Below are 56,791 nucleotides of genomic sequence, written 5' to 3' on the forward strand. Positions count from 1 at the left end.
AACGTGTCGTTCCTCAAGGGGCGCAGCGATATCCCGCGCTTCCTGCTCGGCGCCGATCTGTTGATCCACCCGGCGTACAACGAAAACACCGGTACGGTGCTGCTTGAAGCACTGGTCGCAGGATTGCCGGTGCTGGTCAGCGCGGTCTGCGGCTACGCCCATTACATTGCCGAGGCCGATGCCGGGCGCGTGCTGGACGAACCGTTCGATCAGGCGCAATTGACGCAGTACCTGACCGACATGTTGAACGACGACGCTGCACGGGCGGCCTGGAGCCGCAACGGTCTGGCTTTCGCCGAGACGGCCGACCTCTACAGCATGCCGCAGCACGCGGCCGATGTGATTCTGGCGGAGCACGCTTAAATGAAGTTGATGCTGGCTGAACCGTTCAAGAGCCTCTGGGCTGGGCGCGATGCGTTCGCGGAGGTCGAGGGCTTGCAGGGCGAGGTGTACCGCGAGCTGGAAGCCCGCAGGACTTTGCGCACGGAAGTCGACGGCAACGGATTTTTCGTCAAGATCCACCGTGGCATCGGCTGGGGTGAGATTTTCAAGAACCTGCTGACCGCCAAGCTTCCGGTGCTCGGTGCGGGTCAGGAATGGAAGGCTATCCAGCGCTTGCAGGAAGTCGGTGTGCCGACCATGACCGCCGTCGCGTACGGCGAGAAGGGCAGCAACCCGGCGGATCAGCATTCGTTCATCGTCACCGAAGAGCTGGCACCGACCATCAGTCTCGAAGACTTCAGCATCGACTGGGTCAAGCAACCGCCGCAGCCGAAACTCAAACGCGCGCTGATCGCCGAGGTCGCACGTATGACGGGCATGATGCACCGCGCGGGGGTCAACCACCGCGACTGCTACATCTGCCACTTCCTGCTGCACACCGACAAACCGGTGACCCCGGAAGATTTCAAACTCTCGGTGATCGACCTGCACCGTGCCCAGACCCGCCCGACGATTTCTCAGCGCTGGCGCAACAAGGATCTGGCGGCGCTGTATTTTTCCGCGCTGGACATCGGCCTGACCCGTCGCGACAAACTGCGCTTTCTCAAAGGTTACTTCCAGCAACCGCTGCGCCAGATCCTGGCTGAGGAGGCGTCGTTGCTGAGCTGGCTCGAAGGCAAGGCCAACAAGCTTTATGAGCGCAAGCAGCGATACGGGGATGCGCTCTGATGGCGGGTTGGAATCTTGAACCCGGCTACAGCGACCTCGCAGCGGATTTTGGCAGTCTTGAGGCGGTATTCGCGCTGGAAGGCGAGCGCCTGACCCGCGATCCGCTGTCCGAAGTCATCCGTGTGCAGCGCAACGGTGTCAACTATTACGTCAAACGCTACTCCGGCGCCGGCAAGGGCTTGCGCCGCTACATCGGCAAGCCGCGGGTGAAGATGGAGTGGCAGAACCTCAAGCGTTTCGCCAAGTGGGGCATCCCGACCGCCGAAGTGGTGGCCTGGGGCCTGGAGCGCAACGGCATGGCCTACGATCGCGGGGCGATGATTACCCGCGAGCTGCCGCGTACCGAGGACCTCTCGGCACTGGCCGAACGCAACGATCCCAAGCTGCGCAATCACAGCTGGGTCGACGGCATCAGCCGGCAACTGGCCGTCTATACCCGGACGATGCACGATCATCGCTTTACCCATAACGATCTGAAATGGCGCAACCTGCTGATCGACGATCAGGCGCAGCTGTTTCTCATCGACTGCCCGAACGGCGATTTCTGGCGCGGTTTCTGGCTCAAGTACCGGATTACCAAGGATCTGGCCTGTCTTGACAAGGTTGCCAAATATCACCTGTCGAACACCCAGCGATTGCGCTTCTACCTGCAATACCGCCAGCGTGACCGGCTCAATGCCGCCGACAAGAAACGGATTCGTCACGTGGTGAGATTTTTCGAGGGACGCGAATGACTGATTTTCTCGCCGCTGAAGACCGTGCGCTGCTGGAGCGCCACGGTCTCGGCACGTTCGACGCGCTGTGGGCCAAGCAGCTCGAAGCGGTGGATGAGCCGAACACCGACGGTGGCGGCTGGAGCAGTGTGTTCCGCCTCGAACTCGAAGGCCACGGCTATTACCTCAAGCGCCAGAGCAATTACCTGACCCGTACCTTGCATGCGCCGTTCGGCGAGCCGACGTTTGCCCGGGAATTTCGCAATATCAGCCGTTACAACCAGCTCGGTATTCCGGCATTGCAGGCGGCGTTTTTCGGTCAGCGCAAGGTCAACGGCGAAGTGCGCGCGATCCTGCTGACCCGCGCCCTCGATGGTTGGGATGATCTGGATTCGCTGCTGCAGCGCTGGTCGAGCCTCGAAGTTACGCAGCAATCGGCGATTCTCAAGGCCTGCGGTCAACTGGCGCGGCTTCTGCACGGTGTGCGTCAGGTGCACGGCTGCTTTTATCCGAAGCATATTTTCCTGCGGGCCGAAGGCGCCGGTTATCAGGCGCAACTGATCGATCTGGAAAAGACTCGCCCTCTGCTGTTCGGTCAGCGGGATCGGGTCAAGGACCTGGAGCCGTTGCTGCGCCGGGCGCCGGAGTGGACTGATGCCCAGTTGCGCGAGTTGCTGGCGGCGTATCTCGATCAGTCGGTCGACAGTTCGCTGGTCGACAGCTGGGTCACCCGGCTGACCGCGCGGCGCAGTCGCAAGGAGACGCGCTGATGCAACTGTCCGACCTGAAAAACGCCGGACGTACGCCGAATCTGCCGCTGACGGTTTCGCTGGCCGATGCGGCGGGGCCGGCCGATCTGCAATTGCTCAGCCTGTTGCGGGTGTTGCCAGGGCAGCGCTACGTCGGTGCCGGTGTGTGGCGCGGTCGCCCGGTGCTGGCCAAGTTGCTGGTCGGCAGCAAGGCTGCACGGCATTTTCAGCGTGAACTGGAAGGCGTGAAACTGCTCGCCGCCCAGGGCATGACCACTCCGTTACTGCTGGCCGATGGCCTGAAGGACGGCGAGGGCGGCTGGTTGTTGTTCGAGTTCCTTGAAGGCGCTGAAAGCCTGGGCGATGCCTGGAGCAAGGTCGAGTCCTTGCCGGTGTTGGCCGACGAGCAATCGTCGGTACTGGCCGAGGCCCTCGGCGCCATTGGCCAATTGCACGGCAAAGGCCTGTGGCAGGAAGACCTGCACCTGGACAACCTGCTGCGTCACGGCGGTCAGTTGTATCTGATCGATGGCGCCGGCATCTGCGCGGAAAACGTCGGTCAGCCATTGTCCCGGCAGAAAGTGCTGGAAAACCTCGGGGTGTTTTTCGCCCAGTTGCCCAAGTCGCTCGAGCCCTTCACCGAAGAGTTGCTGGTGTATTACCTGCTGAGCAACAGCGAGCATGCGCTGCCGCTGGAGGCATTGCAGAAGCAGATCGACAAGGTGCGCGCCTGGCGCTTGAAGGACTTCCTGATCAAGGTCGGTCGTGAATGCACGTTGTTCAGCGTGCGGCGTGGGGCTTTCGGTCTGCGGTCGATCCGTCGCGAAGAAGAGCCCGCGATGCTGCCGGTGCTGGAGCAGGCCGATGCTTTGCTTGATCAGGGCCACCTGTACAAGACCGGCGGCGCGGCCAGCGTCGGCAAGGTCGAAGTCGCTGGGCGTCCGCTGGTGATCAAACGTTACAACATCAAGAATTTTGCCCATTGGCTCAAGCGCTTCTGGCGCCCGAGCCGTGCCTGGCATTCGTGGCGTGAAGGCAATCGTCTGGCATTCCTTGGTATCGCCACGCCCAAACCGCTGGCGGTGCTGGAAACGCGGTTTTTCTGGCTGCGCAGCAAAGCGTACCTGATCACCGAGTATCTGGCCGGGCCGGACATCATCGAGCGTTTTTCGCCGTATGTTGAAAGCGGCGAGGCGCCGGAAGCCGAGTTGCAGGCGCTGGATCAGTTGTTTGCGCGGTTGATTGCCGAACGCATCAGTCATGGCGACTTCAAGGGCCACAACCTGTTCTGGCATGAGGATCGCTGGGCGCTGATCGATCTGGATTCGATGTGCCAGCACGGCTCGGCGGGCAGCTTTGCTCCGGCCTATGCTCGGGATCGCGCGCGGTTCATGCGCAACTGGCCTGAGAACAGTGCGTTGTATCGGGTGATTGATCAGCGTTTGCCGAAGGATGCATTGGGCGCTGCGTGATTTCTTTCGCAAGTCGGTAAGAAGTTTCCGCAATAAAATTCGGGTAAGGCAGGTGGCGACAAATCCTTGTGATTTGTCCTACGGCTTTCCCGGAACCCGTGAACTGCCCCGCATAAAGCCCCGATGCTAGTTTGCCCCGACGTTCCCGGAGGGCAAACCATGAACATCAAAACGGCTATTACCATCGGCGCATTTTCACTGGCTCTATCTGGCTGCGGCACTGCGGTCACGGTGTTGCAGGACGACGAAGACGCCACGCGCGGCTTGCGCAAACAGAAGACCTACTGCCAATCCATTCCGCGTATCTACAGTGGCCTGGCCCACGACTTCTGCCTGCTGCACGCGCCGCCCGACCCCACCGGCATTCTGGTGCCAGTCGTCCTGCTCGACATGACTCTTTCCGGAGTATTCGACACGGCTTGCCTGCCTTATACGATCTATCGTCAGGCGGTGGACGGGAATATCAGTGTTTATTGGCGGCCAGGCCGTGGGTGAGGCTTTTAAAACTTTTGCGGCTTCCAGAAAGCGAAAAGCCCCGGTGATCTCACCGAGGCATCAACGCCGACCGGGATCTCCCAGTCCATTTGCAGGGGAGTCTAAGTTGAAGCTTCTGATGCGTCAACGCGTTGGCCGGCCAGTTCCGCTAGAGGTTTGTCGGCGCTTTTAAGCTATAATCCCGCCCTTTAGCTGTCTCTCGCCCGGTGCGAGGGCACATCATTTTTCAAGGCGCATCGCGCCTGAATGCAGACTAAAGAGGCTAGACCCCTGTGGCATTGACGATTCTTGGCCTGTCCGGCGCCCTTAGCCATGATCCTTCAGCAGCCTTGTACATCGACGGCAAGCTGGTCGCGGCGGCTGAGGAAGAGCGCTTCGTACGCGATAAACATGCAAAGAACCGCATGCCCTACGAATCGGCGAAGTTCTGCCTGGAGCAGGCTGGCATCAAGCCGTCCGACGTTGACGTGGTGGCGATTCCGTTCGCCCCGATCAGCATTTTCGGCAAGGCCCGCTGGCAGTACGCCAAGCGCTACTGGTACGCCCCGGACCGCGCACTCGACGCGATCCTGATGGGCAACCGTCGCTACAAGCGCTATCGCAACAAGATCGTCTGGTGCCTGGAGCAACTGGGCTTCGATCCGAAGAAAATCAAGATCGAGCCGGTCGAGCACCACCTGGCCCACGCTTCCAGTGCTTACCACTGCTCGGGTTTCAAAGAGAAAACCGCGATCCTCGGCATCGACGGCAAGGGTGAGTACGCCACGACCTTCTTCGGCTACGGCGAAAACGGCAAGATCCACAAGATCAAGGAGTTCTTCGATCCGGACTCCCTCGGCGGCCTGTACGGCGCGATCACCGAGTTCCTCGGTTTCGACATGCTGGACGGCGAGTTCAAGGTCATGGGCATGGCGCCGTACGGCGACGCCAGCAAATACGATTTCTCGCGCCTGGCTTCCTTCGAAAACGGCGAACTGGTGATCAACACCGACTACGCCAACGTGATCGGCCTGCGTCGTTATAAAGAGAAGGGCAAGGGTTACTACTTCTCGCCGAAGCTGATCGAGTGGCTGGGTCCTAAGCGCGAAGGCGATATCGCCGACGAGCCGTACATCCACTACGCGGCCAGCATTCAAGCGCTGTTTGAAAAAATTGCGCTGCAGATGATCGACTACTACCTGGGCGACGTGCTCAAGGAAACCGGCAAACTGGCCTACGCCGGTGGCTGTGCGTTGAACGTCAAGCTCAACCAGAAAATCATCGCCCGCGACGACGTCAAAGAGCTGTTCGTGCAGCCTGCATCCGGCGATGCCGGTACCGCAGTCGGTGCAGCGGCCTATGTGTCCAACGCCCGTGGCGTGCCGGTCGAGAAGATGGAACACGTCTACCTCGGCCCGTCGTACAGCAACGAAGACGTGATCGCTGCGTGCGCCCGTCACGAGAACAAGCCGACCTGGCGCAAGCTCGACAACATGCCGGAGCAGATCGCCAAAATCATGGTCGATGGCAACCCGGTGGCCTGGTTCCAGGGCCGCATGGAGTTCGGTCCGCGTGCACTGGGTGGTCGTTCGATCATCGGCTGCCCGAGCGTGGCTGGCGTGGCTGACCGCATCAACCACCAGATCAAGTTCCGCGAGCGCTGGAGGCCTTTCTGCCCGTCGATGCTCGACACCGTTGCGCCACAGATGATCAAGATCGATCACCCGGCGCCGTTCATGACCTTCACCTTCGAAGTGGCGGAAGAGTGGAAGACCCGCGTGCCGGAAGTCGTCCACGAAGACGGCACGTCCCGGGCCCAGGTGCTCAAGCGCGAATACAATCCGCGCTACTACGACATGATGAAGGCGCTGGAAGTACTGACCGGCAACGGCGTGTCCCTGAACACCTCGCTCAACCGCCGTGGTGAACCGATGATCTGCTCGCCGACCGACGCCCTGAACATGTTCTTCGGCTCCGATCTGCAGTACCTGATCATGGAAGACATCCTGGTGGTCAAAGAAGGCGCAAACGCTTATGACACGCTCGGCTGAACGCCATGTGCTGCAGTTCTGTCACGGCTATGACGGGCCGTTCCTCGACTGCGCGCGGCAGTACGCCAGCCTGTTTGCGGGCACCGGTTATCGGGTCACCACGGTCTTTCTGACCGGGGCGGCCGATAGCGAGGTGGCCGCGGCCTGCGCCTCCGACGAAGTGTTGTTCATGGAATACAGCTCCAAGGCCATTCGTGGCCTGAAGCTGGGCGCCATCGGCGATCTGCGCAAGATCGCCGCTTCACGCAATTTCAGTTTCTGCATCGCCCATCGCTTCAAGCCGATCTACATCGCCTTGCTCGGCACTTCGCTGCCGGTGATTGGCGTGCACCACGCGTTTGGCGATTACAAACGCGGCTCGCGTAAACTGTTTGCGCATATTTTCCGTAAACGCCTGAGCCTGCTCGGTGTGTCTGACGCGGTGCGCGACGACATGCGCCGCTGCCTGCCGAAATGGCCGGCGACGCGTATCCAGACCCTCTACAACCGCATCGATGTTTCGGCGTTGCAGATGAGCCAGGTGTCCGCTCGTGAAGCCCGTGAGACCCTTGGTCTCGCAGCGGATGCATTCATCGTCGGCAACGTCGGTCGCCTGCACCCGGACAAGGATCAGGCCACGCTGCTGCACGGTTTTGCCGCGGCGCTGCCCGGTCTGCCGGCCAACAGCCAGCTGGTGATTCTCGGCAAGGGTCGACTTGAGGATGATCTGAAGGCGCTGGCCCGCGAACTGGGTGTCGGTGATCGCGTGCTGTTTCTCGGTCAGGTGCCGGACGCGCGCAATTATTTCCGTGCATTCGATGTGTTTGCCCTGAGTTCCGACCACGAACCGTTCGGCATGGTGCTGCTGGAGGCCATGGCCGCTGGTGTGCCGTTGCTGGCCACGGCGTGCGGCGGGGCGAAGGAAGTGGTCGAAGGCGTGGGCATTCTGTTCCCGCTGGGTGACGCCGAGCATCTGGCCCAGGGCCTGAAGCATCTGGCCGGCATGGACGAGCAGCAACGCCGTCAATGCGCCGAGATGATGTTCGATCGCCTGCGCGAGCGCTTCTCCGACCGCGCCGTACGCGACACCTTCTGGCATTTGCCGCAAGTTACCGATCTGGCACCGAGGGGCTGATGCTCAACCGATTTCAAGGCTGGCGCGAACGTGGCTGGTCGCCCGTTGACGCCTCAACTTATGCACAGGCCTGGCAGCGTTTTGGCGGCAGCGTCGCGACTCATCCAATCGTTGTCGAACGTCTGGCGAATCTGGCGGGCATTCCGGTGCGTTATCTGGCCTGGGAGCAGCAGGGCGAAGTCAAAGCGGCGATCCCGACCTGGGGCCGGGACCTGGCCTTGTCCAAGGACGTGCTCAAGCGAAATGGCAAGAAAGGCTTGTTCGATCTCGGCAACGCCGAACTGATCCTGCCGGCCGCCGCCGATGCCCAGGCCCCGCTGCGTCATCGCGGGCGCTACCTGTCGGCGCTCAACGAGAACCGCTTCAGCGGCCTCAAGTTGCAGACCGAACAACTGGCCATGGCCCGTACCCCGGAAGAACTGTCGAAGAAGTTTCGCTACAACCAGCGCCGCGAACTGCGCCTGCTGGAAGAGGCGGGCGGGGTGGTGCGGCCTGTCAGCGACTTCTCGAGCGCCGAACTGGCGGCGATTTATTGCGATCTGTTCCAGCGTCGCTGGGGTTTCCCGGCCACTGGCGCGGCACGCATGGCCGAAGTCATCGAGTTGTTGCGTGAGCTGTTGATCGGCTCGGTAATTTTCCTCAACGATGCGCCGATCGCCATTCAACTGGTGTATCGCGTCGAAGCGCCGGAGTGGATCAGCGTCGAGTACATCAACGGCGGTGTCGACCCCGAAACCCGTGAATTCAGCCCCGGCAGCGTTCTGAGTTTTCTCAATACGCAAAGTGCCTGGGAGCACGCTCGGGCACTCGACAAGCCACTGCGCTTTTCCTTCGGTCGTGCCGACCGTGAATACAAGGATCGCTGGTGCAATCCTGTGCCGGTCTTCACCGTATGAGTCAGCCCATGAGCCGCAAACAGCAACTGCTCAAGCGTCACCGGCGCAATAAACGTGTCAGCCTGTTGATCGCCCTGATCGTGTTGATCGCCCTCGGCGTGCTGGTGGCCTGGTGGCTGCCGCTGGTGCTGGCGGTGATTGGCTGGATCGCTCACGAAGCGTGGTTTGCCGACCACTTGTTCTATTCGCCGAAAGACGATTACCAATACAGCTTTCCGCCGTTCACACCGCAGCCGAAAACGCATTTGAGCGGTGAGCAATTGCGCCTCGACGAGGGTGTGATGCTGGTGGACGACGCCACGCTGATCCTCGCCGTGAGGGTCAAAAGCACCTGGCTGGGACGTTTCTTCGATCCACGCGTGGAGCTTGCGGGCAGTGCGAATCCGGATGCACAGACCTTCGAACGCGGCGTCAACGGCCTGCGTTATCTGAACCTCAGCGGTCAGGCGCAGACCTTGTCTCAAGGTCTGTTGCGTCTGCGCGGACGTTTCTGCCGGGTGACCGGCGAGCCGGTGCTATGGGCCATGGAACAGCCGGACTACCGCCGTCAGCGGGTGATGGTGATCGCGCCGCACGCCGATGATGCCGAACTGGCCGCTTACGGTTTGTACAGTCAGGCCGATGAGGCCTGGATCGTCACCCTGACCGCTGGCGAGATCGAAGCCGAACACTATCAACAGATGGGCCTGAACAAGGTCGAGGCATCGCGACTCAAGGGGCGCTTGCGTGCCTGGGACAGCCTCGCCGTGCCGCGCTGGGCCGGTGTGCCGCAGGAACATTGCGTGCAGCTCGGGTATTTTTGCCTGCAATTGTCTGCGATGAAAGCGACGCCGAATCAACCGGTGGGCTCGCGGGAAGCCGATTTGAACGACACGCGAATTTTTCGTCAGCTGAATCCGTTTGCCCTGCCTGGCGATGCCGACGGCGCGCCGACCTGGAACAATCTGCTGGCCGACCTGCGTGACGTGCTGTCCCGTGCGCGCCCGGATGTGATCGTGTTGCCGCATCCGACGCTGGATCCGCATCCCGACCATATCTGCGCCCAAGAGGCGGTGCTGGAAGCCTTGCGCGGTCTCGATTACCAACCGACCCTGCTCGGTTACGCCAACCACTTGCACGACAACGATCGCTGGCCGATGGGCGACAGCGGGCAGGGCATCGCCTTGCCGCCGACTTTCGATGCAAACGTGGCGATGCAGCCGCTGTGCCTGCCGCTGCCGATCGAACTGCAACGGGACAAGGCCATGGCGCTGGGCATGATGCATGACCTGCAGCCACCGGCGCCGTTCAAGCGGCGCCTGCGCCGACTGTTTCAGCGACTGCTGGCCGGTCGGGCGCCGTCGGTCTACGGCGAGAACGAATTTTTCCGCAAAGCGGTCAGGCGCCAGGAGTTGTTCTGGGTGCTGAAGCAAAGCGAAACAGGCGCGACGGGTTCGCAACGGGGAGAGTCATGAGTCAACGCGCAAAGGTTCTGCAGCTGCAACCCGACTACAACGTCAAATCCCATGATTTCGCCGACCTCGCCGAACAGATCGTCAAGGCCCTGCCGACGGATCGTTATGAGGTGACGGCGGCATTCCTGCGCGGCAAGCCCGGGCCGGGTGAAGCCGTCAGCCGGGCCGACCGTTCGGTGTATTTCGAGTTCTCCGACAAGTCCCTCAAAGGCATGCGCCTGCGGGCGATGTGGCAGCTGTACAAGTTCTGCCGCCGGGAAAAGTTCGACGTGGTGATCTGCAACCGCTTCAAACCGGTGAACATGATGCTGACCCTCAACCGCTGGTTGAAAGTGCCGTTGTGCATCGGCATTTCCCACGGTTTCGGCGAGTACGACCGCTTCTACCGTCGTCGTCAGACTCAACGCCTGATCGACCGGCACTGGCGTTTCGTCGGCGTGTCGCCGGCGGTCAAACAGTACCTGCTGGACTGCGATTGCGGTTTTACCGACCAGAATACGTACGCGATCACCAACGCCATCGACATCGAACAGGCCGAAGGCTTGCAGCACAGCCGCGAGCGTGCCCGCGAGCTGCTGGGCATCGACCCGAATGTGCGCCTGATCGGTGCGCTGGGGCGGCTGGTGTCGGTCAAGGGCCACACTTATCTGTTGCAGGCTTTCGCCCAACTGAAAGACAAATACCCGAACACCCAACTGGCAATCATCGGTGCCGGACGCCTGCAGGCGCCGCTGGCCGCCGAGATCGAGCAATTGGGCCTGAGCGGTCGTGCCCACCTACTGGGCTTCAAGGAAAACGCCCTGCAGTACGTGCGTGCGTTCGATATCTGGACCATGCCGTCGCTGGCCGAAGGCCTGGGCCTGGCCCTGCTGGAAGGCATGAGCGGACACTTGCCGGTGATCGCTTCGAACGTGCCGGCCATGTTGCCGCTGATCGAAGGTGCCGGTGGCCTGTCGATTACTCCCAAGGACGTGACGAGCCTGGTCGCGGCGCTGGACACCTACCTCGGGCTGTCGGATGACGAGCTCAAGGCCAAGGGTGAGCAGGCTTACCGCTATTTGCAGGAACAACACGACATCGAGGTCTTCCGCCAGGAATACCTGAACCTGATTGACTCCGGCCTGGCGCAGGCCCGCAAGGAACAGCCATGAGTGAGGTCGCCGCCCTGAGCGATGCGCAACCCATCGTCACCGTCATCATCGCGTCCTACAACCACGGACCGTACATCGAGGAAAGCATCCTCAGCGTTATCAACCAGAGCTACAAGAACATTGAGCTGCTGGTGGTCGACGACGGCTCGAAGGACGACAGCGTCGAGCGCATCAAGGCCTTGCAGGAACAGCACGGTTTCGATTTCCGGGTGCAGCAGAACCAGGGCCTGACCAACACGCTCAACGGCGCGATTGCGCGGGCCAAAGGCAGCCTGATCGTACCGTTCGGCTCCGACGACATCATGTACCCGGACCGTATCGCCACCCAGGTCGCGTACATGGACGGCAAACCGGAAGTCGGCATTTGTGCCGGCAACATCGAGTTGATGGACGCCGACGGCAACCTCTACCCGGAAAAGCGTCAGCGCCGGGACGTGCCATTCCGTCGTCTGGATTTCGATGACATGTTCCTGGAGCGCAAGCCGTATCCGCCGGCACCGACGCTTATGATTCGCCGTGAAGCACTGGACAAGGTCGGTGGGTTCGATCCGACGATTCGTCTTGAGGATCTGTACATCGAGCTGAAAGTCACCCGCGCCGGGTACTTCATCGACGGCCTGAACGTAGTGATGGCGCGCTATCGCAAACACGCCACGAACTCGTACAAGAACCACCGCTTCATGATCGAAAACATCCTGCGCACCTATGCGTTGTTCAGCGATCATCCGCTGTACGACGAGGTGCGCTACAAGTCACTCAATTCGATGTTCCTGAAAACCGCCAACCGCGATCGCAAACTGGCGCGGGAGCTGCTGGCACAGATTCCGTTCAAGGCCTGGAACAAGAAAACCTGGCGCGGTCTGGGCCGGTTGCTGTTTTCGCCGCTGGAAAAGGACTGAGCCCCTGGCCGCTCGCGGTCAGCGAGCGGCTTTTTCCGCCAGGCGCTTGTTACCTTGCTGACGCTGGCGAATCCAATGCACGACCTTCTTGCCGGCGTTCATGCCAGGCTGCTCGATGTACAGAAACGTCGCGCTGCTGATCAGAATCAGCAGACAGGTGCACACCGCCATCAGTGGCAGGAAGACCCAAGCCTCGCGAGCATCGAGGTTCAGGGCCAGCGGCAGGCGCTGAACCATCAGCCAGAGCACGAAACCATGCAGCAGGTAGGTGCTGTAGCTGATTTCTCCCAGCCAACGAATGCTGCGCGGTTTGAGGGCGCCGAACAGGGTGTTGCCCGAAGCCACGATCACGAAGAACAGTGATAGCAGGAACAACGGTGGCGTCTTGAATGCCCGGCTGAATGCGGTGAAGGCAATGGTCAATGCCAGCAGGGCGATCACCCCGGCCACGGGCGTTTTGCTCCAGGCCACCAACTGCGGACGACGCACCCAATACGCGGCGGCGATCCCGCCGAGGAAACTGACCAGGAAGTGTTTCTTGAGCGAGTGCTCCCAGCCAACCAGTTGATACAGCGCATAAATCCCGATCAGGCACAGCACTACCTGGCGCCAGTTGCCCGGGAAGATGAACACCATGGCGGCCAGCGGCAGCGCCAGATAGAAAAACACTTCGTAGGCCAGTGTCCAGGTGACGTTGGATATCAGCATGCCGGTGTGCGGGTACAGATTGACGTCGGGCCGGTCAAACGTCAGCCAGGCGGCGCTCTGCTTGAACAGCTCCAAAGCGGACACCTTCAGCTCCCAGTCCTGCAGATGGAACACCGTGACGAACACTATCAGCATCAACGGCAAATACAGCGGGTACAGGCGAAACACTCGTGAGACGCCGAAGGCCATCCAGTCGAACGACCGACCCTGAGCCAACAGACGGCCCCAGAACAGAAACCCGGTGATCATGAAAAACAGCGCTACGCTGCCTTGACCCAGCATCGAGTAGAAGGGATTCGGCGGGAAGTCGATCACCCCCGTACGCAGAAATATCCAGGTAATGACCGAGTGATGCACGAACACGCCGAAGGCCAGATAACCCCGTAAGCCGTCAATGCTCGCGTAGCGGCTTTCACCGGAGTGCTGGAGGTGGCGAGCTATCTTCGGGACTGCGCGCAACAGCAGTGCAGCGGTCACGATGGCCAGCAGATAGGCGGCCGGCGCAATAAGAGGATTGGTTTCGATCATCAATGAACCCGGGCCGCAATGTTGCCGGCCAGCACTTGCTTGTGCAGATTGTCTACTGCGGATTTGGACGCCGTCATGGCGTATCCCTGGAGCAACGCGTCGAGGTGATCTTCGAACAGCCAGCGTTTGTCGACGGTGTAGCGTTGCATGTGTCGCAGATTACGTTGGCGCAGCGAGAGGCTCAGGGGCGAAGGGTAGACGCGCAGGTCCGCCAGATCAATCAGCCCGAACTCTCCATCTTCCAATACCAGCACGTTGCCAAGATGCAGCGAGCGGAAGTAAACGCCCTGTTCATGCAGTCGGGCCATGAATTTGCCGAAACGCTCGACCAGCGCCTGCCGCACAGCCGGTGCCGTGATGCCCTGGAGCACCTGGCGCAAGGTATGGCCCGGCAACGGGGCGTAATGCACCGCGCTGCTGCCGTCGTCGAGGCGATACAGATTCAGCACTTGTGGGGTCGGGATGCCCATGCGGCGCAATTGTTCGCTGTTGATGGCGAAACGTTCGGAATAAGGATTGAAGTTGCCAGAGGTGTACCAGCGACGAGGACGGAACAGCTTGAGGAAGCTGCCATCGCTCAGACGCAGCACCTTCGGTCCCAGGCCATCTTCTTCAATCACCTGCGCATCGGCGCCGAGCTGCTGCAGGTCGGAGGTCGACAGCTTCCGCACCGGGACTGTCAGTAAGCGTCGAGCGCGCTGATTGATGATAAGGGCGGCAATCAGTGCCAGTGGAATCCATAGCAGGAACCAGTGTTCCTTGGGCCGAGAAATGATGCCGCCGCCTTCTGTCAGTCCCGCGCCGATACCGAATATCAGCCAGGTGGACGCGATGATCAACAACGGCTGAACGCGCTGGCGCCAGCTGCTCAGCAAGCCCCAGAGCAGGAAGAAAAGCCACGGCAGCAAGCCCAGTATGCCGACGTAATAAAGCACGCCCAGAACAAAACTGTGCGGCTCCTGAAAGTTGTAGCCGACTCCCGGGTCAATCGCCAGATCGGCACCATAGCCATGGCCGATCCAGGGATGCTCGGAAATTCTTTGCAGGGCGATCTGCCAGATTTCGAAACGGTAGGAGTCGCCGCGCTCGGTGATCATCTTCGAAAACAGGGTGGCCACGGTGATGCCGACCGTGGCCAACGCCCCCAGCATTACCAGCGAACGGCGATTCCAGCAGATGAAGGCCAGCCAGCAAGCCGCCATGGTCAAGGCGACCAGCGGCGTTCTGGAACCGGTCGCGATTACCGCCGCGAACATGATCAGCATCGCCGGCATACTGAGCCAGAGCAGACGGGCATGCCTGCACGACATGCTGATACTGAGCCAATAGGAACAGAAAAATCCGAATAGATGGGAGCTGAGCAGCGGGTTGTCGAATGCTCCGCCGCCGATCAGGCGCGCGTTGGGATCGTAATGATGGACGAAGGGTATGAGGAAACAGGTCGTAGCAATCAGCGCAACCACGGCGGCAACGAAGAGCAATGGCGAAAGAATGTCCGCGCGGTAGCGCACCAGCAGATAACAACCGACGAACAGCAGCAGGGTATGCAGGGGAGGCTTGAGCATTCCGCTGACCGACTCGTCGTGCGGCCCCCAGCATAGGCTGAGCAGCGCCCAGGCGACGAACACAAGTAACGCGAGAATCAACGGTTCGCGCAGCATTTCCTTGAACTCGCGTGGACGCAGGCACAGTGCAATCAACGCCGGAATGCTGAACAAACCATAAAACAGTTTGTGGTGCAGGCTGCGACCCGGCAGGAAGAACAGCGCGCACAGGAGCAGGAAGTAGCCGACGGGAAGTATCCACAGGCTGATGAAGTCGAAGATTCGACTGGACGTACTGCTGAAACCGCGAAGTTGCATGCTCTGAGATTCAATCCTGAAGTTGATCGGCCATTTCGTTGATGGCAATTTGATGCTGAAAAAGACGTCTAACAATAACAGCCTTTGCCCGATTGCCAGAACCCTGAAGAAGCTGTGCTAAAGTCAGCGTCCTTTTTATCTACTTTCGCGTGATATGACCGACTCCAGTCCCGCCGCAAGCCCTTCGAGCTTGAAAATCTACTTCCGCCTGCTCGGCTACGTCCGGCCGTATGTCAGTCTGTTTCTGATCAGCATTGTTGGTTTTCTTATTTTCGCATCGACCCAGCCGATGCTCGGTTACATTCTCAAGTATTTCGTCGACGGTCTGTCCAATCCCGAGGCCGTGCTGTTTCCCACTGTGCCTTACCTGCGCGATCTGCAGCTTTTGCAGGCCGTACCGCTGCTGATCATCCTGATCGCTGCGTGGCAGGGCCTGGGGTCCTATCTGGGCAACTATTTCCTGGCCAAGGTTTCTCTGGGCCTGGTCCACGATCTACGGGTGCAGCTGTTCAACAACTTGCTGGTGCTGCCGAACCGATATTTCGACAAGCATAACTCCGGTCATCTGATTTCGCGTATCACCTTCAACGTGACCATGGTCACGGGGGCGGCAACAGATGCGATCAAGGTCGTAATCCGTGAAGGCATGACGGTGATCTTCCTGTTCGCCTCCTTGCTGTTCATGAACTGGAAGCTGACGCTGGTGATGGTCGCGATCCTGCCGCTGATCGCCGTGATGGTGCGTACCGCGAGCAAGAAATTCCGCAAGCAAAGCAAGAAGATCCAGTTGGCCATGGGCGACGTGACCCACGTTGCGTCGGAAACCATCCAGGGCTATCGCGTAGTGCGCAGCTTCGGCGGCGAAGCCTACGAAGAGAAACGCTTCCTCAATGCCAGCCAGAGCAATACCGACAAACAACTGCGAATGACCCGCACCGGCGCCATTTACACGCCGATGCTGCAACTGGTGATCTACACCGCCATGGCCGTGCTGATGTTCCTGGTGCTGTTCCTGCGCGGTGATGCCTCGGCGGGTGACATGGTGGCCTACATCACCCTGGCTGGCCTGCTGCCCAAACCGATTCGCCAGTTGTCCGAAGTCAGTTCGACCATCCAGAAAGGCGTTGCCGGTGCCGAAAGCATTTTCGAGCAACTGGACGTCGAGCCGGAAGTCGATACCGGCACGGTCGAGCGCGATTCGGTTACCGGTCGTCTCGAGGTGCGCAACCTGAGCTTCACCTACCCGGGCACCGAACGTCAGGTACTCGACAACATCAGCTTCTCGGCCGAACCGGGGCAGATGGTGGCGCTGGTGGGGCGTTCCGGCAGCGGCAAGTCGACGCTGGCCAACCTGATTCCGCGTTTCTATCACCACGACAAGGGCGAAATCCTGATCGACGGTGTAGAAGTCGAGCAGTACAAGTTGCTCAACCTGCGCCGCCACATCGCCCAGGTCACCCAGCACGTCACCCTGTTCAGCGACACCGTGGCCAACAACATTGCCTACGGCGACCTCGCTGGGGCTCCGCGTGAAGACATCGAGAAAGCTGCGCGTGATGCGTACGCGATGGATTTCATTGCGCAGTTGCCTGAAGGCCTGGACACCCAGGTCGGCGAGAACGGCGTGCTGCTTTCCGGCGGTCAGCGTCAGCGTCTGGCGATCGCCCGAGCCTTGCTCAAGAACGCGCCGTTGCTGATTCTCGACGAGGCTACCTCGGCACTCGACACCGAATCCGAGCGGCATATTCAGGCGGCGCTGGACCAGGTGATGAAGGGGCGCACCACGCTGGTTATCGCTCACCGGCTGTCGACTATCGAGAAGGCTGACTTGATTCTGGTCATGGATCAGGGCCGGATCGTCGAGCGCGGTACTCATGACGAACTGCTGGCGCAGAACGGCTACTACGCGCGCCTGAACGCCATGGGCCTCGACGCACCGGCCGAAGACATCGCCTGATCCCGCGTTGTGAACGCCGGGCGCGCAATGCGCCCGGCCATTTGTATCCGGATCTTTACCCTTCTTGACCAAACCTGCATAAAACCCGGCATCGCGCTTGTTAAGGTTCCTGAACGAATTTTGACTTCCAACGAAGGGGTTATCCCCGTCGCGCGGGTACTCTCATGCTGCAACGCTATCTGTGGAAACTGCTGCCCAAGCCGCAGCGGGCTTTTCTGCTTGGGCGCCTGTCGGTGGTCGACCGGCAAGTGGTGAACAAGTCGATGTCAGCCAACCTGAGCTTTCCCAAGGCTTTTGCGCAGCGTTCCTGTCTGTTCATTCATGTACCCAAATGCGCTGGCAGCAGTGTGTGTGCCGCGATGTTCGACGGCTGGCGCCCCGGCCATCTGCCGTTGTACTGGTATGAAGAGCAGTTTCCCGCGCAGTTTGCCGCTGCATACAAGTTTGCTTTCGTGCGTGATCCGCTGGAACGTGCTTATTCGGCATTTGCCTTTCTGCGCGGCAACGAACTGAGCGAGCGTGATCACGCAGCGCAGCAAATGGTCAGGCATTACCGCGACTTCAACGATTTTGTTGCGCGCTGGCTGCATGCCGACACCATTTCGCGACAATTGCACTTTGCCGCGCAAACCGACTTTCTTACCGATTCGCTGGGTCGCCTGGCGCTGGACTTCGTCGGCTATCAGGAGCATCTGGAGCGAGATTTTCGCCTGGTGTGCGAGCACCTGGGACTGACGAGTCAATTGCAGCACGTCAACGTTTCCCGGCAACGGCGTCCGTTGCCGGCACGTGATTTTTGCACGCAGCGCACGCGGCGCCTGGTACGGCGAGTCTATGAACGTGACTACGAGATGCTCGGCTATGAATGAAGCACTTTCGGTTTCCCTGCCACCTCCGGCCATCCGCCCCTATGCCTTGGCTCTTCCCGCCCAGGCCCGGGCCGAGCAGAAGTCGCAGCAACCGCGCTGCCTGTGGCTGACCGGGTTGTCCGGGGCCGGCAAATCGACGCTGGCCAACGCCCTGGAGTTGCATTTGCATCAGTTCGGGCTGCATACGTTCCTGCTCGATGGCGACAACTTGCGCAGCGGTCTTTGCCGCGATCTGGGGATGACCGAGGCTTGCCGGCGCGAGAATATCCGGCGCACCGCCGAAGTGGCGCGGTTGATGGTGGACGCCGGGTTGATCGTGATCGTGGCCGCCATTTCACCGTTTCGTGCCGAGCGGGATACGGCGCGCCGGTTGTTTGCCGAAGGGGATTTTATTGAAGTGCATGTCAGCACCTCGCTGGAGGTCTGCGCGCGACGCGACCCGAAGGGTTTGTATCGGGCGGCGCGGGAAGGGCGGATCAAGGACTTCACCGGGATCGACAGTCCGTACGAGGCGCCGCTGACGGCCGAGTGCCGGATCGATACCGATGAGGTCGAACTGGCCGATGCCTGCCATCGACTGGCGTCGTTTCTGTGCAAAAAATGAGCAAAAAACCCTGTCGTTTCATCCTGTTGCAGCCACCGCACAAGCCTTTGCCAACCCTGTGTTAATATCGCGCCCCTGTTCATTTTGTATGTGGGTTGCTCCATGAAGTTGTCCATGCCGCGATTCGATCAAGCCCCTGTCTTGGTGGTCGGCGATGTCATGCTCGACCGTTACTGGCATGGTGGTACCTCACGGATTTCCCCTGAGGCGCCGGTTCCGGTTGTAAAGGTCGAGCAAATTGAAGATCGCCCGGGCGGTGCCGCCAACGTTGCCTTGAACATTGCCGCGCTGGGTGCGCCGGCGTCGCTGGTCGGTGTGACCGGTGACGACGAGGCCGCCGACAGCCTGAGCAACAGTCTCAAGGGGGCGGGCGTGCGTGCCTTGTTCCAGCGCATCGCGCACCAGCCGACCATCGTCAAGCTGCGGGTCATGAGCCGGCACCAGCAATTGCTGCGTATCGACTTCGAAGAACCGTTCGCCACCGACGCCCTCGCGCTCGCCTCCCAGGTCGACGACCTGCTGGAAGGCATCAAGGTGCTGGTGCTGTCCGACTACGGCAAAGGTGCCCTGAAAAACCATCAGGCGCTGATCCAGGCCGCCCGTGCCAAAGGCATTCCGGTGCTGGCCGATCCGAAGGGCAAGGATTTTTCGATCTACCGTGGCGCGAGCCTGATCACCCCGAATCTCAGCGAGTTCGAAGCCATCGTCGGCGGTTGCGTCGACGAGCACGAACTGGTGGGCAAGGGCGCGAAACTGATGCACGACCTTGAGCTCGGCGCACTGCTGGTGACTCGCGGCGAGCACGGCATGACCTTGCTGCGTCCGGATCATCCGGCGCTGCACCTGCCGGCCCGGGCCCGTGAAGTGTTCGACGTGACCGGTGCCGGCGACACGGTGATTTCCACCCTGGCGGCCGCGATTGCCGCTGGTGAAGAACTGCCGCACGCGGTGGCGCTGGCCAACCTGGCGGCGGGCATCGTGGTCGGCAAACTGGGTACGGCGGCGATCAGCGCTCCGGAACTGCGTCGCGCCATTCAGCGCGAGGAAGGTTCCGAACGTGGCGTGCTGGGTCTTGAGCAACTGCTGCTGGCGGTGGCCGATGCCCGTGCACACAACGAGCGGATCGTGTTCACCAACGGCTGCTTCGACATCCTCCACGCCGGGCACGTGACCTACCTCGAGCAGGCGCGAGCGCAAGGCGACCGTCTGATCGTCGCGATCAACGACGATGCTTCGGTCAGCCGCCTGAAAGGCCCGGGCCGGCCGATCAACAGCGTCGATCGGCGCATGGCGGTTCTCGCCGGTCTCGGTGCGGTGGACTGGGTTATCAGCTTCGCCGAAGGCACCCCGGAAAACCTGCTGCGCGAGGTCAAGCCGGACGTATTGGTGAAGGGCGGTGACTATGGCATCGACCAGGTTGTCGGCGCCGACATCGTCAAAGCCTATGGCGGCACCGTGAAGGTGTTGGGGCTGGTGGAAAACAGCTCGACCACCGCGATTGTGGAAAAAATCCGCAAGTCCGAGTGATGCAAACATAAAGACCGCGTCTGCGATTGACTTTCTGGGGTCACTCGCAGACGCGGTCTTTTGCCGTTCAGGAGTTCACTTTCTTGCGCGGTACGATCTTCTTCAGAAGTTGTTTCGCCTTGCCGCGCAATCGCGCCAGCCCCGTGTCCTTGGGTGGCGGCGTCAAACCCTGTTGGCGCAGCCAGTCCTTCCAGCGAATCCGTTCATCTCGTACAAGCCAGCCGTCCTGTCGGGCGAAACTCTCGGCCAGATACAGGCCGCGAGTGCCCGCCGGGTATAACTGACCTTTCTTCAGCGTATACAGCTCAGGGAGCGGTTCGCCATCCTGCAATGGCATCAAGTACAGATCGGGGCGTTTGCGGTCGAGCCGGGCAACCAGTTGATCGCCTTCCAGCCGTTCATCGACATGGAACAGACTCAGGCTCTTGGCTTCCTTGGGCACGTCGAGGCGCAGGTCGTAAATCAATTGCAGGGACGCGGTCGGCAAGTGCACGTAGGCCCGTGGCCGTTCGAGCAATTGCAGATTGGCGCAGCGCACTGGCCGTGCCGAGCCGGACAACGGTGTCAGGCGAAAGGGCAGGGCCTCGCGATAATGCAGCGCCGAGGCGTACGGCGCCGGCAGCCAGGTGTCGTTGAAGCGCCCGCCGAGCCAGCCTTCCGGGGTTTCCAGCAGGCATTCTTCGGCAATCTCCTGGATCGCCGTGTGCAGCGGAATGTTCAGTTCATGGGCCGGCACGTAGCCGGAAATCAGCTTGAGCACGACGTCGCCGCGATCCTGCCGACGCTGGCGCACCAGCACCCAATAATCGCGATTCTGCCAGTGCAGGGTCAGACGTACCGAAACACCAAGGTTGGCCAGCTCCAGCGCAAAGCGCTCGGCGTCAGCCACGCTGACCGGTTTGCGCCGTTGCAAAGTCTGGGCGAAATTCAGCGGCATGCCGACGCTCTGATAGGTCAAGCCTTCGGGCGTCGCTTCGACGAACAGCGGCAGCGTCTTGAAGTTGCTCGGGTTCTTTCTGATGAGCGTACGCGGCATGTCGGCTCCTGCTTAAGGCCGCGGGGCGGCGTCAGTGACCACGAAGGACCTGGGCAACGGTCGCAACGTTATGGGCGAGGTGCAGCGGATTGATTGTCCCGACGATGGCACTGGCCACGCCGGGCTGGGCGAACAACAACTCGAAGCTGGCGCGCACCGGATCCACGCCGGGACTCAGGCACACGTGACCGCTGGCCAGAGCTTTTTTCACCAGAATGGCTTTGCCGTGGGCAGCAGCATAGTCAATGACCGCCTTCTCGTTTTGTTCGTTCAGATTGTAGGTGACCATCGCGCAGTCGCCTTGCTCCAGCGCTTTGAGTCCACCGTCGACGGTTTTGCCGGAGAAACCGAAGCCACGAATCTTGCCCTCGGCCTTGAGCGCCGCGAGGGTTGCGTAGACTTCGCTGTCGTTGAGGATCGCCAGGTCGTTGCCGTCGGAGTGCACCAGCACCAGGTCGATAAAATCGGTTTCAAGACGTTGCAGGCTGCGCTCCACCGACATCCGCGTGTGGGCGGCGCTGAAGTTGTGAGTCGACTGGCCATCGACAAACTCTTCGCCGACCTTGCTGACGATCACCCAGTCCTGACGCTCGCCACGCAACAACGGGCCGAGGCGTTCTTCGCTGCGGCCATAGGCCGGCGCGGTGTCGATCAGGTTGATCCCCAGCTCCCGCGCCTGCTTGAGCAGCATCCGCGCGGCGTCGTCGTCGGGGATCTGAAAACCGTTGGGGTATTTCACGCCCTGGTCGCGGCCAAGCTTGACGGTGCCCAGGCCCAGTGGGGAAACCAGCAGGCCGAGACTTCCCAACGGGCGATGCAGATCGTGCAGGGTCGGCAGGCTCATGGCAGCAGTTGCTCCCAGGCCGGAACGCCCATCGGTGGTTTCGGCAGCTCGGGCAGCGGAGCCGGGTGGCCCGGCTGGATGCCATCGCGTGCCAGGGACGCAATCACCCTGTCAGCGAAGTCCGGCGCCAGGGCGAGTTTGGTTGGCCAGCCGACCAGCAGGCGACCTTCCTCGGCGAGGAACGCGTTGTCCGGGCGAGTCAGGCCGGTTTGCAGCGGTTCGGCGCGGTCGACGCGCAGGGTCGCCCATTGCACGTTGCTCAGGTCGATCCACGGCAACAACTGTGCGATTTCCTTTTGCGCAGTGGCGATCTGCTCGGCCGGCTCACGGGCCACGCCTTCGGATTCGGCAATGTCGCCGCCCAGATACCAGACCCACTGGCCGTCAGCGGCCGGGTGAGTGGTTACGGTGATGCGCGGCTTGGTGCCGCCACCGAGGCAGTGAGCGTACAGCGGCTTCAGTCCTGGGCCCTTGGCGATGATCATGTGCAGCGGCCGGCGTTGCATGGCCGGATGGGTCAGGCCGAGAGCTTCCAGCAACGCTGCGGTACCGGCACCGGCGCTGAGCACGATGCGCTGGGCGCGGATCTCACGACCGTCGACCTTCAGGCCGACCAGCACGCCGCTTTCCAGCAGCGGCTCGATGTTCTGGCCGGCCAGCAAGCCGTCACCGGCGAGGTCGGCAAGACGCTGGATCACGCTCGGTACGTCGACCACCAGTTCGGCGAGGCGGTAGACCTTGCCCTTGAAGCGTTTGTCTTGCAGGGCTGGTGGCAATTGATCGCCCTTGACCTGATCGACCCGGCCGCGCACCGCTTTGCTGGCGAAAAAACTGGTGAGGTTGCCGGCCAGGGTGCCCGGTGACCACAGGTAATGGGCTTCGGACAGCAGGCGCACGCCGCTCAGGTCCAGTTCGCCGTTGCCGGCCAGGGCTTCACGCCAGCGGCGCGGCATGTCGGCGATGGCTTCCGAGGCACCAGTCAGCGCACCGTGCAGCGCGTACTTGGCGCCGCCGTGGATGATGCCCTGGGACTTCACACTCTGCCCGCCGCCGAGGCTGGCGCTTTCCACCAGCACGGTCGAGAAACCCTGGCGACGCAGGCGCGCGTTCAGCCAGAGACCGGCGACGCCAGCGCCGACAATCAGCACGTCGGTGGAAATGGGAGATGGCATGCAACGACCTCAGTGTTCAAGACGAGGGCGCAGTATACAGACTCGGGGAAAAGGGGATTTGTCGATGATCAACAGAGGGAAGGTACCCGCCACTGTGGGAGCACACTGGCTCCCACAGAAATCTGGATCGGCTTATCAGTGCCCGGCCGTTTTCGAGAACAGCTGGATCACCACCACGCCGAGCACGATCAGCGCCATACCGAGCATCGCCGGCACGTCCAGCTTTTGCCCATAGATGAACAGCGCGGCGACGCTGACCATCACGATGCCCATACCGGCCCACACCGCGTAGGCCACGCCCACCGGCACGCTGCGCACCACCAGCGTCAGCATCCAGAACGCGATGGCGTAGCCGACGATGACCAGCACCAAGGGCAGAGGCGTGCTGATGCCCTTGACGGCTTTCATCGAAACGGTGGCGATCACTTCGGCGCAAATGGCGATGGCCAGATAGACGTAGGCGTTCATGTTCAAATCCTCGTGTGAAGCGTTGCTTTCTGAGGCGGCATTCTAGTGACTACCCGGATGGGGTAAAGTCATTACCTATCTGTATATGAGATGGGTTGGCCGATGAGCATGCAATGGAATCTGGATCAGTTACGCGTCTTCGTCGCGGTCGCCGAACAGCGCTCGTTCTCCGCCGTGGCGCGCGAGCAACGCAAGGCGCAGTCGGCGATCAGCAGCGCGATTGCCATGTTGGAGGACGATCTCGGTGTCAGTCTGTTCGAGCGTAGCAGCGGTCGTCAGCCGAGTCTTACCGAAGCGGGTGCAGCCTTGCTCGAAGAGGCGCGAGAAGTGCTGCGTCAGTGCGAGCGCCTGAACGGCCGGGCCATGGCAATGTTGCGCGGTCAGGAGGCGCAATTACGGGTGGCCCAGGATGAGGCGATGCCTTATCAGGCACTGGTGGAAAGCTTCGGTGCGTTGGCCGAGCAGTTTCCAAGTCTGGAGGTGCAACTGACCAGCGCGGCCCAGGGCGAGGTTTCGCGCAAACTGGTGGAGCGCCGGGCCGATCTCGGGCTGCTGTTCTATCACGATGAAATCCCCGAAGCGCTGGAACGCCGGGTGCTGGGCAGCGTGGAAATGGTCACGGTCTGCGGCGTCAATCATCCGCTGGCGGCGCAGTCCCGGGTCAACTGCCAGCAGCTTGCGCAACATCGGCAACTGCTGATGTCGACCCAGACCAGCGTCTACCCCGGCAGTGAACCGGCCAGCCCTCAGGTGTGGCGCGCCGACAGTTTCTACGTGATGGCTGAATGGCTGGTTCGCGATCTCGGCTGGGCCTGGCTGCCGCGCCACGTGGTGCAGTACTCGGCATATCAAGGCCTGATGGTGGAACTCGACAGCGAATGGACACCGCCGGCGCTGGTGGTGGAGCTGGTCTGGCGCCGCGACGAACCGCTGGGGCCGGCGGCGCGTTGGCTGGCGGAGCGATTTGCCATACACCTGCGGGCGATCGGCGGCAAAAGCCGATAAACTCCGCCGCCATGAATAGAACTCTCTATACCGCGCTGTTTTACCTGGGGCTGCCATTGGTGGCGATTCGGCTATGGCTGCGTTCGCGCAAGGCACCGGCGTATGCCAAGCGGATTGGCGAACGTTTCTCCTACGGCATGCCGACTCTGCAGCCCGGAGGCATCTGGGTTCACGCCGTGTCGGTGGGCGAAAGCATCGCGGCCGCGCCGATGATTCGCGCGCTGCTGCAACGTTATCCAACGCTTCCGATCACCGTGACTTGCATGACGCCGACCGGTTCGGAGCGTATTCACGCGCTGTTCGCCAACGAGTCGCGCATCCAGCATTGCTACCTGCCTTACGATTTGCCCTGCGCCGCGGCGCGTTTTCTCGACCGCGTGCAGCCGAAACTGGCGGTGATCATGGAAACCGAACTCTGGCCCAACCACATTCACCAATGCGCCAAGCGCGGGATTCCGGTGGCGCTGGCCAACGGACGCCTGTCCGAGCGTTCGGCCAAAGGTTACGGTCGGTTCAGCAAGCTGACTGCGCCGATGCTCGCCGAGATGAGCCTGTTCGCCGTGCAGACCGAAGCCGAAGCCCGGCGCTTCCGCGATCTCGGTGCGCGCCCGGAGACGGTCGAAGTCACCGGCTCGATCAAGTTCGACCTGACCATCGACCCGCAGCTGTTGCAACGCGCCGCTGAACTGCGCAGCCAATGGCAGGCGCAGGAGCGTCCGGTGTGGATCGCCGCCAGCACCCATGAAGGCGAAGACGAGGTGGTGCTCAATGCCCATCGCCGCTTGCTGGCCAACCATCCCGATGCGTTGCTGATTCTGGTGCCTCGCCATCCTGAACGTTTCAACTCGGTGTTCGAACTGTGCCAGCGAGAAGGTTTCGCCACGGTGCGTCGTTCGACCGGCGCCAACGTCGATGCCACAACCTCGGTGCTGCTCGGCGACACCATGGGCGAGTTGCTGTTTCTCTATGCTCTGGCCGACAGCGCATTCGTCGGCGGCAGCCTGGTGCCCAACGGCGGCCACAACCTTCTTGAACCGGCAGCGCTGGCAAAACCGGTGATCAGCGGCCCGCACCTGTTCAACTTCCTCGATATCGCCGCCCAACTGCGCAGCGCCGGAGCCTTGGCCGAAGTGGATGACGCCGAAGGTCTGGCGACAGAAGTGCAGCGGTTGTTCGAATTGCCACGGGATGCGCAGCGCATGGCGGAAGCCGGGCTGAGCGTGATGCGCCGCAATCAGGGCGCGTTGCAGCGCTTGCTTGATGGACTGGGAAGGCTGATCGACCGCCCATAAAAAACGCAGCCTCAGGGCTGCGTTTTTGTTTAAGGCCGGGCCTTGAGCTGGGCTTCGGCGGCCTTGGCCAGATCCGGCGGCAGGAAGTCCTTGTCCGGGTTGTAGTCGGCTTTCAGATAACGGGTCAGGTCCTGCAGGTCACCCGGGTTCAACGTCCCCGCCGCCTGCTTCAGGCGCAGATTGTCGAGGATGTAGTCGTAGCGGGTGTTGTTGTAGTTGCGCACCGAGGTGTAGAGCTGACGCTGGGCGTCGAGCACGTCGACGATGTTGCGCGTACCTACCTGATAACCGATTTCCGTGGCTTCCACCGCGCTCTGGTTGGAGATGATCGACTGCCGGCGCGCCTGCACCTGTTCGACGTCGGTGTTCACCGCGCGGTGCAGGTTGCGGGTGTTTTCCACGATCTGCCGGCGCAGGCTTTCGCGCTGCTGCTCGCTCTGATCCAGTTGCGCGTAAGACTGGCGCACCTGGGAGCTGGTCAGCCCGCCGCTGTAGATCGGGATGTTCAGTTGCAGGCCCACGGTGCTCTGTTCGACGTTGCCGTGATACGGCGTGCCGAAGGCGCTCGGGTTGGAGAAGCCGAGAGCGTCGTTGTCGCCTTTTTCGTATTTGGCCACGGCGTCGAGGGTCGGCAGGTGGCCGGCCTTGCGCTGTTTCAAGGTCTGTTCGGCGGAACTCACCGCAAAGTTGCTGGCCAGCAGATTGAGGTTCTGTTTCGCGGCAGTATCGACCCAGGCCTTGGCGTCGTTCGGCGCCGGCGGCAGGATCGGCAGGGTGTGGACAATGCCCTGAATCGAGTTGTACTGGCGGTTGGTCAGGGTGATCAGCGCTTCGAACGCATCATCGACCTGACGCTGGGCAACGATCCGGTTGGCCCGGGCGGTGTCGTAACTGGCTTGCGATTGCAGCACGTCTGTCTTGTCCGACAGGCCCACGTCGAAGCGCTCGTTGGACTGGTCGAGCTGGCGCTTGAACGCCGCTTCTTCAGCCTTGGTCGAGGCCAGGTTGTCCTGGCTGCGCAGCACGTTGAAATAGCTTTCGGCCGATTGCAGGATCAGGTTCTGCTCGGTGGCCGAGAGTTGCAGCGCGGCCTGCTCGTTGACGTCCTTGGCAGCCTGGTACTGGAACCAGCGATCGGCGCGGAACAGCGGCTGCGCCAGCGTCGCCTGATAGGAGTGCGCGCTGCGGTTGGCGATGGCCGAGGGCTGGTCGATCGAGGTGCGCACGGCGGCGGTTTCGGCACCGCCGGAGAGGTTCGGCAGCAGCCCGGCGCGGGCCTGTGGCACGACTTCTTTCTGGGCACCGTACTGGGCGCGGGCGGCGGCCAGATCGGCGTTGTTGTCGACCGCTTCCTGATAGACGCTGACCAGATCGGTCTTGGTCGACAAGGGCGCTTCTGCTGCCCAGACCATTGCGTTGGACGCACAAGACACGGCAACAGCCAGTGAGAGTTTGCGCAGCATGAGGCGATCCCTAGCAAAATATTATGGAAATAATCCGGGCGCCAAAGGTAAGGCGCAAGCCCCGTAGCGTCAAGGCGCAGCGGGGCAAGGCGAGTGTAGTTGCGCATTGAGCCGGTCACAATCCTGCAAACACCCGCAATTGCGCCATTCATCATGGTGTTTGCCACGGTGTTGGCGTTCTTTGCCGGTTGTGTCTAGACTGGCCGGGTTCTTGTCGGGGTGCCTTGCTATGAGGCTGAGATCGAATAATTTCGGATCCCGTTGAACCTGATCAGGTTAGCGCCTGCGTAGGGAACAAGATTTCTCGTCACCCGGCGAGTCCTCTTGTGCTTCGTCCGGGAAATTGTTCGACAATCGAACGCTCGACGACGATGCACAGCACCAGTTCTGGTGCGTCCGTGCCTTTCAGGTTCTGCTCCGACAATCCACTGCCTGGATGCTGTCTGGAGAGCCCGTGATGACTACAAAATCTAAAAACGCGATCAACCTGAGTGACTCGGCCAAGGTCGACGAGCAGTCGGTTCAACCGTTCACCCGTTCGCAAAAAGTCTACGTTCAGGGCTCCCGCCCGGACATCCGCGTGCCGATGCGCGAAATCACCCTCGATGTGACCCCGACCGACTTCGGCGGCGAAATCAACGCGCCCGTTACCGTCTACGACACCTCAGGCCCGTACACCGATCCGAACGTGGTGATCGACGTACGCAAAGGTCTGGGCGATGTGCGTTCGGCGTGGATCGAAGACCGTGGCGACACCGAGCGTCTGCCAGGCCTGAGTTCGAATTTCGGTCAGGAACGCTTGGCCGATCCAGAGCTGACCAAGCTGCGCTTCGCCCACGTCAACAACCCGCGCCGCGCCAAGGCCGGGGCCAATGTCAGCCAGATGCACTACGCCCGCCAAGGCATCATCACCGCCGAGATGGAATACGTCGCCATCCGCGAAAACATGAAGCTGCAAGAGGCCCGGGCTGCCGGCCTGCTGAACCAGCAACACGCCGGCCACAGTTTTGGCGCGAGCATCCCGAAAGAAATCACTCCTGAATTCGTGCGTGAAGAAATCGCCCGTGGCCGCGCGATCATCCCGGCCAACATCAACCACGTCGAACTGGAACCGATGATCATCGGCCGCAATTTCCTGGTGAAGATCAACGGCAACATCGGCAACAGTGCGCTGGGTTCGTCCATCGAAGAAGAAGTGGCGAAACTGACCTGGGGCATTCGCTGGGGTTCGGACACTGTCATGGACTTGTCCACCGGCAAGCACATTCACGAAACCCGCGAGTGGATCATCCGTAACTCGCCAGTGCCGATCGGCACCGTGCCGATTTATCAGGCACTGGAAAAAGTTAACGGCGTCGCTGAAGACCTGACCTGGGAGCTGTTCCGCGACACGCTGATCGAACAGGCGGAGCAGGGCGTCGACTACTTCACCATCCACGCCGGCGTGCTGCTTCGCTACGTGCCGCTGACCGCCAAGCGCGTGACCGGCATCGTTTCCCGTGGTGGTTCGATCATGGCCAAGTGGTGCCTGGCGCACCACAAAGAGAACTTCCTCTATACCCACTTCGACGAAATCTGCGAAATCATGAAGGCCTACGACGTCAGCTTTTCGCTGGGCGACGGCCTGCGTCCGGGCTCGATTGCCGACGCCAACGACGAAGCGCAATTCGGCGAACTGGAAACCCTCGGCGAGCTGACCAAGATCGCCTGGAAGCACGACGTGCAGTGCATGATCGAAGGCCCGGGCCACGTGCCGATGCAGTTGATCAAAGAGAACATGGACAAGCAGCTGGAGTGCTGCGACGAGGCGCCGTTCTACACCCTCGGCCCGCTGACCACCGACATCGCACCGGGTTATGACCACATCACCTCGGGTATCGGTGCGGCGATGATCGGCTGGTTCGGTTGCGCGATGCTCTGCTACGTGACGCCGAAGGAACACCTGGGCCTGCCCAACAAGGATGACGTGAAGACCGGGATCATCACCTACAAGATCGCCGCCCACGCAGCGGACCTGGCCAAGGGGCATCCCGGCGCACAGATCCGCGACAACGCCTTGAGCAAGGCGCGGTTCGAATTCCGTTGGGAAGACCAGTTCAACCTCGGTCTGGACCCGGACACCGCCCGTTCGTATCACGATGAAACCCTGCCGAAGGACTCGGCGAAGGTCGCGCATTTCTGTTCGATGTGCGGGCCGAAATTCTGCTCGATGAAGATCACTCAGGAAGTCCGCGAATACGCGGCCAACCAGCGGATTGACGCGGTCGACGTGGACGTCGCCCAGGGTCTGGCGGAACAGGCCGAGCGGTTCAGGAAGGAAGGCAGTCAGCTGTACAAGAAGGTTTGATCTGACCTGATTCCGGCGGCGTTCGCGCCGCCGCGATGACGATCGAAAAACAACAAATGTCCCTCTGAGATAACACCCTTGAGCATTCAACCCGGTACTTATTCTCCCGACCTCGCCGTGCCCGCCGACAAGCGTGTATTCGGCGGTCGTGATCTGTTTTCCCTGTGGTTTTCCCTCGGCATCGGCCTGATGGTTTTGCAGACCGGTGCATTGCTGGCGCCGGGGCTGGGCCTGTCGGGATCACTGCTGGCGATCTTCCTCGGCACCCTGGTCGGCGTCCTGCTGTTGGCCGCTGTTGGCGTGATCGGCAGTGACACCGGCCTGTCGTCGATGGCCGCGCTGAAACTCAGCCTCGGCCGCCAGGGCGCGAGCTTGCCGGCGCTGCTCAACCTGCTGCAACTGATCGGTTGGGGGGCGTTCGAAATCATCGTCATGCGCGACGCCGCCAGCCTGCTCGGCACCCGCGCGTTCAGCGAAGGTTCGCTGTGGGCCAGCCCGATGTTGTGGACGTTGTGCTTCGGTGCACTGGCGACGCTGCTCGCCGTCAGCGGTCCGCTGACATTCGTGCGCAAGATCCTGCGCAAATGGGGCATCTGGTTGATTTTGGCCGCGTGCATCTGGCTGACCTGGAACCTGTTCGCCAAGGCTGATCTGAGCGCCTTGTGGGCACAGGCCGGGGATGGTTCGATGCCGTTCGCCGTGGGCTTCGACATTGCCATCGCGATGCCGCTGTCGTGGCTGCCGCTTATTGCCGACTACTCGCGTTTCGGCAAGAAGGCGAAGAATGTGTTCGGCGGTACGGCGACCGGTTTTTTCATCGGCAACTTCTGGCTGATGAGCCTGGGGGTCGCCTATACCCTGGCCTTCGCGCCGAGCGGTGAAGTCAACGCGCTGCTGCTGGCACTGGCCGGTGCAGGCCTCGGGATTCCGCTGTTGCTGATTCTGCTGGACGAGTCGGAAAACGCCTTTGCCGACATTCACTCGGCGGCGGTGTCCAGCGGGATTCTGCTACGTCTGAAAGTCGAGCATCTGGCCTTGGCCATCGGTGTGATCTGCACCCTGATCGCGCTGCTCGCGCCTTTGGCGCAGTACCAGAATTTCCTGCTGCTGATCGGCTCGGTGTTCGCGCCGCTGTTCGGCGTGGTGCTGGTGGAACACTTCATCCTGCGCAAGCGCAGTGGCCAGGTCGCTTCGGCCGCATTGCGCTGGCCGGCGCTGTTGGCCTGGCTGGGTGGCATCAGCACTTACCACCTGCTGGCCAACCTGTATCCGGATGTCGGCGCAACCCTGCCGGCGCTGGTCCTGGCAGGGTTGCTGCAACTCGTGCTGGGCCGGGCCTTCAGTTACGGCCGGGAAACAGCTCGGGCTTGATGATACCGTTCAGGCGCGGGTAAGGGATCTTCAGTTCGACGTGGCCCAGCGCATAAGGCGCGATGGTGGTCACGTCGTACTTGAGGATCACGCCGCCGTAAGTCAGCGCCACGTGCGGGGTTTTGACGAACGGCCAGTTCTTCACATATTCCGGTTCCTGATCGAGCTTGGTGCTGATCAGCCAGCTGTTATGCGCCACTTGCGCAGCCTTCCAGAACGCTTCCTCCTGCCCCGGCACCAACATGTCCGACAGGCTCAGCACTTTGTGCTGCTGGCGCGAATAGTTGATGAAACCACGGCCCGGCGTACCATGGGCGCCGCCGGTGTCCAGGTAGCTCGACACTTCGACAATCACCAGACCGTCATGCTGCTCGCGTACTTTCGCCTGCAAATAGCTGCTGTTGCGCGGGCCGGCCGTGCGCAGGAACTGCTCGCGATAGGCCGCCAGGGTTGGCGCCACCGGTGCGTTCGGCTCGGTGCGGGTGAATTGCAGCAGGCGTTTTTCGATGATGCCGTCCAGCGCAGGCTCGGCCGGGAAGTGCAGGGTGTCGATGTTCACCAGCGGGCAGTCCGGGTTGGAGCAACCGGGTTTCAGGGTTTCCGAGGCGTCGCGGGTGGCTTCCAGCGGCGTGCGGTAGTTGGGCTGGAACAGGCTGGCGCAGGCGCCCAGGGTCAGGGCGATGGCCGCCACGGAGGCGATTTTGAAAAGCGACATGGGCGTCCTTTCTGAAACAGGGGAAGGCAAAAAGTTACCGCTTCGACTCTCTACGAAGCGGTCAGTTCGCCACTAAGCTAATTAGAGTGGGTTTCGCCTCCACCGTCCATCCCGCTGACGGTAAAGGGGCTGCATCAAACATCGCGGGCGCGTTAGGATGGCGCGAAGTCGAGGTTGCCCGTCACAAAAAACGCAGCCTCGTATTGGAATTGCAGTAAACGAGGATGCCCATGACCGATCTTGCCAAAGCCACTCCCGCCGCCATCGATATCGTGCGCCGCGAACAATGCTACAAGGGCTTCTACAAGCTCGACCGTGTGCATTTGCGCCATGAATTGTTCGCGGGTGGCATGAGCCGCGAAATCGACCGTGAAGTGTTCGTGCGACACGACGCCGTGTGCCTGCTGCCTTACGATCCGCAGCGCGATGAAGTGGTGCTGATCGAGCAGTTTCGCGTCGGCGCCATGGGCAAGACCGCCAATCCCTGGCTGGTCGAGCTGGTCGCCGGTCTGATCGACAAGGAAGAGGTGCCGGAAGAAGTTGCTCGCCGCGAAGCGCAGGAGGAAGCTGGACTCGACATCAAGGCGTTGTGGCCGATGATGCAATATTTCCCGTCGCCGGGGGGCAGCAACGAGTTCGTGCATTTGTATCTGGGGCGTTGCAGCACCGAAGGCGTTGGCGGCCTGCATGGGCTGGAGGAAGAGGCAGAAGATATCCGCGTCACGGTCTGGGCATTCGAGGATGCGCTGCAGGCCGTACGCGACGGTCGGATTGCCAATGCACCGGGCATCATTGCCTTGCAGTGGCTGGCGCTCAATCGCGCCGAAGTGAGGGGGCTATGGTCGTAAACAAACTGCGCGATCGTTATCGTGTCGACCTTGTGGGCCTGCAAGCCGCCTGCGAGGCCAACTACGCGCGCCTGATGCGACTGTTGCCGGACATGCGCCGCGACCCCGAAGCACGGCGTATCGCCGTGACCCAGGGCGACCAGATGCTCGGAGTGCTGGCCATCGAAGTGTTGCAGACCTGCCCGTACACCACGACCCTGCAAGTGCGTCAGGAACACAGCCTGCCATGGCTGCCGGTGCCGCAACTGGAAGTGCAGGTCTATCACGACGCGCGCATGGCCGAAGTCATCAGCGCCGAACATGCGCGACGCTTTCGCGGCGTCTATCCTTACCCCAATGCGGCCATGCACCAGCCGGACGAAAAGGCCCAGCTCAATCTGTTCCTCGGGGAGTGGCTGAGTCATTGCCTGGCCTGCGGTCACGAGTACGCCGCCGTTCGATAGTTTCTATTACAGCGGCAAGTTGTGAACTGCGTCCGGTTCGGCGGTTTCTTCCCGGGGACTTCCCCCAGCATAATTGCGAACCTTTCCGACCCGGCGTCCAGCCCTGGGAGAACGCCTTGCCGAGCGTATCGACTCTGACCACTGCCGATGCGGCGTTGCTGGTGCAACTGTCCGACAGTCATCTGTTCGCCGAGGCGGACGGTGCGCTGTTAGGCATGAAAACTCGCGAGAGCCTGCAAAAAGTCATCGAACTGGTGCTCGAACAGCAGCCGCAGATCGACCTGATCGTCGCCAGCGGTGATCTGTCCCAGGACGGCACGCTGGAGTCCTACCAGCAATTTCGTCAGATGACGGCGCAGATCGATGCCCCCGCGCGCTGGATCCCTGGCAATCACGACGAACCGCAGATCATGCAAATGGCGGCGGTGCAGAGCGCGCTGCTGGAAACGGTGGTGGATGTCGGCAACTGGCGCGTGACCCTGCTCGACTCGGCGGTGCCGGGTTCGGTGCCGGGGTATTTGCAGGATGACCAACTGCAATTGCTGGCCCGCTCGTTGAGCGAGGCGCCGGATCGGCATCACCTGGTGTGTTTCCACCATCACCCGGTGTCGATCGGTTGTGCATGGATGGAGCCGATCGGCTTGCGCAATCCCGAAGCGTTCTTTGACGTGCTTGACCGCTTCCCGCAGGCCCGGGCCGTGTTGTGGGGGCATGTGCATCAGGAGATCGACCGCGAGCGCAATGGCGTGCGGCTGATCGCTTCGCCGTCGACCTGCATTCAGTTCGAGCCGGGCAGCGAGGATTTCAAGGTCGGAGAGCAGGCGCCGGGCTATCGCTGGTTGCGGTTGCTGCCGGACGGGCGGATCGAGACGGGCGTGGAGCGTGTCACCGATTTCCAGTTCACGGTCGATTACGGCTCCAACGGCTACTGATTCAGGGGCGCGGCGCTGATTTCCTCGGGTGCTGGCCCAACGACCCTCGACTCCCTGTAAACTCCGCTTTCTTTAGCCGACACCCAGGGAGCTCAAATGTCCGGTTCGATCCTCTATATCCACGGTTTCAACAGCGCGCCGGCCTCGAAGAAGGCCTGTCAGCTGGTCGAGGTGATGGAGCGGCTGGGTTTGAGCGATCAACTGCGTGTCCCGGCGTTGCATCACCACCCGCGTGAAGCCATCGGTCAGCTGGAGCAGGCAATCGCCGAACTCGGCCGGCCCTTGCTGGTGGGAAGCTCGCTCGGCGGCTACTATGCGACTCACCTGGCCGAGCGCCATGGCCTGAAAGCCCTGCTGGTCAACCCGGCCGTCAGTCCGCACCGGATGTTCGACGGATACCTGGGGACGCAGAAGAACCTGTACACCGACGAAACCTGGGAATTGACCCACGACCACGTAACGGCCCTGGCCGAACTGGAAGTGCCGGCGCCGCAGGATTCGCAGCGGTATCAGGTGTGGTTGCAGACCGGGGACGAAACGCTGGACTATCGCCATGCCCAGCAGTATTACCGGGCCTGTGCCTTGCGCATTCAGGCCGGCGGCGACCATGGTTTCCAGGGGTTTGCCGGGCAGTTGCCGGCGTTGCTGAGTTTTGCCGGTATTGGCGCCGATTTGTTTCAGGCAATCGATTTCACCGCGCTGTGAGCGGTTGCCCCCTTAATTTTCTTATTCACCGAACACTGACGACGAGACCTTATGGCCACTCCCAGCGCTAGCTCCTATAACGCCGACGCCATCGAAGTCCTCTCGGGCCTCGACCCGGTGCGCAAACGCCCCGGCATGTACACCGACACCAGTCGGCCGAACCACCTCGCCCAGGAAGTCATCGACAACAGCGTCGACGAAGCCCTGGCCGGCCACGCCAAGTCAATCCAGGTCATCCTCCACGCCGACCACTCGCTGGAAGTCTGCGACGACGGTCGTGGCATGCCGGTCGACATCCACCCGGAAGAGGGTGTGTCGGGCGTTGAGCTCATCCTCACCAAGCTCCATGCGGGCGGCAAGTTTTCCAACAAGAACTACCAGTTCTCCGGCGGTCTGCACGGGGTGGGTATTTCCGTGGTCAACGCCTTGTCGACCCAGGTGCGGGTGCGGGTCAAGCGTGACGGCAACGAATACGAGATGACCTTCGCCGACGGCTTCAAAGCCACCGATCTGCAAGTGATCGGCACCGTCGGCAAGCGCAATACCGGGACCAGCGTGTACTTTGCGCCGGACCCGAAATACTTCGATTCGCCAAAATTCTCCATCAGCCGCCTTAAACACGTGCTCAAGGCCAAGGCCGTGCTGTGCCCGGGGCTGCTGATCAGTTTCGAAGACAAAGGCACCGGCGAAAAAGTCGAGTGGCATTACGAAGATGGCCTGCGCTCCTACCTGGTAGACGCGGTCAGTGAATTCGAGCGTCTGCCGGACGCGCCGTTCTGCGGCAACCTGGCCGGGACCAAGGAAGCGGTCGAATGGGCCCTGCTTTGGCTGCCGGAAGGCGGCACCTCGGTCACCGAAAGCTACGTCAACCTGATCCCGACGGAGCAGGGCGGCACCCACGTCAACGGTCTGCGTCAGGGCTTGCTCGACGCGATGCGTGAATTCTGCGAATTCCGCAGCCTGTTACCGCGCGGCGTGAAGCTGGCGCCGGAAGACGTCTGGGAACGCATCGCCTTCGTGCTGTCGATGAAGATGCAGGAACCGCAATTCTCCGGCCAGACCAAGGAGCGTCTGTCGTCCCGTGAAGCGGCGGCGTTTGTTTCCGGCGTGGTCAAGGATGCGTTCAGCCTGTGGCTCAATGCCAACCCGGAAACCGGTCTGGCGTTGGCGGAGCTGGCAATCAGCAACGCTGGCCGTCGCCTGAAGGCCAGCAAGAAAGTCGAGCGCAAGCGCATCACCCAGGGGCCGGCGTTGCCTGGCAAACTGGCGGATTGCGCCGGGCAGGACCCGATGCGTTCCGAGCTGTTCCTGGTGGAAGGTGATTCCGCCGGCGGTTCGGCCAAGCAGGCGCGGGACAAGGAATTCCAAGCGATCCTGCCGTTGCGCGGCAAGATCCTCAACACCTGGGAAGTCGACGGCAGCGAAGTGCTGGCCAGCCAGGAAGTGCACAACATCGCGGTAGCCATCGGTGTCGATCCCGGCGCCGAGGACATGAGCCAGCTGCGCTACGGCAAGATCTGCATCCTCGCCGACGCCGACTCCGACGGACTGCACATTGCCACCTTACTTTGCGCCTTGTTCGTCCAGCATTTCCGCCCGCTGGTGGATGCCGGTCACGTCTACGTGGCGATGCCGCCGCTGTACCGCATCGACCTGGGCAAAGAGATCTACTACGCCCTCGATGAAGCCGAGCGCGACGGGATCCTCGACCGTCTGGTGGCCGAGAAGAAACGTGGCAAACCGCAGGTCACCCGATTCAAAGGCCTGGGTGAAATGAACCCGCCACAGCTGCGTGAAACCACCATGGACCCGAACACCCGACGCCTGGTGCAACTGACCCTCGGCGAAGACTTCGCCCAGACCTCGGAAATGATGGACATGCTGCTGGCGAAGAAACGCGCCGGCGACCGCAAGTCCTGGCTCGAATCCAAAGGCAACCTTGCCGAGGTGCTGGCCTGATGCGGTTTGGCTGGGCCTTGGCGGGTGCGTTGCTGCTGGGCTCGATGACGGTGTCGGCCGAGCCCGTGCAGGAACTGCGCGTGCTCTCCGAGCATCCGGTCGAAGGCATGCGCGGCGGCAATCTCTCGGGGCTGGCAATGTGCGGCAACGACCTGTGGTCCGTTTCGGATCGTGACGATGATCAGATCTATCGTCTCGATACCCGCGATCCCGTCTGGCAGGCAACTGCGGTGCGCATCGATCCGCCGCCAGTCCCCGACAGTGGTTTGCCGTGGGGCATCAAGTCGCGGACCTGGGCGGCGTCGTTCGTTCGTGGCGGTGATCTGGATTTCGAAGGGATCACCTGCGACAGCACCGGCAATCGCTACATTGTCAGCGAAGGCCATGCAGCCGTATTGCAAGTTCCACCGCAGGGGCCGTCATCGTGGCTGAAGATTTCGCCGATGATGGTCCGCGAGGCGCGGGCCAGCGGCATGCTGCTGCAATTCAATGCGATCTTCGAAGGCCTGGCGATCAATCCGGCAGGCGATCAGATGTGGTTGGCCGCCGAACGGCAAAACCGTGGCTTGTTGCTGATCAAGCGCCAACAGACGGTGTGGGATTGTGACGGTCGTTGCGTGCTGCTGAGTGAAGGCGGGATGGAAATGCAGCCGCCGCAGTTTCCCAAGGCCAGGCCGGTCAATCGGGATTTTTCCGACCTGTCATTGTTCAACGGCAAGCTGTTCACCCTTGAGCGCAACGCCTACCAGATCTGCCGCCGCGATCCGCAGACGGCCAAGGTCGAGCGCTGCTGGTCGTATGCCGATGAACTGTTGCAGGGCAACCGTCGCTACGCCCAGAACTTCGGGCTCGAAGAGGCGTTGGTGATTGATGCCGACGGTGCCTGGATCGGCGTCGACAACAACTTCGGCCCTCGTGCCGATGGTGAAGTCCGCCCGATCGTCTGGCGTTTCGCCGCCCCCGAGGGTGGCTGGAGTGCCAAGCCTTGAGCCAGCAGCCACCGGGCAAACGCGCCGGGCGGGTGTTGATGATTCTGGCCTGGTGCGCGGCGCTGTTTCTGGCCACGCGGTTTTTCGGCCAGTGGGAAGACCGCCAGCGCAATCCCAACGTGGTGGTCAGTTCGGAGCAGGTGGGCGGCGTGATCGAAGTGAAACTGGCGGGTAACGCCCAGGGGCATTTCGTCGCCAGCGGACGGATCAACGGCCGGCCGGTGGAGTTCATGCTCGACACCGGTGCGACCGATGTGGCAATCCCGGCCGAGGTCGCGAAAGACCTGAGGCTGGAAGAGGGTTTCGGTGTGACCCTGAGCACGGCCAATGGCCTGAGCCAGGGCTATCGTACCCGTATCGACCGCCTGCAATTGGGCGACATCGTGTTGCGGGACGTCCGCGCACTGGTGGCGCCCGGTCTGCATGGCGATCAGGTGCTGCTCGGCATGAGCGCCCTGAACAAACTTGAATTTACCCAGCGCGGTGGCACCATGCTGCTGCGCCAGACAACGAACCGATGAGGCCCGCATGAGCGACTCCCTTGATCTCAGCCTGGACGGTGTAGAACGCCGGTCGCTGGCTGACTTCACCGAAAATGCCTACCTCAATTACTCCATGTACGTGATCATGGACCGTGCCCTGCCGCATATCGGCGACGGTCTGAAACCGGTACAGCGGCGTATCGTCTACGCCATGAGCGAATTGGGGCTGGACGCCGATTCCAAGCACAAGAAGTCGGCGCGTACCGTCGGCGACGTGCTCGGCAAGTTCCACCCCCACGGCGACTCGGCGTGCTACGAAGCGATGGTGCTGATGGCCCAGCCGTTCAGCTATCGCTACACGCTGGTGGACGGCCAGGGTAACTGGGGTGCGCCGGATGATCCGAAATCCTTCGCCGCCATGCGATACACCGAAGCGCGGCTGTCGCGTTACTCCGAAGTGCTGCTCAGCGAACTGGGCCAGGGCACCGCAGACTGGGGCCCGAACTTCGACGGCACTCTGCAGGAACCGTTGGTTCTCCCTGCGCGCCTTCCGAACATCCTGCTCAACGGCACCACCGGTATCGCCGTGGGCATGGCCACCGACGTGCCTCCGCACAACCTGCGCGAAGTCGCCACCGCCTGCGTGCGCCTGCTCGATGAGCCGAAAGCCAAGGTCGAACAGCTCTGCGAACACATTCAGGGCCCGGATTACCCGACCGAAGCGGAAATCATCACCCCGCGCGCCGACCTGCTGAAAATGTACGAAACCGGCAAGGGCTCGGTGCGCATGCGCGCCGTGTACCACGTCGAGGACGGCGACATCATCGTCACCGCGCTGCCGCACCAGGTCTCCGGGGCCAAGGTGCTGGAGCAGATCGCCGCGCTGATGCAGGCCAAACCGTCGAAAGCGCCGCAGATCGCCGACCTGCGTGACGAATCTGACCACGAAAACCCGTGCCGCATCGTGATCATCCCGGTCAACAGCCGCGTCGATCATGAAGCGCTGATGCAGCACCTGTTCGCCAGCACCGAGCTGGAGTCGACCTACCGGGTCAACGTCAACATCATCGGTCTGGACGGCAAGCCGCAGCTGAAAAACCTCCGGGCGCTGCTGGTGGAGTGGCTGGAATTCCGCGTGCTGACCGTGCGTCGCCGCCTGCAATTCCGCCTCGACAAGGTCGAGCGTCGTCTGCACCTGTTGGATGGTTTGCTGATCGCTTACCTCAACCTGGATGAAGTGATCCACATCATCCGTACCGAGGATCAGCCGAAAGCCAAACTGATCGAGCGCTTCGCCCTCAGCGAGATCCAGGCCGATTACATCCTCGACACCCGTCTGCGTCAGTTGGCGCGACTGGAAGAGATGAAGCTGCGCGACGAACAGGACGAACTGCTCAAGGAACAAGCCAAGCTGCAAGCGCTGCTGAGCAGTGAAGCCAGGTTGAAGAAGCTGGTTCGCAGCGAGCTGTTGAAAGACGCCGAAACCTACGGCGATGACCGTCGGTCGCCAATCGTCGAACGCGCTGAAGCCAAGGCTCTGACCGAACACGATCTGCTGCCGAACGAAAAAGTGACTGTAGTGCTGTCGGAAAAAGGCTGGATTCGTTCGGCCAAAGGCCACGAGATCGACGCCACCGGCCTGTCGTACAAGGCCGGCGACGGCTTCAAGACTTCGGCGGCGGGGCGTTCCAACCAGTCAGCCGTGGTCATCGACTCCACCGGTCGCAGTTACTCGGTCGCCGCGCACACGTTGCCGTCGGCACGGGGCCAGGGCGAGCCGTTGACCGGTCGTCTGACGCCGCCGCCTGGCGCCACGTTCGAATGCGTGCTGATGCCGGAAGACGATGCGCTGTACGTTATCGCCTCTGACGCCGGCTACGGTTTTGTGGTCAAGGGTGAAGACCTGCAAGCCAAGAACAAGGCCGGCAAGGCCCTGTTGAGCCTCCCGAACAACGCCAAGGTGATCGCGCCGCGCCCAGTGGCCGACCGTGAGCAGAACTGGCTGGCTTCGGTGACGACCGAGGGTCGCCTGCTGATCTTCAAAATCAGCGATCTGCCACAATTAGGGAAGGGCAAAGGCAACAAGATCATCGGCATTTCCGGTGAACGAGTGGCCAGTCGCGAAGAATATGTCACGGACATCGCCGTTCTTCCGGAAGGCGCCACGCTGGTGCTGCAGGCCGGAAAACGTACCTTGTCGCTGAAAGCCGACGACCTCGAACACTACAAGGGTGAACGTGGTCGCCGTGGCAATAAACTGCCACGGGGCTTCCAGCGAGTGGATGCGCTGCTCGTTGAAAACCTCAATTAAGCGGCCAGGAAACGTTCGCACTCTTTTCTCCTTCGGGGAAAATGACTGAGAACGGCTCTCTAGAGCGCCCGATCTACGATTTAACCCGTAGATCGGCGCTTTGGCGCTGGAGTCGGAACGCATATTCACGGATGATATGGCCTTTCCAAGCGCCGGCGTGGCCGAGCGTTCTTCATATTTTTGAGTATTTTCACTGTGGTCAGCCTTGTGGCGGCCACCTGGACGGGATGATGACTTCTCTGCGCCCCCTTATTTTCCTGCTCGCCGGCGTTCTTGGCCTGGCGGGTTGCAGCGTTCACCAGCCGGTGTCGCTGTATCAGCTGGACAGCGGAAGTCCGGCTCAGCCTGCGCAAAGCGCGGGCATGGCAGTTTTACTTGGCCCTGTGATCGTTGCTGATTACCTGCAACGTGAAACCCTGTTGCAGCGTCAGCCGGACGGCAGCCTGCAGGCAGCGGTCGATGGCCGCTGGGCTGGCAGCCTTTCGTCGGATATCGATCAATTGCTGCTGCGTCAGGTTGCCGGTCATCTGGACAGTCAACGCGTAGTGCTGGCACCAGCCACCGCCGGGTTCACCCCGGATGTGCAGGTGCTGTTGACCATCACGCGTCTGGACTCCGGTGCCAAGCAACCGGCGATTCTCGACGCGCAGTGGCGCCTGATCGACCGTCGTGGTCAGGTGCGGGACAACCGCATCGTTCATCTGCAAGAACTGCACAGTGGCGGCACGGCTTCGCAGGTTCAGGCCCAGGGTATCCTGTTGCAGCGCCTGGCCGAGCAACTGTCGGTCGCGCTCAAACCATTGGCCAACCAGCCACCGGTTGCCGAAGCACCGCGCAAACCGGCACCGAAACCGGCCGCGCCGGCGGCGGAAGCCGAGAAGCAGCCGAAGATCCCGATGGCTTCGCCGATTCGTACCGATATGGAAGTGTTCCGCTTCTGAGGCTGGAACGAGTCAGGACAGAGCCCGCCTGGTGCGGGCTTTGTCGTTTCTGGGCGTTGGTAAAACATGCATTGGTGCCGGATTCGAAAAGCCCCTCACCCCAGCCCTTCCGAAACGTCGGACCGCCCGCAGGGTGAGGGGCTGTTTGAAGACGGGTGATATCTCAATAGCACCACGCACAAAAAAGCCCGCAGACAATCACTCATCTGCGGGCTTCTTTACATCGAGGGCAAGGCCTCAGGCCCGGCGCTCATGCATCCGCGCCAGCTGCCGCTCAAGCATCGACGGATAAGGCTCCATCAACCGCTCCACGCAGCAGGCGCCTTCAGGACTGGCAATCGGCCGGATCCGCGCACGCTGGCGAATCAGCGCGTCATCCCCGATCTTGCGTTCCACCAGCAGCAGGTTGCGGCTGTGTTGCGACAGAGCCAGGGCGTCCTGGGCGGAGTCGGTCAGCAGCAGGTCGATCTGGCTCAGGCCGAACAGCTCGTCGCCGAGGGTCAGGCCCAGCTGCAGTTGCAGGGTGATGCCGCTGTCGGCGACTTCTATCTGCAACTGGTGCCCGAGCGCTCGCAGCAGCTCGCCACAGCAGATGGCGTTGGTCAGGTAGTCGTCACCGCTATCTTCGGTGTGGAACAGCATCAGCGTGCTGCCGTCGTTCAGGGTTTCGATTTCACCCTGATACAGCGAAGCCGCCTGCTCCAGGCAGTCGCGATAGCGCTCCTGCAACTCTTCCAGACGTGCCCGTGGCAAGCGGCGCAGTTGTTCTTGCGAACCCAGCTGCACTGCCAGCACCGCCGAGTGTTGCGGCACGCTCGGGGTTGGCTTGCGAACGGCAGGTTGCGCGGCTCCGTTCAGCGATTCGTCACGCAGATCGGCAAACGGGTCTTCGTCATCGTCGTCTTCAACGGTGCTGACCACATGGCGCGGTGCAGGCTTCTGCGCGGCCATGGGGCGGCTCTCGTCAAAGCTCGGGTCACGCAGGTTGCGCACTTCGAATTCCGGCTCGATGTCGTCATCCTCGAACTCGGGTTCCGGCTCAGGCTCGGGAATGGTCGGCTCGGGAGCGTAACTGGCGTGCAGTTGACGGGCCAGGTCGCCGATCTCGTCCTGACGCTCGATCCCCGGCGTGTATTCGTCGATCCGGCGCAGCCACACGCGCAATTGCAGCAACGGCGTGGAGATGTGCCGGCCCAGACGCAGGCTCAGGGCCAGAGACAGCGCCAGCAGGATCGCACTCAGAATGCCCATGCTCTGCAGGCTGATGGTCATCGGCTGCTGGAACTGGTCCATGTCCAGGCTGATGCGCAGTTGCCCGGCAGTCACGTCCTGGAAGGTGATCTTGCTCTCGTACATGCCCTCGGCTTCGCCCAGCAGGCTGTGCTTGGGCCGCTGACCGGACTCGGCGAGGATGCGGTTGTCCACGCTGTAGATGGCGGCGTGGGCCACCAGCTTGTTCTTGGTCAGGTTGTTGAGCAGCACGTTGAGGCTGAGGATGTCGTTGGACACCAGCAGCTCGGTCGCGGAGGTGGCGGTCTGCGTGGTCAGGCTTTCGCCCAGCGCATCGGCCTGCTCGTGCATGGCCTGCTTGAACTGCAAGCCCATCACGCAGGCATAGATCACCAGGGCCAGGGCGACCAGGATCACGTTATGGCTGGCGATTCGCAATGCAATCGGTACACGGCGGTGGCGCAGTGCACGGAAGATCAGCAGGAAGAAGTTATCGGTTTTAACTGGCGTGGGCCGGTTCACTGAGCTCGGCTCTTTTGTCCGTGAAGTTGACGCGCAGTATAGCGACAGGCCCTAGACCGGCAAAGCGCTGGCGGTGCCCGATGGTCACTGAAAGTGGGTAGAATGCGGTTTTTTTCCAGTTGCGGGGGTGCGCGTTGCGCGAAATCGTCCTGATTAACATCACGGGAGTCGACCGTCCCGGTCTGACGGCGGCCATTACCGGTGTTCTGGCACAGGGTGGTGTAAACATCCTCGATATCGGTCAGGCCGTGATCCACGACATGCTGTCGTTCGGCATCCTCGTGGAAATCCCCGACTCCGAGCAAGGCAAGTCGGTGCTCAAGGACATCCTGTTCAAGGGCTATGAGCTCGACCAGCAGGTGCGCTTCACGCCGGTATCCGAAGACGATTACCAGCAATGGGTGGGCAATCAGGGCAAAAAACGCCACATCGTTACCCTGCTGACCCGCAAAGTCACCGCCGGCCAGTTGCAGGCCGTGAGTTCGATCACCGCCAAATATGGCTTGAACATCGACCATATCGACCGCTTGTCGGGTCGCATGCCGCTGGACACGCCGGCGGACAAGGGCAAGGGTTGCATCGAGTTCTCCGTGCGCGGCGAAGCGGCCGACCCGCAGGCCTTGCGCGCCGAGTTTCTCAGCGTTGCCCAGGAGCTGAACGTCGACATCGCGTTCCAGGAAGATTCGCTGTTCCGTCGCAACCGTCGCCTGGCGGTGTTCGACATGGACTCGACCCTGATCGAAGCCGAAGTTATCGACGAGTTGGCCAAGGCCGCCGGTGTGGGCGACCAGGTGTCGGAAATCACCGAGCGGGCGATGGCCGGCGAGCTGGATTTCCGCGCAAGCTTCAAGGAGCGTCTGGCGCTGCTCAAGGGGCTGGATGTCAGCGTGCTGGAGTCGATCGGCGCTTCCCTGCGCCTGACTGAAGGCGCCGAAACCCTGTTCGCCGAACTCAAGCGTCTGGGCTACAAGACCGCCATCCTGTCCGGCGGCTTCACTTATTTCGCCAAGCAATTGCAGGCCAAACTCGGCATCGACTATGTATTCGCCAACGAGCTGGAAGTGGTCGACGGCAAATGCACCGGTGTGGCGATCGAGCCGATCGTCGATGCCCAGCGCAAGGCCGATCTGCTGAAGCAACTGGCTGAAAAAGAAGGTTTGCGCCTGGAACAGACCATTGCCGTGGGCGACGGCGCCAACGACCTGCCGATGCTGGCGATTGCCGGTCTGGGTGTGGCGTTCCGCGCCAAGCCGCTGGTCAAACAGTCGGCGAAACAGGCGATCTCGACCCTCGGTCTGGATGGCGTGCTGTACCTGCTGGGCTTCCGGGACCGCGACGGGCAGCTCTGAACCCTTGCACAGGATCGCAGCCTTGGGCTGCGATCCTTGTTCAAAGGGATTTCCACAATGAGTCGAAATCCTCCTCGCTCCCGCCATTCTGCGCGGTCTCCAATGAGCGGTAAGCGAACTGATTGAAACTGTGTGTGCTCGCCACCCGCCGATCCAGCCCGGCGCGGTGTTCTTCGCCCAGGGTGTTGATCATGACTTTGCTGCCTTCCTGAAACGGCAGCCGTGGCGCCAATAGCGTTGCGGGCAAGTCAATGGCGCTGATTTCCGGCAACAGCAAACCTCGCAGGTAATGGCTGTGATCGTCCCGGGTGCGCACCAGTTGCAGGCCGCAGGGCTGGGCGTGTGGCGCTACCAGCTCGATACCCATTTGTGTCCCGGCACCGCGCATCTGACGGATCCAGCGCACCACGGCAATGCTCCAGCCCTGATTCGTGGTGTCCTGGATGCCGACCATTTCCCCGGTCTGCAATTCGGCAGGCACCTCTTTTGGCCACGCCAGGCAGTAACCGCCAGGACTGTGATTGATGACCGGCAAGGCATAGGTCGGGTAATGCGGCGGGCTGTCAGCGTCGCCTTCGTCGTCGGCCAACGGTTCGTAGCGGATTTCCTCATAGGGCAGCAATTCGTCGGTTTTGCTCTGCGGAGCGGCATCGAAGGCCTGGCTCCAGCTGTCCTTTTCACCTTGAACCACCGCTTGGCTGAAGTTTGCGGCGCGTGTACCGGGATGCTTGAGCAGTTCGCTGAAGGTGCGTTCGCCACCCAGATAGAAGTGCAGGGCGCTCATGCCCACACATACGGTCAGGTTGCCCTGGCCGACGGTGCGCTGGAAGCTACGCTCGGCGGCCTCGCCCCAGGTGGCGTGCAGGTGTTGCAGGGTGTCGAGTGTCAGGCCGGCCGGCACCGGCAGCGGCGTCGAAGTGTCCTTGTGCAGCAGGTGAGCCTCGATGGCATTCACCAGCGGTTGCGGATCGAAGCCGAGCAGGCCGGGCTGTTGTTCGCTGCGAAATTTGCTGCGATAGCGCGGACCGGCGTCGATCTCCGCAGAAATCGCGAACAGCCCTTCACCCGAGGCACCGGGATGCAGTTTCAGCCAGGCGCTCCAGGGTTCAAGCACCTGCGCGAGTTGGGCGATCGGATTCTGCCGCAGCTGATTGCAGCGGGCGCTGCCCAGCAACAGGGCGGCGATATAGGTCTGTTCGACGCTGAGTTCGCCGGCGAGGCTGGCCAGATCGTCACGGACCCGACGGTGTTGCAACTGCAAGTCGCAGGCACAGCGAAATAACTGGTGCAACTCAAACCACAACTGTTCCGGCGCCGGGCTGTACAGCTGCGTGGCGCGCACCAGTTGGCCTTTCAGTGCGTGGGTGGCGCGTTGCAGCGCCTCGCTCAGCAGGGCGGCCCGGTCTTTTGAGTATTTGGGGGCGATCCGCAGAACGATCTGTTTGTAACCGATGGCCAGTTGGCTTTGCAGCGCTTGGCACAGGTTGCTGATCTTGCGTGAGCGCTCGTCGAGCATGATCGCCTGATGCAGAAAGTGTCGCTCAAGGTGCTGGCAGACGAAGTACACCTCGGGCCGCAGCAACTCCAGTAGGTGTAGACGGTTGTCGCTGGGCGTCAGCAATTGGTTGAGTTCGCCGAGGCCCTGATAGAGCTGGCGTGCGGTTTCTCCGATGTTGGCTTTCGGCAGGCCGGCAATCCAGCGCTTGAGATCGCGCGGGGTCGCTTCACAGAAAGACAGGCGCAACTGCGTTGGCGTTGGCGCGCTCAGTCGGGGTTGGAATCGAGGCTCACTCATGCCGTGACCAGCTCCGGCGGCGAATAGGGCAATGCCAAAACTCTAGCAGTTGTGGTCCGTTTCGCAGGCGCTTGTCGTGCTTTTTTACCGTTGGTCTGCTGGCCTGGTGCCATTTCGGCAGGCGCTACTAGGCTCTCTGGCGTGCGATCGGAAACGCACGGTTGCATGGCTTGCCGCCAACGTCGGGCAGGTCTCTGAAAAACTTCAAGGAGATGAGGTTCATGTCTAAATACGCAGTGGCAAACCAATGGGGCGGTAGTTCGGCACCTTGGCATCCGGGTGGAACCTGGGTTCTGGGCGCGCGGGACAACCAGAAAGTCGTCGCCATCGACATCAAGTCCGGCGATGGCGGCAAAAGCTTCACCGGCACCATGACCTACGCCGGCGAAGGTCCTATTGGCTTCAAGGCTCAGCGCACTGGCCAGAACCAGTACAACGTCGAGAACCAGTGGGGTGGCAACGATGCCCCATGGCATCCGGGTGGCAAATGGGTGATCGGCGGTCGGGATAACCAGAACGTTATCGCGTTGAATGTCACCTCGAGTGACGGCGGGAAAAACCTCAGCGGCACCAACACCTACGCCAACGAAGGGCCGATCGGCTTCCGTGGACAGATAGAGTAACGGCGCCGTTCAGGTCGTGTCCGCCCCTTCGCAGACGTGCGCAGGGGCGGATCAGCAGGTTCAGGCGTTCGACAGTGCCAGGGCCTGACCCATCTGTACCGGCGAGCCGGCCTTCAGTTCTTCAACCCATTTCACCTGATCCGGTCCGAATAGCACGATCGCGGTCGAACCCAGCTTGAAGCGCCCCAGTTCCGCACCTTTTTCCAGATGAATCGGTGCACGGGCGGCTTCGTCGTAGCGGAAGGTTTTCAGCTCACGCTTCGGCGGCGTCACCAGCCCGGCCCACACGGTTTCAATCGAAGCCACGATCATCGCGCCCACCAGCACCACGGCCATCGGCCCGCGCTCGGTGTCGAAGATGCACGCCACACGCTCGTTGCGGGCGAACAGCTCAGGGACGTTTTCAGCGGTGGTCTGGTTGACCGAGAAAATCCGGCCCGGGATGTAAACCATCTCGCGCAGAGTGCCGGCCAGCGGCATGTGCACGCGGTGGTAGTCCTTCGGCGACAGGTAAACGGTGGCGAACTCGCCGCCCATGAACGGCGCGGCATTGGCTGCATCGCCGCCCAGCAGTTCCAGCACGCTGAAGCTGTGGCCCTTGGCCTGGAAGATGCGGCCGTGCTCGATCGGGCCGAGCTGGCTGATCGCACCGTCGGCCGGGCTGAGGATCGCGCCCGGGGTCTGATCCAGAGGGCGTGCGCCGTCTTTCAGCGCACGGGTGAAGAAGGCGTTGAAGTGCTCGTAAGCGGTGACATCTTCAACCAGCGCCTGGGACATGTCGACCTGATAACGCTTGGCGAACCAGGTGGTGAAGGCATTCTTGAACCAGCGCACACGGCACTCGGCAATGCAGCCGGCCAGGCGCGACAGCAAGTGATGCGGCAGCAGGTATTGGCTGATGATAAACAAACGCTCTTTCATGACTGTCCTTAAAAATCCTTAAAGCTCGACGGGGGTGTCGGGGTGGTTGCCCCATTCGCCCCAGGAACCGGCGTAGCCCTTGACCCGCGGATAACCGAGAGCCTTGGCCACCAGATAAGTGAAACCGGACCGGTGATGGGTCTGGCAGTGAGTGATGATTTCTTTGTCCTTGGTGATCCCGAGGTTTTCGAGGATCTGCGGCATGTCGGTACGGATGCGCAGCTGGCGCGCCTGATCCATGCCTGCCGTCCATTCGAAGTTGACTGCGCCGGGGATGTGTCCACCCTTGGCCGCCAGCACTTTCTCGCCGGAGTATTCCAGCGGTCCGCGAGCATCCCAGATGGCCAGATCAGCAGCACCGAGGCGGCTTTGCAGGTATTCGCGGGTGGCGGTCGGTTCATCGTGCAGGGTCAGGGACACCGGGCCGCCGACCGCAGGAGGGACCTGGATCGACATCGGCGAACCTTCCGCCAGCCACGCCGGCAGGCCGCCGTCGAGGTAGTGGTACTTGTCGTGACCGATTACGTCGAGCAGCCAGATGAAGCGTCCGGCCCAGCCGCCGCCTTCGTCGTCATAGACCACGTAGACCGCGTCCTTGTTGTGGCCCAGTTCACCGAACAGCTCTTCGAGTTTTTCCTTTGTCGGCAGCAGGCCCGGGGCCGGTGCCTGGCCCAGCTGGGTGCGCTTCGGATCGACGAAGCGTGCGCCGGGAATGTGACCCTCGGCATAGCGGGCGGCACTGGTCAGATCCACCAGAATCAGATTGCGGGCATCGAGGCGCGGGAGCAGGTCGCTCGGCTCGATCACCAGCGCCAGGCCAGAGAAGTCAGACATGTGAGGTCTCCAGAGCACAAAGGGGAAGGATTGTAGCTGTCATTGGCCGCGCTGGCTAAAGCTGTGCAGGGCTTTCTCGATGCACTGCGCGGTTTTGCCAAAGGCTTGCACGGTGATGTCGGCGAACGGTCCGCCACCTTGGTCGGTGACCACGATCATGATCACCCGGCCGTTATGGACCAGCGAGCGCAGAAGCAGGTTTTCGCCACGGAACAGCGTACGCAGGGACGGCGGCAGCAGGGCGGAAAACTGGGCGTTGTTCTCCGGAGTGATCCGCACCTGTGCCTGCTGCGCGAGCAGGCGTTGCAGCACGGTGCTTTGGCTGACGACGAAATTGAGCGCAGCGGCTTCCTTCGGCAAACCGGAAATCTGATGCACCCGCAGATTGGACTGGGTGCGGTCGGCCATCAGGATCATCACCCGGCGCATGCCGCTGGCCACCAGCGCGTCGCGGGCGGCAATGGTCAAGTGCATGGCGTTGGTGAAACGGCTTGGCTCGGCCAGCAGTTCGGTGCATTGCCGGCGCCACTTGGCCAGGTCTTCGGCATTGGGTGCAGCGGCAGGCAACAGGCCGGCCGGCAGGCGATGGGTGCCCCACGGCCACAGCAGGGAAACCGCCGGGTGCCACAGATCCGGCATCGAATGCCGACGCGCACTGTTGGCGGCCTGCTGGTGCAACTGCTGCTGCACTTCGTCCATCGGGATTTGCAGATAGAGGCTGGTCAGGTACTGCCAGCGCTTGCTGTGCGGACTGTCCCAGGCCTGTTGCGCCGACAGCGCCAGGCCGTTGGCCAGCAGCACGGTGTTGGCCGGCTGATTGAGCCAGTTGCGCAGGGTCGGGTCGTCATCCAGACGATTCTGCTGACGCAGCGGATGATCGACATCGCGAGCGATGCGCAGGACCTTGACCAGTTCACGCTGTTCAGTAAGCAGCAGGCGGTAACCCTGCTGCACCCAGATCGGCAGGTGCCAGGCTTCCACCAGTGCCGCACCGATCTTCAGCAGGCGCACGCCGAACAATTGTTTTTCCACGTCGCGGGCCGATTCGCCCTTGTGAATGACCCGAACTTCCCACTCTTCGAGCAGTTTGGGAAAGCTCATCGCCAACGGCCACAGCGGCGAAAGAAACAACAGGCTGCCCCAGTGAATGTCCTGCCACAGCCGCGCCAGGCGGCTGGCAAAAAAACCGTTGGCCTGCTGCGTGGCGTGCTGGCTGATCATCTGTATCTGGCGCAGGGACTGGGGAATTTGCGCCTGCGGTTCGGCGGGCAGGCGTGCCAGCAGTTCTTCGGTGCGGGCCAGGCCCAGGCGATTGATCGCCACCTCAAGGTTTTCTACCGGTGCGGTCAGGCTGCCTAGGGTATGGCGGTTGGCTTCGCGGATGATGCTCAGGGCCAGCGCCGGGCTGTCCTGCATCAGGTCGGCAATGTCGCGCAACGAGCTGCGATTGTCGCGGATCGCCCGGCAGACCTTGTCATGGGCCTCTTGCGGCACCGGCAGGCGCACGCCGTCGAGCAGCTTCACCCAGCCATCGAGTGTGGTCGGTCTTGCGTGTGGGACGTTCGTTTCATTAGCCATGTCTGGACGAGATCTTCACTGACTGTAGACGCGCCCGGCATGGGCTAAATTGGCTTTTCGCCTGAACTGGCTATAGTCTGGCGCAGTTTTGCCGATAAGTAGAAGAAGAGATTTTTTAACTTCCGAATATGACCTTGAACCCGACTTAAGTAAGTACTTTCTACCTATGGCTAAAATTATCGGCATCATCGTCGTATTCGCGAGCGTGCTCGGCGGATACGTGCTTTCCCACGGCAAGATTGCCGCCCTGATCCAGCCTTTCGAGGTGATGATCATCGGTGGTGCGGCACTCGGAGCATTCCTCCAGGCCAACCCCGGTTACATGACGATGCATGTGCTCAAGAAATCCCTGAGCATGTTCAGCTCGCGTTTCAGCCACACGTTCTATCTGGAAGTGCTGGGCCTGATCTACGAGATCCTCAACAAGAGCCGCCGTGAAGGCATGATGGCCATCGAAGGCGACATCGAAGATGCCGCTGCGAGTCCGATCTTCGCCAAGTACCCGGCGGTGCTGAAAGACGAACGCATGACCGCGTTCATCTGCGATTACCTGCGCATCATGTCGTCCGGCAACATGGCGCCGCACGAACTCGAAGGCCTGTTCGACATGGAGTTGTACAGCCTCAAGGAAGAACTGGAGCATCCTTCCCACGCGGTCAACGGCATTGCCGACGGCATGCCAGGTTTCGGTATCGTCGCGGCGGTACTGGGTATCGTGGTGACGATGGCGTCCCTGGGCGAGGGCGATCAGAAATCCATCGGTCTGCACGTGGGTGCAGCACTGGTCGGTACCTTCTTCGGTATCTTGGCGGCCTACGGCTTCTTCGGCCCGCTGGCGCATTCCCTGGCCCACGATGCCAAGGAAGAGCTCAACGTCTATGAAGCCATCAAGGCTTCGCTGGTGGCTTCGGCTTCCGGGATGCCGCCGTCGCTGGCCGTGGAATTCGGGCGCAAGGTTCTGTACCCGGCTCACCGTCCTAGCTTCGCCGAGCTGGAACAAGCGGTTCGCGGTCGCTAAGTCATGGAAAATAACCAGCCGATAATCATCAAGCGCGTCAAGCGCTACGGTGGCGGGCATCACGGCGGGGCGTGGAAGATCGCCTTTGCCGACTTCGCGACGGCGATGATGGCGTTCTTCCTGGTGTTGTGGCTGCTGTCCACCGCAACGCCGGAACAGAAGATCGCCATCGCCGGCTACTTCAAGGATCCGGTCGGCTTCTCCGAGAGCGGTACGCCGTACATCATCGACCTGGGCGGCACGCCGACCCTGGCGCCGGAAAACACCCTCAACCCTGAAGTGAAGTCTCAGCCGCAACCGGACAAGGTCACGGTCGACACCGATCAGGTTGAAGGCATGGCCGAGCAGGTCGAGAAGGAACGTCTGGAACTGTTGCTGCAGGAACTGCAGAACAAGGTCGACGAGAACCCGCAACTGCAGAAGTTCAAGGATCAGATTCTGTTCGAGATCACGCCGAACGGCTTGCGCATCCAGATCATGGATGCCGAGAACCGGCCGATGTTCGACTCTGGTTCTGCACGCCTGAAACCGTACTTCGAAGACATCCTGCTGGCCATGGCCGACACCATCAAAGCGGTGCCGAACAAGATCAGCATCAGCGGTCATACCGATGCCAAGCCGTACACCGGCACTGGTGATTTCGGTAACTGGGAGCTTTCGGCCAACCGCGCCAACGCCGCCCGGCGTGCGCTGGTGGCGGGCAGTTACCCGGACTCGCAAGTGGCACGTGTGGTGGGTTACGCCTCGTCGGCGCTGTTCGACAAGGAGAACCCGTTCAACCCGGTCAACCGCCGTATCGACATCGTGGTGCTGACCAAGAAGGCCCAGGCCGCCATCGAAGGTGCGCAAGGCGCCGACCCGTCGAAACCGGCAGATCAAGGTCAGAACGGCGCGGCGCCGGCCGCCCCGGTCGACCCGAACGCCTTGCCGGCGGATCAGCAGCCGGTACCGGCCCATGAGTTGCGCGAACGACTGAACCTGTTCGACGATCCGCTGCCGAAACCGGCCGAGCCGGGCAGCGCGGCGCCAGCCCCGGCGCCTGCTGCACCGGCCACTGCACCGGCGCCCGCGCCGAAGCAGTGACCCACAAAAAAGCCGCGAGATGATCGCGGCTTTTTTGTGTCTGGCTACTTAGTAACCGTTTTCCGGCAGGCTGGCGATGATCGAGCGGTAGCTGTTCATCCGCTGCTGCTGGATGCGTCCGTCTTCAAGGGCCTTGAGCAGGGCGCAGCCTGGTTCGCGATCATGCTTGCAGTCGCGAAAGCGGCAGGTGCCGAGCAGGTCGTCGAATTCGATGAACCCCGCCTCGACATCGGCACGGCTGACGTGGCCCAGGCCGAATTCGCGGATGCCCGGGGAGTCGATCAGTTCACCGCCACCGGGGAAGTGGAACAGCCGTGCAGTGGTCGTGGTGTGAGTACCCTGGCCGGACCATTCGGACAGCGGGCCGACTCGGGTTTCGACGTCCGGCAGCAGGCTATTGACCAGCGAGGACTTGCCGACACCGGACTGACCGACGAATACGCTGATGCGTCCGTCGAGCTGTTTCTGCAATTGCTCCATGCCGTTGCCGTGGTGCGCCGACACTTCCAGTACCGGATAACCCAGGGTGCGATACACCGCCAGAAGTGCGTTCAGCGCCGGGGCGTTCTGTTCGTCGATCAGGTCGAATTTGTTCAGCAGCAGCAAAGGGCGGATGCCGGCGTGCTCGGCCGCGACCAGATAGCGGTCGATCAGGTTCGCATGGGGCTCGGGCAGCGGGGCGAAGACGATGACGATCATGTCGACGTTGGCGGCCACCGGTTTAAGCTGGCCTCGGCTGTCCGGGCGGCACAGCTCGGTGGTGCGCGGCAGTTGCGCGACGATCACGCCGATGCCCTGGTTGCCGGCGCGCCAGACCACACGGTCACCGGTCACCAGCGCTGGCAGGTTGGCCCGCAAGTGGCAACGGAAGACCTGGCCGGCCAGTTCGCCGTCAACGGCCTCGACCTCGACCTGCACACCGAAGTGAGCGATCACCAGGCCGTGCTGTTCCGGGCCCAGGTCGCCGCCTTCGAGCGCCTCGACAGCCGAGGACTCGCGTTTGGCGGCGCGGGCGGCGCGCTCGCCCTGAATCTTTTCGATGCGCCAGTTTTGACGACGATTGAGTTGGCGTTTGGCCATGGGTGTTCCGTCTGAAGAATGCAGCGATTAGGTAAAACGGCCGCGAGTTTAGCACGCCCGGGCACCGCCCTAGGCTAAACTGCGCAGCATTGCCTAGGAGCCGAAATATGCAAAACCCGCAGAACCTGATCTGGATCGACCTGGAAATGACCGGTCTGGATCCGGAAAACGACGTCATCATCGAAATGGCCACCATCGTCACCGACAGTGACCTGAACACTCTGGCCGAAGGCCCGGTGATCGCCATCCATCACAGCGACGAAGTCCTCGCCCGCATGGACGAGTGGAACACCCGCACCCACGGCAACTCCGGCCTGACCCAGCGCGTACGTGAAAGCCGCGTGAGCATGGCCGAGGCAGAAGCCGAAACCATCGCTTTCCTCGAGAAGTGGGTACCGAAGGGCAAGTCGCCGATCTGCGGCAACAGCATCTGCCAGGATCGCCGCTTCCTTTATACCCACATGAAGTCGCTGGAAAGCTACTTCCACTACCGCAACCTTGACGTCTCCACCCTCAAGGAACTGGCCGCGCGCTGGGCGCCGGACGTGCGCGACAGCTTCAAGAAGGGCAGCACTCACCTGGCACTGGATGACATCCGCGAGTCCATCGCCGAGCTGCAGCACTACCGCAAGCATTTCATCAAGTTCTGAGATCGGCGACCCACGCCGAGGCGCCCTCTTTTGGTGCCCCGACGAAGTGAGTAGACTGCGCGCCTTCCTGCCAGGATCGCCACCATGTTGCTGATGCTCTACCTCGTCGCCATTACTGCCGAAGCCATGACCGGCGCCCTCTCTGCGGGCCGTCGCGGCATGGACTGGTTCGGCGTGGTGTTGATTGCCTGCGTCACGGCATTGGGTGGCGGTTCGGTGCGCGACGTGCTGCTCGGGCATTATCCGCTGACCTGGGTCAAACACCCGGAATACCTGGTGCTGACCACGGTCGCAGCGATGATCACGGTGTTCACGGCACGCTGGATGCGCCATCTGCGCTCGCTGTTTCTGGTGCTCGATGCGGTCGGTCTGGTGGCGTTCACCCTGATCGGCTGCATGACCGCTCTGGAAATGGGCCACGGCATGCTGGTGGCCTCGGTCAGCGGCGTGATCACCGGGGTGTTCGGCGGCATCCTGCGCGACATCTTCTGCAACGACATCCCGCTGATCTTCCGCCGCGAACTCTACGCCAGCGTCTCGTTCGCCGCCGCTTGGTGCTACATGCTGTGCCTGTTCCTTAACGTGCCGAGCGAGCAGGCGATTTTGATTACTCTGTTCGGTGGTTTTCTATTGCGCCTGTTGGCGATTCGCTTCCATTGGGAAATGCCGAAGTTCGTTTATAACGACGAGCATTGACGGTCGGCGTGTTGTTTCAGCGCCCATTCCACATGTTCGCGCACCAGCTCTGACGGGTAATCGCGTCGTGCCTTGAGTGCTTCCAGCACTGGAATGCTCGATGGCGCATTTCCCAACCCCACCGCCAGATTGCGTAGCCAGCGCTCGTATCCCGCGCGGCGCAGCGGCGAACCTTCGGTGCTGCTGAGGAATTTGTCTTCATCCCACAAGAACAGCTCCGCCAGCTCGGCGTTGTCCAGATTGTGCCGTGGCTTGAAGTCGCTTTCGCCGGACGGGCGGGCGAAGCGGTTCCACGGGCAGCAGATCTGACAGTCGTCGCAGCCGAACACCCGGTTGCCGATCAGCGGTCGCAGGTCTTCGGGGATCGCGTTCTTCAGTTCGATGGTCAGGTAGGAAATGCAGCGCCGCGCGTCCAGCACATATGGGCCGACGAAGGCGTTGGTCGGGCAGATGTCGAGGCACGCGGTGCAGCGTCCGCAATGTTCGGTGCTGTGGGGTTCATCCACTGGCAGCGGCAGGTCGACGAACAGTTCGCTGAGAAAGAAGTAACTGCCAGCCTTGCGGTTCAGCACCAGGGTGTTTTTGCCGATCCAGCCCAGCCCGGCCTGTTCGGCGATGGCTTTTTCCAGCACCGGGGCGCTGTCGACGAAGGCGCGGAAGCCGAACGGGCCGATTTCGGACTGAATCTTGTCTGCCAGTTGTTGAACGCGTTTACGGATCAACTTGTGATAATCGCGGCCCAAGGCATAACGCGAGATGTAGGCTTTTTCCGGTTTCGCCAGCAATTGCGCCATTTGCGTGTCGCCCGGCAGATAGTCCATGCGCAGGGACACCACGCGCAAGGTGCCCGGCACCAGCTCCTCGGGGTGCGAGCGTTTGCTGCCGTGGGCGCCCATGTAATCCATTTCACCGTGGTAGCCGGCCTCGAGCCAGCGTTGCAGGTGCTGCTCGTGCTCGGCCAGGTCCAGACCGCTGATGCCGACTTGCTGGAAGCCCAGCTCGCGGCCCCAGTCCTTGATGGATTGGGCGAGGGCGGGAAGATCTGTGGTGATGGCGGACATGAGGCGAGAGAAACCGGAGCTGAGGTGCGTATAATTCTGCCAGACATCGGAGCCCGAAGACGCATGCCGCACACTAAAGATCAATTACCCGACGCGCTGTACCGCGCCGCGCAGGTGCGGGCCCTCGACGCACGGCTGATTGCCGCCGGCACGCCGGGCTTCGAATTGATGCAGCGTGCCGCCCATGCCACCTGGCGTGCACTGGTGCGCCAATGGCCTTCGGCGAGCGAATTGACCGTGCTGGCCGGGCACGGCAACAACGCTGGCGATGGTTATCTGGTGGCTGCTCTGGCCCGGCGTGCGGGGTGGGCGGTGCAGGTGCTGGCTGTCGGCGATCCGCAACGCTTGCAGGGTGATGCGGCCCTGGCGCATGCCGAAGCAGTGGCTGAAGGCGTTGCGATTGCTGCTTGGAATGTTTCCAGTGAATTGCGCGGAATTCTTGTCGACGCGTTGCTTGGCACTGGTCTGAGCGGTGATGTGCGCGAGCCGTATGCGTCTGCCATCGCAGCCATCAATGCCAGCGGTCTGCCGGTGGTGGCGGTCGATATCCCTTCCGGTTTGTGTGCCGATACCGGCCATGTGCTGGGGCAGGCGGTGTGTGCCGATCTCACGGTGACCTTCATCGGACTCAAGCTTGGCCTGTTTACCGGGGACGCGGCGGACCATGTCGGCAACCTGCTGTTCAACGATCTGCAAGCGACGGCCGAAACTTACAGTGACATTGCCGTCGCCGCTCGCCGGCTCGATGCCGGTAATCTGCCGCGCCTGCCTGCCCGTGCACCGGCTGCGCACAAGGGGCGTTTCGGCCATGTCCTGTTGATCGGTGGCGA

Annotated in this window: 51 protein-coding genes and 1 riboswitch (2 of these 52 only partly in view); of the genes, 36 read left to right on the forward strand and 15 right to left on the reverse strand. The window is 61.7% G+C overall.

The window, feature by feature from the left end; all coding sequences use genetic code 11:
* The 12 genes from NH234_RS03255 to NH234_RS03310 all read left to right on the forward strand — a co-directional run.
* Positions 1-363 carry the 3' portion of a glycosyltransferase family 4 protein gene (locus tag NH234_RS03255; RefSeq protein ID WP_367255619.1) on the forward strand. 759 nt of this gene lie to the left of the window's left edge, so 363 of the gene's 1,122 nt are visible here — the last part of the coding sequence; the start codon falls outside the window, past its left edge; it ends in the stop codon at positions 361-363.
* Entirely contained in the window at positions 364-1,170 is an 807-nt protein-coding gene (rfaP, locus tag NH234_RS03260; protein ID WP_367255620.1) for a lipopolysaccharide core heptose(I) kinase RfaP, read from the forward strand.
* A complete protein-coding gene (locus NH234_RS03265) occupies positions 1,170-1,904 on the forward strand; it encodes a lipopolysaccharide kinase InaA family protein (protein WP_085732621.1) in 735 nt (244 codons plus the stop codon). The genes rfaP and NH234_RS03265 overlap by 1 nt, the downstream gene beginning before the upstream one ends.
* Positions 1,901-2,653, forward strand: coding sequence for a lipopolysaccharide kinase InaA family protein (locus NH234_RS03270; RefSeq protein WP_367255621.1), 753 nt, complete (start codon positions 1,901-1,903; stop codon positions 2,651-2,653). Before NH234_RS03265 ends, NH234_RS03270 begins: the two co-directional genes overlap by 4 nt.
* Positions 2,653-4,104: a lipopolysaccharide kinase InaA family protein gene (locus NH234_RS03275; protein WP_085732623.1), complete on the forward strand. Its 1,452-nt coding sequence runs from the start codon at positions 2,653-2,655 to the stop codon at positions 4,102-4,104. Before NH234_RS03270 ends, NH234_RS03275 begins: the two co-directional genes overlap by 1 nt.
* 159 nt (positions 4,105-4,263) lie before the next feature.
* Positions 4,264-4,599 (forward strand): YceK/YidQ family lipoprotein, encoded by a 336-nt coding sequence (locus tag NH234_RS03280; RefSeq protein ID WP_367255622.1) that lies wholly within the window; start codon positions 4,264-4,266, stop codon positions 4,597-4,599.
* Positions 4,600-4,871: 272 nt separating this feature from the next.
* Positions 4,872-6,629, forward strand: coding sequence for a carbamoyltransferase (locus NH234_RS03285; protein ID WP_007952261.1), 1,758 nt, complete (start codon positions 4,872-4,874; stop codon positions 6,627-6,629).
* Positions 6,613-7,743 carry a glycosyltransferase gene (locus NH234_RS03290; protein WP_367255623.1) on the forward strand — a complete coding sequence of 377 codons (1,131 nt, stop codon included), beginning with the start codon at positions 6,613-6,615 and terminating at the stop codon, positions 7,741-7,743. Before NH234_RS03285 ends, NH234_RS03290 begins: the two co-directional genes overlap by 17 nt.
* On the forward strand, positions 7,743-8,639 hold the full coding sequence (locus tag NH234_RS03295) for an antimicrobial resistance protein Mig-14 (protein ID WP_085732626.1): 897 nt from the start codon (positions 7,743-7,745) through the stop codon (positions 8,637-8,639). Before NH234_RS03290 ends, NH234_RS03295 begins: the two co-directional genes overlap by 1 nt.
* An 8-nt stretch (positions 8,640-8,647) precedes the next feature.
* Positions 8,648-10,093 carry a PIG-L deacetylase family protein gene (locus tag NH234_RS03300; RefSeq protein ID WP_085732792.1) on the forward strand — a complete coding sequence of 482 codons (1,446 nt, stop codon included), beginning with the start codon at positions 8,648-8,650 and terminating at the stop codon, positions 10,091-10,093.
* On the forward strand, positions 10,090-11,244 hold the full coding sequence (locus NH234_RS03305; protein WP_367255624.1) for a glycosyltransferase family 4 protein: 1,155 nt from the start codon (positions 10,090-10,092) through the stop codon (positions 11,242-11,244). The genes NH234_RS03300 and NH234_RS03305 overlap by 4 nt, the downstream gene beginning before the upstream one ends.
* 14 nt (positions 11,245-11,258) lie before the next feature.
* On the forward strand, positions 11,259-12,143 hold the full coding sequence (locus tag NH234_RS03310; protein ID WP_367257118.1) for a glycosyltransferase: 885 nt from the start codon (positions 11,259-11,261) through the stop codon (positions 12,141-12,143).
* A gap of 18 nt (positions 12,144-12,161) precedes the next feature.
* Here the strand turns inward: NH234_RS03310 and NH234_RS03315 are convergent, their stop codons facing one another.
* Complete coding sequence (locus NH234_RS03315; RefSeq protein WP_367255625.1) at positions 12,162-13,379, reverse strand: acyltransferase family protein; 1,218 nt, start codon at positions 13,377-13,379, stop codon at positions 12,162-12,164.
* Positions 13,379-15,241 (reverse strand): O-antigen ligase family protein, encoded by a 1,863-nt coding sequence (locus tag NH234_RS03320; protein ID WP_367255626.1) that lies wholly within the window; start codon positions 15,239-15,241, stop codon positions 13,379-13,381. Before NH234_RS03320 ends, NH234_RS03315 begins: the two co-directional genes overlap by 1 nt.
* A 154-nt stretch (positions 15,242-15,395) precedes the next feature.
* On the opposite strand from NH234_RS03320, the gene msbA reads away from it, so the two are divergent.
* From msbA to hldE, 4 genes are all read left to right on the forward strand, one after another.
* Positions 15,396-17,198, forward strand: coding sequence for a lipid A export permease/ATP-binding protein MsbA (gene msbA, locus NH234_RS03325; protein WP_085732630.1), 1,803 nt, complete (start codon positions 15,396-15,398; stop codon positions 17,196-17,198).
* A 164-nt stretch (positions 17,199-17,362) separates the two neighbouring features.
* On the forward strand, positions 17,363-18,067 hold the full coding sequence (locus NH234_RS03330; protein WP_085732631.1) for a sulfotransferase family 2 domain-containing protein: 705 nt from the start codon (positions 17,363-17,365) through the stop codon (positions 18,065-18,067).
* Positions 18,060-18,671, forward strand: a complete 612-nt coding sequence (cysC, locus tag NH234_RS03335; RefSeq protein ID WP_085732632.1) for an adenylyl-sulfate kinase — start codon at positions 18,060-18,062, stop codon at positions 18,669-18,671. Before NH234_RS03330 ends, cysC begins: the two co-directional genes overlap by 8 nt.
* A 102-nt stretch (positions 18,672-18,773) precedes the next feature.
* Positions 18,774-20,198: a bifunctional D-glycero-beta-D-manno-heptose-7-phosphate kinase/D-glycero-beta-D-manno-heptose 1-phosphate adenylyltransferase HldE gene (hldE, locus tag NH234_RS03340; protein ID WP_085732633.1), complete on the forward strand. Its 1,425-nt coding sequence runs from the start codon at positions 18,774-18,776 to the stop codon at positions 20,196-20,198.
* 67 nt (positions 20,199-20,265) lie between these two features.
* Here the strand turns inward: hldE and NH234_RS03345 are convergent, their stop codons facing one another.
* The 4 genes from NH234_RS03345 to NH234_RS03360 form a co-directional block, all read right to left on the reverse strand.
* The gene (locus tag NH234_RS03345) at positions 20,266-21,234 is read right to left on the reverse strand and encodes a metal ABC transporter ATPase (RefSeq protein ID WP_262159116.1); all 969 of its coding nucleotides are present in this window, start codon (positions 21,232-21,234) and stop codon (positions 20,266-20,268) included.
* A 31-nt stretch (positions 21,235-21,265) separates the two neighbouring features.
* Positions 21,266-22,078 carry an aldo/keto reductase gene (locus tag NH234_RS03350; protein ID WP_367255627.1) on the reverse strand — a complete coding sequence of 271 codons (813 nt, stop codon included), beginning with the start codon at positions 22,076-22,078 and terminating at the stop codon, positions 21,266-21,268.
* On the reverse strand, positions 22,075-23,250 hold the full coding sequence (locus NH234_RS03355) for an NAD(P)/FAD-dependent oxidoreductase (RefSeq protein WP_367255628.1): 1,176 nt from the start codon (positions 23,248-23,250) through the stop codon (positions 22,075-22,077). Before NH234_RS03355 ends, NH234_RS03350 begins: the two co-directional genes overlap by 4 nt.
* 135 nt (positions 23,251-23,385) lie before the next feature.
* Complete coding sequence (locus tag NH234_RS03360; RefSeq protein ID WP_085732637.1) at positions 23,386-23,718, reverse strand: multidrug efflux SMR transporter; 333 nt, start codon at positions 23,716-23,718, stop codon at positions 23,386-23,388.
* Positions 23,719-23,820: 102 nt separating this feature from the next.
* On the opposite strand from NH234_RS03360, the gene NH234_RS03365 reads away from it, so the two are divergent.
* Together NH234_RS03365 and waaA are read left to right on the forward strand one after the other, a co-directional pair.
* Positions 23,821-24,723, forward strand: a complete 903-nt coding sequence (locus NH234_RS03365; RefSeq protein WP_085732794.1) for a LysR family transcriptional regulator — start codon at positions 23,821-23,823, stop codon at positions 24,721-24,723.
* Between the two features lie 11 nt (positions 24,724-24,734).
* The gene (waaA, locus tag NH234_RS03370; protein WP_367255629.1) at positions 24,735-26,015 is read left to right on the forward strand and encodes a lipid IV(A) 3-deoxy-D-manno-octulosonic acid transferase; all 1,281 of its coding nucleotides are present in this window, start codon (positions 24,735-24,737) and stop codon (positions 26,013-26,015) included.
* A gap of 29 nt (positions 26,016-26,044) precedes the next feature.
* On the opposite strand, the gene NH234_RS03375 is transcribed toward waaA, so the two are convergent.
* Positions 26,045-27,478, reverse strand: a complete 1,434-nt coding sequence (locus tag NH234_RS03375; protein ID WP_085732639.1) for a TolC family outer membrane protein — start codon at positions 27,476-27,478, stop codon at positions 26,045-26,047.
* Positions 27,479-27,683: 205 nt separating this feature from the next.
* A riboswitch (TPP riboswitch) is annotated at positions 27,684-27,789 on the forward strand.
* Positions 27,790-27,935: 146 nt separating this feature from the next.
* On the opposite strand from NH234_RS03375, the gene thiC reads away from it, so the two are divergent.
* Positions 27,936-29,825 (forward strand): phosphomethylpyrimidine synthase ThiC, encoded by a 1,890-nt coding sequence (gene thiC, locus NH234_RS03380; protein WP_085732640.1) that lies wholly within the window; start codon positions 27,936-27,938, stop codon positions 29,823-29,825.
* Positions 29,826-29,903: 78 nt separating this feature from the next.
* A complete protein-coding gene (gene cytX, locus NH234_RS03385) occupies positions 29,904-31,196 on the forward strand; it encodes a putative hydroxymethylpyrimidine transporter CytX (protein ID WP_367255630.1) in 1,293 nt (430 codons plus the stop codon).
* Here cytX and NH234_RS03390 read toward each other — a convergent pair.
* A complete protein-coding gene (locus NH234_RS03390; RefSeq protein WP_085732642.1) occupies positions 31,165-31,911 on the reverse strand; it encodes an RsiV family protein in 747 nt (248 codons plus the stop codon). The genes cytX and NH234_RS03390 overlap by 32 nt on opposite strands.
* Positions 31,912-32,141: 230 nt before the next feature.
* On the opposite strand from NH234_RS03390, the gene NH234_RS03395 reads away from it, so the two are divergent.
* From NH234_RS03395 to NH234_RS03435, 9 genes are all read left to right on the forward strand, one after another.
* Positions 32,142-32,759: an NUDIX domain-containing protein gene (locus NH234_RS03395; RefSeq protein WP_085732643.1), complete on the forward strand. Its 618-nt coding sequence runs from the start codon at positions 32,142-32,144 to the stop codon at positions 32,757-32,759.
* Complete coding sequence (locus NH234_RS03400) at positions 32,750-33,202, forward strand: DUF1249 domain-containing protein (protein ID WP_085732644.1); 453 nt, start codon at positions 32,750-32,752, stop codon at positions 33,200-33,202. Before NH234_RS03395 ends, NH234_RS03400 begins: the two co-directional genes overlap by 10 nt.
* Before the next feature lie 116 nt (positions 33,203-33,318).
* Positions 33,319-34,134, forward strand: a complete 816-nt coding sequence (gene cpdA, locus NH234_RS03405; protein WP_367255631.1) for a 3',5'-cyclic-AMP phosphodiesterase — start codon at positions 33,319-33,321, stop codon at positions 34,132-34,134.
* A 96-nt stretch (positions 34,135-34,230) separates the two neighbouring features.
* On the forward strand, positions 34,231-34,839 hold the full coding sequence (locus NH234_RS03410; RefSeq protein WP_367255632.1) for a YqiA/YcfP family alpha/beta fold hydrolase: 609 nt from the start codon (positions 34,231-34,233) through the stop codon (positions 34,837-34,839).
* 51 nt (positions 34,840-34,890) lie between these two features.
* Positions 34,891-36,798, forward strand: coding sequence for a DNA topoisomerase IV subunit B (gene parE / locus NH234_RS03415; protein WP_085711139.1), 1,908 nt, complete (start codon positions 34,891-34,893; stop codon positions 36,796-36,798).
* Positions 36,798-37,787 (forward strand): esterase-like activity of phytase family protein, encoded by a 990-nt coding sequence (locus NH234_RS03420; protein ID WP_367255633.1) that lies wholly within the window; start codon positions 36,798-36,800, stop codon positions 37,785-37,787. Before parE ends, NH234_RS03420 begins: the two co-directional genes overlap by 1 nt.
* Positions 37,784-38,308: a TIGR02281 family clan AA aspartic protease gene (locus NH234_RS03425; RefSeq protein WP_085732648.1), complete on the forward strand. Its 525-nt coding sequence runs from the start codon at positions 37,784-37,786 to the stop codon at positions 38,306-38,308. Before NH234_RS03420 ends, NH234_RS03425 begins: the two co-directional genes overlap by 4 nt.
* A gap of 7 nt (positions 38,309-38,315) precedes the next feature.
* Positions 38,316-40,580, forward strand: a complete 2,265-nt coding sequence (gene parC, locus NH234_RS03430) for a DNA topoisomerase IV subunit A (RefSeq protein ID WP_367255634.1) — start codon at positions 38,316-38,318, stop codon at positions 40,578-40,580.
* 230 nt (positions 40,581-40,810) lie between these two features.
* Positions 40,811-41,521, forward strand: a complete 711-nt coding sequence (locus NH234_RS03435; protein WP_085685228.1) for a membrane integrity-associated transporter subunit PqiC — start codon at positions 40,811-40,813, stop codon at positions 41,519-41,521.
* 237 nt (positions 41,522-41,758) lie between these two features.
* Here NH234_RS03435 and NH234_RS03440 read toward each other — a convergent pair whose 3' ends face one another.
* On the reverse strand, positions 41,759-43,273 hold the full coding sequence (locus NH234_RS03440) for an AhpA/YtjB family protein (RefSeq protein WP_085732650.1): 1,515 nt from the start codon (positions 43,271-43,273) through the stop codon (positions 41,759-41,761).
* 134 nt (positions 43,274-43,407) lie between these two features.
* On the opposite strand from NH234_RS03440, the gene serB reads away from it, so the two are divergent.
* Positions 43,408-44,622 (forward strand): phosphoserine phosphatase SerB, encoded by a 1,215-nt coding sequence (serB, locus tag NH234_RS03445; RefSeq protein WP_367255635.1) that lies wholly within the window; start codon positions 43,408-43,410, stop codon positions 44,620-44,622.
* Positions 44,623-44,662: 40 nt separating this feature from the next.
* Here serB and NH234_RS03450 read toward each other — a convergent pair whose 3' ends face one another.
* Complete coding sequence (locus NH234_RS03450; RefSeq protein ID WP_367255636.1) at positions 44,663-46,417, reverse strand: molecular chaperone; 1,755 nt, start codon at positions 46,415-46,417, stop codon at positions 44,663-44,665.
* Between the two features lie 221 nt (positions 46,418-46,638).
* Between NH234_RS03450 and NH234_RS03455 the strand changes: the two genes are divergently transcribed.
* Complete coding sequence (locus tag NH234_RS03455) at positions 46,639-47,040, forward strand: lectin OAA (RefSeq protein WP_085732653.1); 402 nt, start codon at positions 46,639-46,641, stop codon at positions 47,038-47,040.
* 60 nt (positions 47,041-47,100) lie between these two features.
* Here the strand turns inward: NH234_RS03455 and asd are convergent, their stop codons facing one another.
* Genes asd through NH234_RS03470 form a run of 3 tightly spaced genes read right to left on the reverse strand, consistent with a single transcriptional unit; the run spans position 47,101 to position 50,373 of the window.
* Positions 47,101-47,961, reverse strand: coding sequence for an archaetidylserine decarboxylase (asd, locus tag NH234_RS03460; protein ID WP_065258758.1), 861 nt, complete (start codon positions 47,959-47,961; stop codon positions 47,101-47,103).
* Positions 47,962-47,979: 18 nt separating this feature from the next.
* The gene (gene rhdA / locus NH234_RS03465; protein ID WP_085732654.1) at positions 47,980-48,795 is read right to left on the reverse strand and encodes a thiosulfate sulfurtransferase; all 816 of its coding nucleotides are present in this window, start codon (positions 48,793-48,795) and stop codon (positions 47,980-47,982) included.
* A gap of 39 nt (positions 48,796-48,834) precedes the next feature.
* Positions 48,835-50,373: an HDOD domain-containing protein gene (locus NH234_RS03470; protein WP_085732655.1), complete on the reverse strand. Its 1,539-nt coding sequence runs from the start codon at positions 50,371-50,373 to the stop codon at positions 48,835-48,837.
* 166 nt (positions 50,374-50,539) lie between these two features.
* Here NH234_RS03470 and motA point away from each other — a divergent pair, with 166 nt between their 5' ends.
* Both motA and motB read left to right on the forward strand, forming a co-directional pair.
* On the forward strand, positions 50,540-51,391 hold the full coding sequence (motA, locus tag NH234_RS03475) for a flagellar motor stator protein MotA (protein ID WP_085732656.1): 852 nt from the start codon (positions 50,540-50,542) through the stop codon (positions 51,389-51,391).
* A gap of 3 nt (positions 51,392-51,394) precedes the next feature.
* Positions 51,395-52,474: a flagellar motor protein MotB gene (gene motB, locus NH234_RS03480; RefSeq protein WP_282317654.1), complete on the forward strand. Its 1,080-nt coding sequence runs from the start codon at positions 51,395-51,397 to the stop codon at positions 52,472-52,474.
* A 48-nt stretch (positions 52,475-52,522) separates the two neighbouring features.
* On the opposite strand, the gene rsgA is transcribed toward motB, so the two are convergent.
* Positions 52,523-53,554 (reverse strand): small ribosomal subunit biogenesis GTPase RsgA, encoded by a 1,032-nt coding sequence (gene rsgA / locus NH234_RS03485; RefSeq protein WP_085732658.1) that lies wholly within the window; start codon positions 53,552-53,554, stop codon positions 52,523-52,525.
* 107 nt (positions 53,555-53,661) lie between these two features.
* On the opposite strand from rsgA, the gene orn reads away from it, so the two are divergent.
* Together orn and NH234_RS03495 are read left to right on the forward strand one after the other, a co-directional pair.
* The gene (gene orn / locus NH234_RS03490) at positions 53,662-54,204 is read left to right on the forward strand and encodes an oligoribonuclease (protein ID WP_065258764.1); all 543 of its coding nucleotides are present in this window, start codon (positions 53,662-53,664) and stop codon (positions 54,202-54,204) included.
* An 84-nt stretch (positions 54,205-54,288) separates the two neighbouring features.
* Complete coding sequence (locus NH234_RS03495) at positions 54,289-54,900, forward strand: trimeric intracellular cation channel family protein (RefSeq protein ID WP_064593093.1); 612 nt, start codon at positions 54,289-54,291, stop codon at positions 54,898-54,900.
* On the opposite strand, the gene queG is transcribed toward NH234_RS03495, so the two are convergent.
* The gene (queG, locus tag NH234_RS03500) at positions 54,882-55,961 is read right to left on the reverse strand and encodes a tRNA epoxyqueuosine(34) reductase QueG (RefSeq protein WP_085732659.1); all 1,080 of its coding nucleotides are present in this window, start codon (positions 55,959-55,961) and stop codon (positions 54,882-54,884) included. The two genes, NH234_RS03495 and queG, sit on opposite strands and share 19 nt — an antisense overlap.
* Before the next feature lie 63 nt (positions 55,962-56,024).
* Between queG and NH234_RS03505 the strand changes: the two genes are divergently transcribed.
* Positions 56,025-56,791 carry the 5' portion of an NAD(P)H-hydrate dehydratase gene (locus NH234_RS03505; RefSeq protein WP_367255637.1) on the forward strand. The gene runs 733 nt beyond the window's last position, so 767 of the gene's 1,500 nt are visible here — the first part of the coding sequence; the start codon lies at positions 56,025-56,027; its stop codon lies off the right edge, out of view.

Origin of the sequence: Pseudomonas sp. stari2 (assembly GCF_040760005.1) — a bacterium.
Lineage (GTDB): Bacteria > Pseudomonadota > Gammaproteobacteria > Pseudomonadales > Pseudomonadaceae > Aquipseudomonas.

What these genes read in the sequence shown, in the direction of transcription:
- rfaP (WP_367255620.1), top strand. Translation starts at nt 364, where the DNA reads ATGAAGTTGATGCTGGCTGAACCGTTCAAGAGCCTCTGGGCTGGGCGC.
- NH234_RS03265 (WP_085732621.1), top strand. Translation starts at nt 1,170, where the DNA reads ATGGCGGGTTGGAATCTTGAACCCGGCTACAGCGACCTCGCAGCGGAT.
- NH234_RS03270 (WP_367255621.1), top strand. Translation starts at nt 1,901, where the DNA reads ATGACTGATTTTCTCGCCGCTGAAGACCGTGCGCTGCTGGAGCGCCAC.
- NH234_RS03275 (WP_085732623.1), top strand. Translation starts at nt 2,653, where the DNA reads ATGCAACTGTCCGACCTGAAAAACGCCGGACGTACGCCGAATCTGCCG.
- NH234_RS03280 (WP_367255622.1), top strand. Translation starts at nt 4,264, where the DNA reads ATGAACATCAAAACGGCTATTACCATCGGCGCATTTTCACTGGCTCTA.
- NH234_RS03290 (WP_367255623.1), top strand. Translation starts at nt 6,613, where the DNA reads ATGACACGCTCGGCTGAACGCCATGTGCTGCAGTTCTGTCACGGCTAT.
- NH234_RS03295 (WP_085732626.1), top strand. Translation starts at nt 7,743, where the DNA reads ATGCTCAACCGATTTCAAGGCTGGCGCGAACGTGGCTGGTCGCCCGTT.
- NH234_RS03300 (WP_085732792.1), top strand. Translation starts at nt 8,648, where the DNA reads ATGAGCCGCAAACAGCAACTGCTCAAGCGTCACCGGCGCAATAAACGT.
- NH234_RS03305 (WP_367255624.1), top strand. Translation starts at nt 10,090, where the DNA reads ATGAGTCAACGCGCAAAGGTTCTGCAGCTGCAACCCGACTACAACGTC.
- NH234_RS03315 (WP_367255625.1), bottom strand. Translation starts at nt 13,379, where the DNA reads ATGATCGAAACCAATCCTCTTATTGCGCCGGCCGCCTATCTGCTGGCC.
- NH234_RS03320 (WP_367255626.1), bottom strand. Translation starts at nt 15,241, where the DNA reads ATGCAACTTCGCGGTTTCAGCAGTACGTCCAGTCGAATCTTCGACTTC.
- msbA (WP_085732630.1), top strand. Translation starts at nt 15,396, where the DNA reads ATGACCGACTCCAGTCCCGCCGCAAGCCCTTCGAGCTTGAAAATCTAC.
- NH234_RS03330 (WP_085732631.1), top strand. Translation starts at nt 17,363, where the DNA reads ATGCTGCAACGCTATCTGTGGAAACTGCTGCCCAAGCCGCAGCGGGCT.
- cysC (WP_085732632.1), top strand. Translation starts at nt 18,060, where the DNA reads ATGAATGAAGCACTTTCGGTTTCCCTGCCACCTCCGGCCATCCGCCCC.
- hldE (WP_085732633.1), top strand. Translation starts at nt 18,774, where the DNA reads ATGAAGTTGTCCATGCCGCGATTCGATCAAGCCCCTGTCTTGGTGGTC.
- NH234_RS03345 (WP_262159116.1), bottom strand. Translation starts at nt 21,234, where the DNA reads ATGCCGCGTACGCTCATCAGAAAGAACCCGAGCAACTTCAAGACGCTG.
- NH234_RS03350 (WP_367255627.1), bottom strand. Translation starts at nt 22,078, where the DNA reads ATGAGCCTGCCGACCCTGCACGATCTGCATCGCCCGTTGGGAAGTCTC.
- NH234_RS03355 (WP_367255628.1), bottom strand. Translation starts at nt 23,250, where the DNA reads ATGCCATCTCCCATTTCCACCGACGTGCTGATTGTCGGCGCTGGCGTC.
- NH234_RS03360 (WP_085732637.1), bottom strand. Translation starts at nt 23,718, where the DNA reads ATGAACGCCTACGTCTATCTGGCCATCGCCATTTGCGCCGAAGTGATC.
- NH234_RS03365 (WP_085732794.1), top strand. Translation starts at nt 23,821, where the DNA reads ATGAGCATGCAATGGAATCTGGATCAGTTACGCGTCTTCGTCGCGGTC.
- waaA (WP_367255629.1), top strand. Translation starts at nt 24,735, where the DNA reads ATGAATAGAACTCTCTATACCGCGCTGTTTTACCTGGGGCTGCCATTG.
- NH234_RS03375 (WP_085732639.1), bottom strand. Translation starts at nt 27,478, where the DNA reads ATGCTGCGCAAACTCTCACTGGCTGTTGCCGTGTCTTGTGCGTCCAAC.
- thiC (WP_085732640.1), top strand. Translation starts at nt 27,936, where the DNA reads ATGACTACAAAATCTAAAAACGCGATCAACCTGAGTGACTCGGCCAAG.
- NH234_RS03390 (WP_085732642.1), bottom strand. Translation starts at nt 31,911, where the DNA reads ATGTCGCTTTTCAAAATCGCCTCCGTGGCGGCCATCGCCCTGACCCTG.
- NH234_RS03395 (WP_085732643.1), top strand. Translation starts at nt 32,142, where the DNA reads ATGACCGATCTTGCCAAAGCCACTCCCGCCGCCATCGATATCGTGCGC.
- NH234_RS03400 (WP_085732644.1), top strand. Translation starts at nt 32,750, where the DNA reads ATGGTCGTAAACAAACTGCGCGATCGTTATCGTGTCGACCTTGTGGGC.
- NH234_RS03410 (WP_367255632.1), top strand. Translation starts at nt 34,231, where the DNA reads ATGTCCGGTTCGATCCTCTATATCCACGGTTTCAACAGCGCGCCGGCC.
- parE (WP_085711139.1), top strand. Translation starts at nt 34,891, where the DNA reads ATGGCCACTCCCAGCGCTAGCTCCTATAACGCCGACGCCATCGAAGTC.
- NH234_RS03420 (WP_367255633.1), top strand. Translation starts at nt 36,798, where the DNA reads ATGCGGTTTGGCTGGGCCTTGGCGGGTGCGTTGCTGCTGGGCTCGATG.
- parC (WP_367255634.1), top strand. Translation starts at nt 38,316, where the DNA reads ATGAGCGACTCCCTTGATCTCAGCCTGGACGGTGTAGAACGCCGGTCG.
- NH234_RS03435 (WP_085685228.1), top strand. Translation starts at nt 40,811, where the DNA reads ATGACTTCTCTGCGCCCCCTTATTTTCCTGCTCGCCGGCGTTCTTGGC.
- NH234_RS03450 (WP_367255636.1), bottom strand. Translation starts at nt 46,417, where the DNA reads ATGAGTGAGCCTCGATTCCAACCCCGACTGAGCGCGCCAACGCCAACG.
- NH234_RS03455 (WP_085732653.1), top strand. Translation starts at nt 46,639, where the DNA reads ATGTCTAAATACGCAGTGGCAAACCAATGGGGCGGTAGTTCGGCACCT.
- asd (WP_065258758.1), bottom strand. Translation starts at nt 47,961, where the DNA reads ATGAAAGAGCGTTTGTTTATCATCAGCCAATACCTGCTGCCGCATCAC.
- rhdA (WP_085732654.1), bottom strand. Translation starts at nt 48,795, where the DNA reads ATGTCTGACTTCTCTGGCCTGGCGCTGGTGATCGAGCCGAGCGACCTG.
- NH234_RS03470 (WP_085732655.1), bottom strand. Translation starts at nt 50,373, where the DNA reads ATGGCTAATGAAACGAACGTCCCACACGCAAGACCGACCACACTCGAT.
- motA (WP_085732656.1), top strand. Translation starts at nt 50,540, where the DNA reads ATGGCTAAAATTATCGGCATCATCGTCGTATTCGCGAGCGTGCTCGGC.
- motB (WP_282317654.1), top strand. Translation starts at nt 51,395, where the DNA reads ATGGAAAATAACCAGCCGATAATCATCAAGCGCGTCAAGCGCTACGGT.
- rsgA (WP_085732658.1), bottom strand. Translation starts at nt 53,554, where the DNA reads ATGGCCAAACGCCAACTCAATCGTCGTCAAAACTGGCGCATCGAAAAG.
- orn (WP_065258764.1), top strand. Translation starts at nt 53,662, where the DNA reads ATGCAAAACCCGCAGAACCTGATCTGGATCGACCTGGAAATGACCGGT.
- NH234_RS03495 (WP_064593093.1), top strand. Translation starts at nt 54,289, where the DNA reads ATGTTGCTGATGCTCTACCTCGTCGCCATTACTGCCGAAGCCATGACC.
- queG (WP_085732659.1), bottom strand. Translation starts at nt 55,961, where the DNA reads ATGTCCGCCATCACCACAGATCTTCCCGCCCTCGCCCAATCCATCAAG.